This is a genomic window from Deminuibacter soli (genome assembly GCF_003412455.1).
GTDB lineage: Bacteria > Bacteroidota > Bacteroidia > Chitinophagales > Chitinophagaceae > Deminuibacter > Deminuibacter soli.
Genome location: NZ_QTJU01000007.1, coordinates 57,672 through 115,342, shown reverse-complemented (window position 1 = coordinate 115,342; position 57,671 = coordinate 57,672). Strand labels below are relative to the sequence as shown.

The window sequence follows — 57,671 nt, the reverse complement described above, 5'->3', positions numbered from 1 at the left end:
CCCCGTAATAGTCTTCCATAAAATTGGTGCGCACATTATCGGTGCCGCTGGTTTTCACCAGCAGGCTGCGCACCTGCTCTCCTATTTCCTTAATGGGCTGCAGTTCTGTACCAACAATGCGCACTTCTACCGGCGCCAGCAGCAACGAGCCCTGCTGCATTAAACGTACATGCGGCCTGCCCTCCGGCACCAGTTGTGTAACAAGCTCGCCGAGTGATGCGGCTACTTCCCCGGTTGCTTCATTGGTTTCGGTATTTACCAGTATTTGCCCGAAATTGGTTACAGGCGGCTCGGGAGAAAAATTATAATAAAAACGCGGTGCACTGGTACCTGCAAAGCTGGCATAGCTGGTTACACGCTTGTCTTGCCTTATTTCATTCACCAGTCGGTTCAATGCCGTTTTTGTTTCATCAAGCCTGGTGCCTGTGGGCATCCATAGCTCTACCACAAACTGGTTGCGTTCTGCTGCAGGAAAAAATTTCTGCTTTAAAGCAAAGTACAACATACCACCTGCAATTACTGATATAAGACCCACGGCCAGTGTTATGCCCTTGAAACGCATGCACCAGCCCAGTGCCTTATCATACCCATCCTGCATATAATCCAGCACTGATTTTTTAGCCGGCTTGCCCGGTTTGCCTTTGGCTTTGTGCAAACCGGTTTTAATAAAACGGCTGCACAAATATGGCGTTAACAGCATGGCCACTACAAAGGAAGAAGCCAGTGCAATGGATACCGTAACCGGCAATGAAAAAATAAACTCACCTACCGAGCCTGACAGGATGATCATTGGCATAAATGCCGCGATAATGGTTGCCGTGGCCGTAAGCACCGGCACCACCAGGTCGCCCGCACTGCGCCAGGCAGCCGTATGCCGGTCTATGCCTTCATCAAGCAATTCTACATAATTGTCTGCAATCACAATTGCATCATCCACCACCATCCCCAGCACTACAATCAATGCGGCAAGCGATACCTGCTGCAATTCTATGCCTACCATATGCAGCATGGCAAAAGTTACCGCCACGGTTACCGGTATGGCCATGGCAGCCACCGCCGCAATACGCAAAGGCAGCAGCAGTATGGTTACCACGATCACGGAAACAATGGCCAGGAAAAACTCCCGGATAAAATCATTCACGCTTGTCTGCACAATACGCGGCTGGTTAACGATGGTATTGATGGTAACGCCCGATGGCAGGTATTGCTGCAGCTGATCCAATATGGCTTTTACATCTTTGCCAAACTGTACAATGTTATTGCCTTCCTGCATTTCAACAGACAGCATCATCGATTTATGGCCGTTCACGGTGTAATACGTGGTGGGCTCTGCATATGCCCTTTTGATGTCTGCCACATCGCTCAGCCGCACTACACCGCCACTGGGCGATACACCAACAATCTGGCTGGCAATCTGCTGTTCTGTTCCAAAATAACCGGTGGTATACAGCGGCACCTGGTTAACACCTGTTTTGATATCACCTGTTGCACTAATGGCGTTCTGCGATTGCAGCACCAGCATTACCTGCTGGTATTTGATGCCATACTGCGCCAGCCTTGATGAATTGGACGTAACCGTGATCTGCTCCGGCTGCTCGCCATACCGTTTTATCTTAGACACCGCTTTCAAGGTACGCAAACGGTCTTCTGCCATTTGCAGGTAATGCTTCAGTTCACTGTAGCCAAGCTCGTCCGATTCAAGGCTGATGAGCATGGCAATGGTATCGCCAAAATCAGTATTCACAATAGGGCCGATTACACCCTTGGGTAAATCCTGCATTTTGGCAAGCTGCAGGTCATGTTTCAGTTTAGACCAGAAGATATCCGGATCTTTCACCCATTCTTCCAGTTCTACATTGATGATAACAGCGCCATCGCGGGAAGTGGAATAGGTTTTCTCCTTACGCACCTCTTCATACTGAAACAGGTATTGCTCCAGCTTTTTAGCCACCTGCTCTTCTACCTGCAAAGAATTGGCGCCGGGATAAAACGCCACCACCAGGCCGGTGCGTATGGTTATTTTAGGATCTTCCCTGCGCGGCATATTAAGCAGCGAGTACACACCCAGCAACACCACCAGTGTAAGCACGGTTAAGGTTACCTGCGGGTATTGCAGCGAAGCTTTTACAGGATTCATGGATGCGGTGCTTTAAATTCAATAAAGGCGCCATCCTGCAGTTTTTGCTGGCCGCCGGTTACAATCAGTTCGCTGCCGGTAAGACCGGAAGTAATTTCTACCTCACTGCCGGCCAGCTGCCCTATAGATACATTGCGCTTGTAGGCCCGCTTCTTTAAACTGTCTGCAATAAATAAAAACGAGGTGCCATCAGGGTCGTGCAGCACCGCCGTGCCGGGCAACATGGTGCGGGTGCTGCTGGCATTGGTTTGCAGCGTGGCATTGGCAATCATACCGGCGCGTATCTGCTGCTCTTTATTCGGCACCGTTACCTTCACGGTATAGGCTCGCGATACCGCATCAGCTACTGCCCCTATCTCCGTAATGGTGCCGCTGAACTGGCGGTTCAATGCAGGAATAGTTACCTGCACGGTTTGCCCTTTGTGCACCCGTGCAATCTCTGCTTCAGGTACATTGGCCTTTATATAAACCGGCTGTATAGATACAATGGTAAAAACAGGAATACCCATTGCTACATTTTCACCTGGTTCTATATTACGTTTGGCAACAATGCCCGATGCAGGTGCATACAGCCGTGTATCGTGCAGGGCTTTTGTGGCCTGCTTTTGCAGTGCCTGCGCCTGTTGCAGGGCAGCCGTGGCTTTCTGGTAGTCCGCTTCCGTAAGGCTTTCACGGTTTTTCATAATGGTGGCACGGTTAAACACATCGGTTGCTTTCATCAGCTCTGCATTGGCAGCATCCAGGCTGTACTGATAACTGGCAGCATCCAATGCAGCCAGCAGTACGCCTTTGTCAATTGCATCCCCTTCTTTGGGTACTACGGTTGTGGCTTTGCCGCTAACGGAGAAACTGGCATTGGTGGTGGTATTGGCTTCTGCCGAACCGCTGAGTACCAGCACACCCGCCTGCTGCAGGCTTTGCGTACGGCTTACTACTACGGGTATTGCAATAGAACCGGTATCTGTATTGTTGTGTTGCTTGCCACCAGGCGAAGAGCAGGATTGCAGTATAACCAGCACTGCAGCAATGTACCCGGAACGAAAGACGACAGCTGCCCGGGTGAAGATGACATGCATAGTAAACGTGCTTTGTTGCATAGATTAATGCCCTCAGGTTCATTTTGTTCCCTGAAATTACCAAAGCCAGGGAAGTAGCAGTTCATGTAACCGTTACACATAAACGCACGCCTGCGTTTATGCGCCACTGTATAAAATGAACAAACTGCAACTGTGTGATTTACTGCAAACCTTACTCTTACCACCAACCAGCAGAAAGGCGATATACAACAGCACCAATTAAACACCCATAGCATGGCACTGAATATTAAAATCAACTTTGAAGAGAAGTATACCGCACAACCGGTAGATAAACTCAACTACAGCACTTTTGAAGCTGAACTAAAAAACGGCGAAAAGGTTACACTTGGCATAACCATCAGCATGGATGAACACCCGTTTATGCCCGACGTGCTTAACCTGTCGTTCGGCCCTGTTGACGCCAATGACCAGATAGATGACGAAGTAAAACTGCCGCACCGGCATCATTCGAAAGTTTTCTCCACCGTTGTATTTGAAGGGCTGTCCTTCTTAAACAAGCATCCGAAAAAATACCTCGGTATCGATGGCTCTACTATGTCGCGGGCCTACTTGTACTACAGGTGCATTCAAAACAACTTCGATTACCTGCATTCATATTTTGACATCTATGGCGTGAACTATTACGTGCGTTATTTCAGGTCACACGAAGACCAACCTGAGTTTGAAGATGGCGATATATTAGCGTTACCTGTGGTACTCGAAAAAGGCGAAGCCGTTACTGCACCAAGGTTATATAATTACTTCATTTTCAAAGCAAAACAACCACAGCCATAATTTTTTGCCTTAATACCGAAATTCCACTAATTTTACACAGCTATGAAAGAAAAAATATTACAGGAAGCCAAACTTCACGCCGAAGCAGCCATGCTGCACGGCAACAGGAAGGTTAAAGTAACCCGCAAATCCGGTAACACTTCTTCATTGGGTAAAGTCATTAAAACAAAAGAACAGGCCGATCTCTTCATGAAAATGCTGAGAGCCATCTAATCGCATACAACAACTAAAAAGCAAGAGCACCCATGCGGTGCTCTTTTTTTGTGCATACTGTCGCTCATTCACTATTGCCTGTTCCAGCACTTACTTATAACCAGTTAGCCGGGGAAAAAAGTACCATAGAAAGGATAAAATGGCAATTTCCCGGCAGCTACCGCCTCAATACCTTTGTGCAGCAAAAATGACCCGGTAACAGAAAAATCACACAACCAAAACGCAAACAGGTTGTTATTACAACGCTGATACCAGGTTAAACAAACATTCAAACATAAAAACTACACAAATGAAACGCACAGCATCTGCACATTGGAACGGCGATCTTAAAAATGGCGGCGGTACAATTTCTACACCAAGCACAGTACTGAACAAAACGCAATATTCTTTCAATACCCGCTTTGCTGACGGCGTTGGTACCAACCCCGAAGAATTGCTGGGCGCAGCGCATGCCGCCTGCTTTACCATGGCAACCAGCTCTGCACTTACCCAGGGTGGTTTTACGCCCGGCGACCTCGACACTGTGGCTACTGTTGAGTTTGACATGAGCTCTTTAAGCATCACCAACATTCACCTGGAATTAACCGCAGCGGCTATCCCCGGTGTAAGCAAAGAACAGTTTACTGAATTTGCCAACGCCGCCAAAGCCAATTGCCCGCTGTCAAAAGCCCTCGCTTCAGTGAACATCACTTTAACTGTGAACTACGCAGGCTAATATATCCGTACAGTTATATAAGAAGGTCTGGCCCCGGGGCCGGGCCTTTTCTTTTTTTTGGGATAACCGGATAGCATGAAGCCGGGACTGTTCCAATTGAACACTTGAACTTTGAAACCTGGGAACACCTCAAACCCGAAACCTCAAACGCGAAACTTCAAACGCGAAACTTCAAACGCGAAACTTCAAACATTAAACTTGAAACTTTCCCCCCTTCAGCTTAACTTCAGAAAAACAAATTCATTTCCTCTCAAAAACACCTTTGCATGCCAAAACTATCGTCTGCTTCCCGGCGCCGTTTTCTGCAACAGATCGGCGCAACTTCGCTTTTAATGGCCGCAGGCCCGCTCAGCAGTTTCGCTGCCCGCGAACAGGCTGAAGAACGTATGATCCGCTACAACAAAAGCTTTTCTCCCAACGACACCATCCGTCTTGCCGTTATCGGCTTCGGCATCCAGGGGCATGGTGATACAGCCACCGCGCTAAAAGTGCCGGGCGTTGAACTGGTAGCCGTGTGCGACCTGTACAATGGCCGCCTCGACAACGCCAAAGAACTCTACGGCGATAAAATATTCACCACCCGCAACTACCAGGAAATACTGGGCCGTAAAGATGTGGATGCCGTGATCATTGCCACCAGCGATCACTGGCATGCACGCATCACCAAAGAAGCCCTGAAAGCCGGCAAGGCCGTATACTGCGAAAAGCCGATGGTGCACAAAATAAGCGAGGGAATGGATGTGGTAAATGCCTCGCTCGCCAGCAAGGGCATTATACAGATAGGCAGCCAGCGCGTAAGCAGCATCATTTACGCTAAGGCGCAGGAACTGCTGCAGGCAGGCGAAATAGGCAAGCTGAATATGGTAAATGCAGTGTACGACCGCCAGAACGCCATCGGTGCCTGGGAGTACACCATGCCACTCGATGCCAGTCCGGATACTGTTGACTGGAACCGTTATGTGGAAGGCATGAACAAAATACCCTTCGATCCCAAGAAGTTTTTCTGGTGGCGCAACTACAAGGAATTTGGCACCGGCGTGGCAGGCGACCTGTTTGTACACCTGCTCTCCGGCACACACGTAATAACAGGTTCAAAAGGACCTGAAAAGATCTACGCCAGCGGCCAGCTCTCTTACTGGAAAGACGGCCGTAATGTGCCCGATGTAATGACCGGCATTCTGCAATACCCCGATACCGCTGCGCACCCTGCCTTCCAGCTTACCCTGCAGGTAAATTTTGTGAGCGGCACAGGCGGCGGCGAAACCATCCGCCTGGTGGGTGATGAAGGCGTGATTGATATCAAATACAACGGCCTTACTGTAAAACACAGCATTATGCCCAAGGCACCCGGCTTTGGCGGTTATGATGCGGTAATGACCTACCCCAAAAGCATGCAGCAGCAACTGACAGACGCCTACAAACAGAAATATACCGATGCCGAACGACGTGCACCGCACAAGGATGACATCGATTTTAAAGCGCCTCCCGGATACAGCGACCACCTCGACCATATCACCCGCTTTTTCGACGCCATCCGCGGCAGCAAACAAATAGTGGAAGATGCCACCTTCGGCTTCAGGGCTGCAGCGCCAGCCCTGGCCTGTAATGACAGCTATTTCAATAAAAAGATCGTATTCTGGAACCCGGAGAAAATGCAGCTGGAAAACAGCTGATAATGGCTGTATGGCTTATTGGTTTGATTGTTTGATAGAGAACGGGCCTATATTATGAAACGCCTCCGCTTCACCGCGGAGGCGTTTTTATTTGCGCCCTATTCAAGCTATACAATACTTCATCAGAATGCTTCAAGAAAATTGAAGTAAGTACCATTGTGGTTACCGGTTTCAGATGGCGCATAACCGAAATCAATACGCAGGTTAAGCCTGGGCTGTATTTCAAAGCGCATACCCACCCCAAAATCAGGCAGGGCACGGGTAAACAGGGATTGACCAAAACTGCCGCCGATAGCACCTGCACCGCCCCATACCACGAATCCGAAGCGCGACGGATCGCCATTGCGCTTATAGAATTTATGCCGGTATTCCGAAATAAAATAGTTCAGGAAAAAATCCCTGAACTGCCCGAACCGGAACCCGCGCAAATCATTGGAAGTACCAAGACTGATCATGGAGGTAAAAGGCGCCTGCCCGAAATCGTACCTGGAACGCCAGTTCAACGCAAGCGTGCGGCCCTTCCTGTTCCCGATGGGCAGGTAATAACGGGTATCAAAATCCAGCGCACCAAAATGCGTATTGCCACCAAACGCTTTCCGGTAAAAAGTGTAGATGAATGCACTGTACAAGCCCCTGTAAGCATTTTGCGGATAATCGCGCGAATCATAACTTAATATGCCGCCGATGCCTGTGTTTACAATGTGCTGGCCGGCTTGCAGGTAATAGGGATCCTGCGCCATATGCTTGTTAATCTTCCACAACACATTCTGGTTAAAATCCAGGCTCACGCCTGCAAACAGGTGCCTGCGCAATTTCCATAGCGGTCGCACCTGCGCTATAAAGAAGCTGCGCCAGAAATTGGTTGAATCAGGAAACTTGGTGTGTATAGCCTTTTCGTATCCCACACCGTAATAGGCATCGCGCGATGCTTTGTATTGTATCAGCGCATTGATGCGCAGCTTGTCATGCATCCAGAAGGTTGTCCACCCCGAGCTGGCGATGAATGATTTAATGGAAGAGTAAGTCAAAGTAATGGGCACAGACGAGCGCGGCAGCAGGCTGTCTTTTTTATTGGTTTTAAAAGAAAAGATAGCACCGCCCGCCAGACTGAATTGAATATCTGGTGAATAACCCGGCAGAAAAAACGGGTTGACCAATAAATTCCCCTTGTCAGGCCCTTTTACAGGCGCCCCGAATAAATGAAAGCTTTTCTTTTTAGGAGGTGTTGTATCGTGCAAAACGGGCATGGTAGTGCCATTGGGCGGTGTACTGTCGCGTATTTGCCATGCATAGGCAGCCGGGTGTAACAAAAATAACAAGGCCAGCAGGTATAAACATCTGTTCATTCGCATGCAATTGAAATGGTTCCGGTGCTGGTTAGTACAAAAGCCGTTCCGCAGGCAGCTCAGTTGCATGAATAAGCGAAAACAACGCCCTGGAATAAGATGGCGGCTAATTTTAACGCAAATGCGTGAACAAAAAACGTAGCCCGTTAAATCATCATTGGCATGAATTTGTTGCGGAATAAAGAAAGCCAACCTATGTACAAGATTCAGCTCTTCCATGAAAAATCAGCCGAGCTGCTGCAACAGCGCGCCAATGAATGGCTTACCAGTCATAAAGAGATCGCCATCACGCAATCCAACACCACGCAATCCGGCACCGGCATAGATGCCTCTTTCTCCCTATACCTGTTATACACCACTACCGAAGCCCAGGCCGAAGAACTAAAAGAACTTGCCGCCGAAGTAAAACCCCAGGATTCCGTAGAAGCCACTACCATCAATCCTGACATCTTAACGCCCAGCAGTTAGATGTTCAATGGGTTAATAGTTTAATTGTTTAATAGTTCAATTGTTCAATGGTTGGATGGCTCAATGGCTTAACAGCGCCACACTTCTTTGTGCCCTCTGCGTAAAACTTCGTGTTCTTTGTGGTTAAAAACTGCGCTACGATCTCCGCAATAGTCTTTGCTAAGATTACAGGCTCGCTAAGATAGTCTCGACGTGTCGGCTCTCGATTCTCGACCACGGACCCGCACAGGCTGACAACTCACGGCTCACGATTGCCGATATTGCTTACCTTCGCGGTTTTACATTGCATATGACCTTCAGCGAACTCAACTTAAATACGCCCCTGCTCAACGCCCTTGACGATCTTGGATTTGCCGAGCCTACCACCATTCAGCGCAAAGTATTTTCCGTGATCATGAGCGGACAGGACGTGTGCGGCATTGCACAAACCGGCACAGGTAAAACCTTTGCCTACCTGCTGCCCTGCCTGCGCCAGCTGAAATATTCAAAGGAACGCTTTCCGCAAATGCTCGTGATTGTACCTACCCGCGAACTGGTAGTACAGGTAGTGGAAGCCGTTAAAAAGCTCACTGCCTACATGACCCTCGAAGTGGCAGGCGTATATGGCGGCGTGAACATCAACCCGCAAAAAGAAGCCATGGAAAACGGGCTTGACATAGTAGTGGCTACACCCGGCAGGCTGTACGACCTGGTGGTAAGTGGTTCACTGCGGTTAAAGGCTATTAAAAAACTGGTGATAGATGAGATGGACGAAATGCTGAACCTCGGCTTTCGCACACAGCTGAAAAACATACTGGACCTGCTTCCGCCGAAAAGGCAGAACCTCCTGTTCTCTGCAACCATTACACCCGAAGTGGAAGACCTGCTGGAAGAATACTTCAACAACCCGGTAAAAATTGAAGCCGCACCTGCAGGCACACCGTTAGAGAATATTGACCAGCAGGCGTACGAAGTGCCCAATTTTTACACCAAGGTAAACCTGCTGAAGCTGTTGCTGGAACGTGATGCCGAAATGAGCAGGGTAATGATATTTGCCGCCACCCGCAGCCTGGCAGACCAGCTGTTTGAACAACTGGAACCAGCCTATCCCGGTGCAGCCGGCGTTATACACTCCAACAAGGAACAGAATCACCGCTTCAATACCGTAAAACAGTTTCGCAACGGCACCTACCGGTTTATTATCGCAACCGATATCGTGGCCAGGGGTATTGATATTTCCGAAGTAACACACGTCATCAATTTCGATTTGCCTGAAGTACCCGAGAACTATATTCACCGCATTGGCCGTACCGGCAGGGCCGACAAAAATGGCATCGCGATTTCCTTTATCACCCCGCGTGAAAAAGAACAGCAGCAGGCCATTGAAGAACTGATGCACTTCGCCATTCCCGTAACACCGCTGCCTGAAGACCTCGTTATTTCAACTGTATTAACAGAAGACGAGATACCCAAAGTGCACATGAAAACCATACCGGTAAAGCTGCCCAACAAAGGCGTATCCGGACCTGCATTTCATGAGAAGAAAGCGAAGAACCGTAAAACCAACCAGAAAATCACCCACGCAGAAAAAATGAAACAGAAGTACGGCAAGCCCAAAACGCGCGCCGGCCGGAAAAAATAAAAAGAACACGCAAAGGATGCAGGCTTTACCAACCGCATCCTTCGTGCTTTTATACCTGTTTCGTTTGTTGTGCCTGCAACGGGTTTATAGCAGCATAATCGCTAAACTGCTACTAATCAAATTATCCGCTGCGCATTGCCCCTTGCCTCCCGCCCACTTGTTCCTGCATTTATTTGCCATCTCTGTCTGCCGCGGTCATTTCCTCCCGCCATGCAGTAACCGTTACATATTGGAAAACTGCGGAAGCAGTGGCTATTTTGTGCTGGCATCTATTATTCATTCAAACAAACCATATGGAAACAAAAACCAGTTCAAAATACATTGCTGAGTTTATTGGTACGCTTTGCCTCGTATTGTTTGGCTGCGGATCTGCTGTAATAGCAAGCGCAAACATAGAAGGTGTTGCCCCTTCAGGCATTGGTTTGCTGGGTATTGCGCTGGCATTCGGCGTAACAGTAACGGTAATGGCATATGCCATCGGGCCTATTTCAGGTTGCCATGTAAACCCGGCTATTTCCATTGCTATGCTGGCTGCCGGCCAGTTGAGTTTTAAAGATTGCGTAGGCTATGTAATTGCACAATGCCTTGGCGCTATTGCAGGCGCCGGTATACTGCTACTGATTGCCTCAGGAAGGCCGGATTTCGTGATGCACCCCTATGTATTGGGCTGCAATGGATGGGGAGCTGATTACCTGGGGCATTATTCCTTAACCGCGGCATTCCTGGCCGAACTGGTATTCAGTTTTATTTTCCTCATCGTTATATTCGGCACTACCGCAAAAAGAGCCAATCCCGGTATGGCCGGACTGGCCATAGGTTTGTCGCTCACGCTTATTCACCTGGTGGTTATACCCATCACCGGCACCTCTGTAAACCCTGCACGCAGCCTGGGACCTGCCCTGTTTGCAGGTGGTGCAGCCCTGCAGCAATTGTGGCTATTTATTGTAGCCCCAATCCTGGGCGCCGTTACCGCTGCCGTTTTCTGGAAGCTAACACTGGAACAAAAAGAAGTGGTAACCAAGAAAATGGTGGATGTACACGAAGACATTTCGATTAACAGGGTGTAAGCGCGTGAATCGTCAGTCGTGAGTGGAAAAACATCGGGAATCGACAGTCGACACGTCGAGACTATTTAAGCGAGTATTAAATAACACAATACTTATCGCCTGCGGCGATACTGCGAATCCCTTTTCTTAAGTCCTATGTTGGCATACCAGCCGGCATAGGACTTTCAACGTGCTCACCGGTAATGCCGTAACCTGCCCGTGGCTGTGTCCCCACAGCCACCTTCTTCACCAATAATGAGCGGTGTGCAGCCACCGGCGAAGCGATGCGCCGTTTCATTCATTATTGACTATTCACCAGTGATCCCTCCCTAAATGCCGCAAGAACCGGGTTGCTGTGCCGTGGCACCGCAGCTAGTTTTGTGGCAGAACAAATGATTATGTTATCTATTTCCGAACGCATCCGCACAAAAGACTGGACCGCTATTACACAACAACTGCACCAGCAGGGTTATGCCCTTGTACCCGATGTTGTGAGCACAGAAGAATGCAGCCAGCTTATCCAGCAATACAACGCAGACCTGTACCGCAAAACCATTAAAATGGAGCGGTACCGCTTTGGTTTGGGCGAGTATAAATATTTCCGTTATCCTTTGCCTGCGTTGATTCAGCAGTTGCGCGAAACCGTGTACCCGTTGCTTGCACCGGTTGCCAATGAATGGATGCGGCAACTGGGCATAGGCACCAGCTTTCCTGTTTCATTCCATCACCTGCAGCAGCTGTGTCACAGCCACAAACAGGTACATCCCACCGTGCTTACGCTGAAATACGGCGCAGGCGGCTTCAATACCCTGCACCAGGATTTGTATGGAGACATCTGGTTTCCCATGCAGCTGGTACTGTTTTTAAATGACGCAGGTAAAAATTATACCGGCGGTGAATTTGTATTAACAGAACAGGTTCCGCGTGCGCAATCGCAAGCCATAGTACTACAGCCACCACAAGGCAGCATGTTGTTATTCACCACCAGTTTCAGACCTGTGAAAGGCAGTCGTGGTTACTACCGCGTAAACATGAAACACGGCGTAAGCCGCCTCCACAGCGGTGAACGCCACACACTCGGCATCATCTTTCACGATGCATTGAGTTAGCTGTTTAAATGGTTGTCCCCACAGCCACCTTCTTCACCCTCACCCGCGCCAAAGCTTCCAACGGAAGCGATGCGCCGCTTCATTCACTATTGACTATTCACCAGTGCCCCTTCACCAATATACCCGCTCCGACCGCTCACCACTCACTATAAAGATCCGCAAAGATCAATCCCCATGTATCTTTCACGCTGATACTTGTAATATTGCGATATGTAACGGTTACACCCACATTACCGCAAACGATTTTATTAAATTTAGTATGATAACAAGCTTGCCATCGTGGCAGCGTTTCCCTGCTCAATTAATAAGCGCTGTAATGAATACAACTAACGCCAACCATACTTTCAGCGACAAAGAAATTCTGCGGCAGTTAAATAAAATACTGAAAGCAGAAATGTTCCGCTCTTCAAAAGTGCTGAGTAATTTTTTGAAATTCGTCGTATCCGAAAAACTGAAAGGACGCGAAGACACCCTCAAAGAACACCGTATTGCAGTGAAAGGCCTCGGTCTGCCCGCTACCTTTGATCCCAAGCACCTCGCCAACATCCGCATCTATGCCATACGCCTGCGTACATTACTGCAAAGCTATTATACCAGCAAGGGAGCAAATGATGAAATTCGCATCAGTGTGCCCAAGGGTGGCTACAAACCTGCGTTCAGCAAACATGTGCCCGGCAGCACAGAACAGCCTGCCGAAACTGCTAACCAGCGATTATCCATTGCCGTGCATCCTTTAATGAAAGGTACGCCCGGCATCAGCGAAGAGCTGGTGCACCAGTTGGGTGAACAGTTAACCAGTGAACTGACTGCCCGTTCCGGCTTAAACGCAGTGGTATACCCTTATGCACGGGAAGGCGGCCAGGAAGGGCATGGCCTGCTGCCTGCAGCGTTAAGCATTACCGGCACGCTAACGGATGCAGATGATACACTGGTAGCCAATATCCAGCTGTTGTCTGCACAGCAGGAGGCGCCATTGCAAAGCTGGCAATTTGAAACCGGCAGCAACAATCCGCAGGCATTGGTAGCAGAGATAGCCACTGCCGTATACCGGGCGCTGGATGAGCAAAAAGAAACCCTGCCTGCCAGCCACGGGAACCATGAATAATACAGTTGCTGTTACCTGTGCGCATTACCCAGCCACAACAGGGTATTGATGATCATTTTATCCTGCACAGCATTGCCGAATGTATTGGAGAGCGTGGCATTGGTATGGTGTTCGTAATCCATATCATTGTGTCCCATATTCACGTACAGCATGTGGTAGCGTTTGTTTGTCCACACCACGGGATAATAACCGCTGTGCCATATTTCATGCTGTTTGGGACCTGTACCCAAGGGAAAGCTGGTTGAATCAATAGACAGCAATATATCAATATCTTTATGCTTACGCAGATCGTTCTGCCACCTGTACCATTCATTGGGCGATGCTTTAAAAGTAGCCGGCAGCCCTTTCATAGCCGGGTGTGCTGCATCTTCTACACGCAGTATGGCCGAAGTGGGGCGCCAGGTATTGGAACCATACTCGCCTGAACCGAGAAATTCATTGTGATACCAATCCCAGTTCTGCGGATAATCAGAGGGTGTAAGTGCAAAAGCCGAAAAATGAAAACCGATCCACCCGCCGCCCTGTTCCATGTATTGCCGGAAAGCAGCACGCTGCGCAGGTGTTTCAGGACGTGTATCGAGGAACAACACTACCTGGTAGTTTTTCAGGAAACCGGCGTTCAGGTTATCCCAGTTATCGGTAGAATCATAGCTGAAATGATGGGCCGCTGCCATTGTAGCAAACCAACGGTTGGCTTCATGTACAAAGCTGATATGTGCAAGATCATGCTTTGCCGTAAAAAAGCCGATCACCTTAAAAGGCTTGCCCGCATTGCGTTGCGCCATACAGGGCCTTGCAGCAGGTAAGAACAGGCCAAACAATACAATCAGCAAAATGCCATACCGGTTGAAAGAAAACATAGGCAGTTGGTTTGATAAGTGCAGATGAAGGTATTCAATTACGCGGATTTACTGCCGGCTTTGCTGTTTTTATATGCATCCTTATACGATGCATAATCCTTCATTACCTGTGCTGCATATTGTTTGGCATACTGCAGGATGGTTTTCTTCCAGCGGCTGCCTGCGTCGGCAAAAGCAATCAGTTCGTCTGCAATACCCGAACCGTCACGTCCCGCACTGCGCAGCTGCCCTGAAGCCGTTAACAGGGCCATGGTAGATAAAATGGTATTCAGCTTACCGCGTTTGCCTTTGCACAAGGCCAGGTTCATACGGTCACTGGTGGGCTGCAGTTCTTTTAGCACAAAATGCATGCGGTCTATTTTCACTTCGTGCAGCAATGCGGGAGATACATACTGCATGCGTTTTTGTATGGCGATAATGCGTGCTGCATTGTTTTTCCAGTCAGGCTGCGGTAGTAACACATAGGGTTGCAGGGAAGAAGGTGTGGCCTGTTTTAAATCCAGCAACCGCAGCCGGTTGGTTTTCTTATCCTGTACCAGCAATACATAGCGCTGCAGCCCCACGCTGCCGGTACCGGCAATACGATAAGCTGCATCCAGTGTGCGGTAGCGGCTCAGCGGTTCGTGCGCCTGCAGCCATTCGTCTGTTTGCCGGATAATCTTTTTCCTTGTCTCAGGAGTTACCTGCATAGACTTCTTATTGTCGATCAGCAACCGCACACGGTCTTTCTTCAGCGTAAGCCTGGTTTGCACAAAATCCTTTTCCCGCCGCAGTTTCACCTGTTGCAGAAAAAAGCGCAACAACCCTTCTGCCGTTTCTTTCTCAACAGCCAAAGCCTTCCCGTTTTTCAGTACATGCAAATAAGTATCCAGGTAGTCCTGGCACAACACTTCAGCTGTTTGTTCATCAAACCCTACCTGGTTGCCGGCAATATAAATGCTCGTAAGCAGGCGCACTAATTCCCAGCTAACAGGCGCCTGGATGGCTTCATCAAAATCATTCAGGTCGAAATACACTACACGGTTATCCCCTTTGTAGCTGCCGAAATTTTCGAGATGCAGGTCACCGCATATCCATGCGCGGGTATTATCTTTCCAGCTGATTTGTTTGGCGAGGTCTTCATAAAACAGATGACAGGTACCCCTGAAAAACCGGAACGGATCTTCACTGATAAAACGGTATTTGAGCGCCAGCAGTTCGGGCACCCGGTTGTGGTTGTAAGCCGTTATGCGATCGTAAACAGTTGCCATGTGCCAGTATTTAAAAATCGAATTCTTTAATCTCGGTGTCCTGCAGCAGGCACTGCACCAGGGCTTCATGACTTTTTTTAGTACCCTGCAGCAGCCAGTTACCGGTGATCTCGTCACCTATCCTGCTCTGCCTGCCACGCTTGGCTTTTAAATTATATTGCTTAAACAGCACCTCATACCGCTCCAGTGTTTCCTGGCGAAACGGGCAGACTATTTTGTAGCTGCGTAACTGGTTGAGTGTTTCTATCCAGTCCTGTACATAGATAAGGCCCACTAAAATCAGCAGCACCATAGTGCCTGCAACAAATGCACCGGTGGTATAACCTGCGCCGGCTGCCATACCCAGTGCAGCCACCATCCAGATAGTTGTTGCGGTGGTGATGCCGGTAACCTTGCTTTCTTCTTTGAAAATAACACCGGCACCCAGGAAGCCGATACCGGTGATGATATTGGCAGCAATGCGATCGGGATTGCTGCTGCCGCCGATTAAAACAGACAACTGTGTAAACAAACAGGCGCCCACACTTACGAGTATGGTGGTACGCAAGCCGGCAGATTTGGAGCGGTATTCACGCTCGGCGCCAATAATTGCACCAATGAGCAACGCAACCATCAATTGTTGCAGGTATAGCGGTATGGCAAAATGCATAGCGACAAGTTGTACAGACCAATGTACAAAAAGAAGCGCAAAGAAGGCGGGACTTTATAGAATGGCTGTGAAGACACAGCCATTGGCATAGTGAGTATTGAATAAATGCCGGCGACATGCCGGCATTTATTCCTGTTTATCATACCGCCTCCGCCACACGCTGCTCGTGGAACAGCGCTGCCGCAACACCGGTAAAACCGCAGTCAGGTACCACGAACAGCGAGCCGGCAAGCGGCTGCGCAGCCAGGTCTGATTCAGATAGCCCTTTGCGTGCGGTAGTAATGTATAAATCGCCAAGGTTTTCGCCACCGAATGTGCAGGAGGTAACGCGTGCAACAGGCAATGCTACCCGGTGCAGCTGTTCACCCGTTTGCGGATTCCAGCGCGTTACCTGCCAGCCATCCCAGTGCGCTATCCACAACATGCCTTCACTATCGATAGTCATACCATCGGGTGCGCCGTCCTTTTCAGGGATGCGTATCACTACGCGCCTGGCGCTGATATCACCGGTAGCATCATCGTAATCACAGGCTGTTACTGCATATGCAGGCGTATCAATGTAATAAAACGTACGCGCATCTGCACTCCAGGCCATGCCATTGGGAATAGTGAGGTGTTTGATTTTTTTAACGATCTGCAGGTTGTTGTCGAGCATGTAAATGCTGCCTGCTCCCGGCTGTTCAGACAAGGAAACCGTACCTGCCCAGAAACGCCCGGCAGGATCGCATTTGCCATCATTAAACCGGTTATTGGGCAAATGACATTCCGGTGCATCGATCATTTTTATGGCGCCGGTATCACGGTTGATAAAACCCAGCCCCTGCTGCAGCGCAGCAACAAAATCACCATTGGTACAAACGGCTACGGCACCCAGCAGCTGGTGTACAGGCAAACTGGTGTGTTGTTGGGTGCGGGTATTAAACTGGTGCAGCACGCCACTCAGTATATCAACCCAGCAAATGGTTTGGGTACGCGCATCCCATACCGGGCCTTCGCCCAGCATACTGGTATGCGCTACTACTGCATTCATTGGCAAGCGAATCGTTGTAAGCATATGTGTTTTTTAAAGTGTACGTGTTAAACCTCCTGGTACGGCGAAGGGCTAATGCAAGTCCACCCGCCATCTACCACCAGACTTTGCCCGGTGATATGCCTGGCATCATCACTCACCAGGAACAGGGCGGCCTGCGCAATATCTGCCGTGTGCGCCGGTCTGCCCATTGGTGTAAGCCTGCTCCACACACTGGCATAGTCTGCCTCCTGCATGGTGCGTTCGGTTAAGGTAGCACCCGGGGCAATGGTGTTTACATTAATACCAAACGGTGATAATTCAATTACCAGGTTGCGCGCCAGCATTTCCAGTGCAGCCTTGCTCATGCCATAGGCCGCAAGATTTTTATGCGCCTGGTGCCCGGTAACGGAAGAAGTAAACAACACACTTCCCCCCTTACCCAGCCGCTTCATTTCATTGGCTGCAGCCTGTGCCAGGAAAAAACTGCCGCCGAGGTTTACCTGCATTACGCGGTTAAACGCCTCGGGCGTATATGTAAAGAAATCACCAAACAGGGTAATGCCTGCATTGGCAATCACAATATCAATACCGTCATGTTCCTGAACAGCCGTTTGCACCAACTGCCTTACAAACTGAACATCGCCCGAATCACCGGGGTGCGCAGTACACTGCAATCCTTGTGCACTGATAGCTGCAGCCGCCTGCTGTGCCAGTGCTGCATCAATATCATTCAGCAAAACAGTAGCCCCTTCCGCTGCCAGCCTTTGACAAATTTCAAATCCTATTCCCTGTGCAGCACCGGTAACCAGTGCTGTTTTGTGCTTAAATCGCATACTCATATGGAAGGTTTATCGTTTCGTACAATCGTTCTTAATTAATGTGAATCACGCGACACCTCGCTACCGGAGCCGCCCTGCAGAAAATCAAAATCAGCCCCCAGGTGCGCCTGTTGTACATGCTGCTGGTACAGCTGTACATAACCGCGTGCAGCAGGTTTAACCGCGTTTTGCCATTGCGCTTTGCGTGCTGCTATTTCTTCGGCAGACAAAGCGATTTCCAGCTTACGGGCAGGCACATCCAGCGTAATAATATCGCCTGTTTGCACAATGGCCAGCGTACCACCTGCAGCCGCTTCGGGCGAAACATGCAATACCACGGTGCCAAAACCGGTGCCGCTCATACGTCCGTCAGAAATACGCACCATATCGGTAACACCCTGGGCCAGCAGCTTGGCCGGCAAACCCATATTACCCACTTCAGGCATGCCGGGATAACCTTTGGGACCCACATTTTTCAGCACCAGTATATCATTCGCCTGTACATCCAGGTCAGGATCATCTACCAACGCCTTGTAATGGTCAATATCTTCAAACACCACAGCCCTGCCTGTATGCTGCATCAGGTGTGCACTGGCAGCCGCGGGTTTAATCACCGCGCCATTTTCACACAGGTTGCCTTTCAGCACCATAATACCCGACACCTCGTTAAAAGGCTGCTGTATACCGGCAATCACTTCGTCATTATAATTTACGCAGCCTTCATAGATCTGCTGCACAGTAGCGCCCGCTGCTGTTACACATTGCGCATGCAGTTGCGGCAACAGTTCTTTAATTACAACAGGTAAGCCGCCTGCGTAGTAAAAATCCTCCATAAAATAACGGCCTGCAGGCTGCAGGTTGGCCAGCAAGGGTATGCCTGCTGCCACCGTATCAATATCTTCCAGCGAAAGCTGCACGCCAATACGTGCTGCAATGGCCAGCAGGTGAATGGCAAAATTGGTAGAGCCGCCGATAGCCGCATTTACCTTAATGGCATTTTCAAAAGCCTCCCTTGTTAAAATGTGTGATAAACGCACATCCTCATGCACCATACGCACAATGGCCGAACCGGATAATTGCGCCAGCACCTTGCGTGCTGCATCGGGCGCAGGAATGGCGGCGTTCTGGGGCAGACTGATACCCAGCGCCTCCGTCATACAGGCCATGGTACTGGCAGTACCCATCACCGCGCAGTGCCCGTCGCTGCGGCACATGCCTGCTTCAGCCAGCGTTAGTGCCTCTTCGGTCATTTTGCCAGACCGAACCGATTCACTGAAACGCCAGATATCGCTGGTGCTGATATTGCGCCCTTCATGCCTGCCGGTAAGCATAGCCCCGCCAGATACCACGATGGTGGGCAAATCAACACTACAGGCACCCATCACCAATGCAGGTGTGGTTTTATCGCAGCCGCACAGCAATACCACACCATCCAGCGGGTTGGCGCGTATCGATTCTTCCACATCCATGCTCACCAGGTTGCGGTACAGCATGGCAGTAGGCTTAATCAATGTTTCGCCCAGCGACATAACGGGAAATTCAACCGGGAAACCACCTGCTTCAAGCACGCCCCTTTTAACGGCCTCTGCAAGCTCCCGGAAATGACTGTTGCAGGGAGTTAATTCACTCCACGTATTACAAATACCTATTACGGGTTTGCCCTGCAGTTCGTGTGCGGCAATACCCTGTTTCTTCATCCAGGCACGGTAAATAAATCCATCCTTACCGGTGCGGCCAAACCAGCCCTGGCTTCTGCGAATCGTTTTTTCCATGGTTCAATTTATCGAAAAACAGTCAATACCCGAAAAGCTTGCCGCACAAAACATTTAGCAGCACAGTTTGTTATGGATTTATAACACTGGCAACATGAAAACAGCAATCGTTATCGGCGCAACAGGTATGGTAGGTTCTGCACTGGTACAGCTGCTGCTTGAGCACCGGGATTATGCACACGTAAAAACCTTTGTACGCCACAGCAGCAATGTAAAACATCCCAAGCTGCAGGAGCGTGTGGTTGATTTTAACCAGGTAGCCGGGTGGCAGCATTTTCTGCAGGGCGATGTACTGTTCTCCTGCCTGGGCACAACGCTGAAACAGGCAGGCAGCAAAGACGCGCAATACCAGGTAGACTATACTTACCAGCTTGAAGTAGCGCTTGCAGCCGCTGCTAACAAGGTGCCGGTATATGTGCTGGTATCTGCATCAGGCGCCAGCATAAATGCTGCTCATTTTTATCTCCGCATGAAAGGCGCGCTCGAAACAGCCATACTGGCCCTGCCTTTTCTGCATACCCATATTTTACGCCCCGGCGTGCTGGAAGGGGCACGCAAACAAAAACGCATGGGTGAACTGACTTTCTTAAAAGCCATGCGCTTCTTTAATGGCATCGGCATGTTCAAAAAATTCAGACCGGTACACGTGCGCAAACTGGCCCGTGTGATGATCGGCATTGCCGGCAACAGCGCCGCTAAGGTAAAAGTGTACGAAGCCGCAAATTTGTGAAGAGGAGGCGCATCGGTATCGCCCGCGGCTGTGTCCCCACAGCCGCTGGTTGGATGCATGCCGGTGGTGACACCGGCATGGGCATTGTGGATGGCGCCCTCGCACCGACTGACGATTCACGCTTAACGCTATATTTCGACGAATGAAACCCTGCCCCAGCTGCCAGACATTCCTCATATGCACGTTTTTTGTTTAAATTGCCCGCGATTAGATAGGCGATTACACATAGTAAACTACACAATACATTTGACCGTTCGTTGTACAACCCGGGTTGCCGCATAAACAAACCGGCAAAAGGCTTCAAACAGCAGCATCCCCTGCCTGTTCATTTCGCTAAATGGCAACTATTGCATAGTTTAGTGAACCACAATACTAATTCCCCAGGGGGCTATTGATTTTTTACCTACTGTATTCGCCCCATTGCAACTTATTGGAATACGCAAAACCTTACCTGAAGCAGCATGTACCTGATACATGGCTATGCCGTTATTGTACCTGCTGGTTTATACGATTACTATGAACGAGAAAATTCTGATTGTTGAAGACGAATTTATTGTGGCAAACGATTTACGGCTCATCGTGGAAAAAGCCGGTTATACCTGCTGCGGCACTGCCGATTCTGTAGCTGCAGCACTGGAACTCATCAGCAAGCATAAACCCACACTGGTATTACTGGATATTTTTTTAAAAGGAGATTTAACCGGCATCGATCTGGCCCGCAGGCTCTCCGAAGAAAACATTGCTTTCGTTTACTTATCTGCCAATTCAAACCAGGATATCCTGGAAGCTGCCAGGGCCACACAGCCCTATGGTTTTCTTATCAAGCCCTTCCGTCAAAAAGATGTGCTGGTTACCCTCGATATTGCCCGCTACCGTCACGAGCATAGCCTCGAAGCCAGGCTGAGAAGGGAAAATGCCCTGCAGCAAGTGTTTGCACAGATTGCCGATGCACCGGGTGATATGGAAGAAAAACTCCTGAAAATTACCACCGCCCTGCAGCCCTACATTCCGTTTGAATATGTATATATGGATATGTTTAAGGAAGGGCTGCTGCTGGATAAAGGTTTCAGCTTTCTGCGAACAGGCTTTGATACCTACGAATCAATTGATGCAGCAGGATTACTGGAAATCACCGGCCTGTCGATGAAACAGGTAAAAGAAATGCTGAAAGGATATGCACCATGTTCTGACCTCACCTTTTTTAACAACGACGATTTTACGCGGCACCTGCATAACCTGCCGCTGAAAAAACAGCTGGCCCATACACTGCAGCTGAAATCAAACCTTACCCTGCCGGTGAAACTGCCCGATCAGCGCCCGTTCCATTGCTGCTTCTTCAGCCGCAAGCCGGATGCCTATACAGCCGATTGCATCGATATGTTTAACAGGCTGATGCCTTCGCTGATAGCAACGTTTAACCAGATACTGAAAGCAACAGCAGCTGTGCAGAAAAAAAACGCAGCCGGCAAACCGGATAATATTGCAGCATTCGAGGGCATCATCGGCAATAACCACCGCCTGCTGAGTGTACTTGATCATTTAACACAGGTGGCCCCGCTCGATACTGTTGTGCTGATACTCGGTGAAAGCGGTACCGGCAAGGAACAAATTGTCAATGCCATTCACCAGCTATCACCCAGGCGTAACGCACCCCTGGTAAAAATAAACTGTGCCGCGTTGCCTGCTGCGCTGATTGAATCGGAATTATTCGGTCATGAAAAAGGCGCCTTTACCGGTGCTTATGAAAAGCGCATCGGTAAATTTGAACAGGCGGCTGACGGTACTATTTTTCTTGATGAAATTGGTGAAATGCCTGTTGAGCTGCAGGTGAAACTGCTGCGTGTATTGCAGGAAAAGGAAATAGAACGACTGGGTGGTGCTGCCCCTATTAAGGTAAACGTGCGCATTATTGCAGCCACTAACCGCAACCTGGAGAAGGAAGTTGCAGAAGGCCGCTTCAGGCTTGATCTGTATTACCGGCTCAATGTATTCCCTGTACAGCTGCCGCCATTGCGCGACCGGCTGGACGATGTGCCTGCGCTGGTGAATCACTTTATAAAAGTCTTCAGCAAAAAAACCGGCCGCAACATTACCGGCATCAGCGAGCAGGCCCTGCAGCGCATGATGCATTACCACTGGCCCGGCAATATCCGCGAGCTGGAACATTTTACCGAACGCAGCATGCTGTTGTGCAAAGGCTCTATTATTACCGACGTGCAGCTGCCGGAAAGCGAAGGCTTTAAACCCAGCACCAGTCTTGCCGGCAACGACCGTATTAAAACCATTGAAGAAAACGAACGCGATCACATACTGGCTGTATTGCAGAAATGCGCAGGCCGCATATGGGGTGAAGGTGGTGCAGCTGAAATGCTCAACATCTCTCCCACCACCCTCAGTTCTAAAATGAAGCGGCTGGGGATTAAAAAAGAAGATGTAAAGTAACGCTGCGCAAAACGCGTAAGCTGTACCAGTTCAACGGCCTGTCAGCAAAGCGTATTTTCCCGGCAAAGAAAAAAAGGGAACCTGGTATCCGGTACATCCACTAACATTCTTCAACCGCCAGGCTCCCTTTCAACCTACTGCATCAACTGTATAACCAACGAACTGCTAAAACCAGGTATTGTTACGCCAGCACCGGAAGCACGTTTTCGATTTCCGCGCGCAGGGGTTCATATTGCTCGGGTAAATGAAGATAGCTGCCAAGCCTTGTTACAGGCTCGTCTGCATCAAAACCGGGGTTATCGGTTGCCAGTTCAAACACCAGTCCGCCCGGCTCACGGAAGTACAACGAATAGAAATAATGATTGTCAATTTTTTCGGAGACACACAAACCTGCTGACAGCATTTTTTCCCTGCAGGCCATTAGCGCAGCCTCATCTTTTACACGGAAAGCAATATGGCAATTCATATTGTCGGCACCGGGTGTATCCTGCAGCCGGCTGCTATCTACCAGGTCTATTACAGCCGCATGACTGGCCGCCTGGGCACGATACCTGCACCGGCTTCCCTGCCTGCCTTCCGGTGTATAATTCAGCAAGCCAGTTAACAAGCCCGCAACGCGTGCGGGATGCTGCACTGCAAGTGTTACATCATTCAGCCCTTTAATGCCATTTTCACCTGTAATATCACCATACTCCCAGGGCGAACGTTTGTCTTTTTTGCCGGCAGCCACCAGGTTTATCTGCAAACCGTCCGGGTCGTAACACCACAAATAAGGCATGCCAAAACGCATACCGCCATCACCATGCCGAATGCCATGCTGTTTAAACCGTTTTATCCAGAAAGCAAAACTCCCTGCCGGAACAGCAAATCCTATTTCACCGGCCATAGCACTGCCCTGCGGCGGCGGCTGAAGCCCTTCCCACGGAAAAAAGCTCAGCACCGTACCTGCACCGCCCTGTTTATTGCCATAAAACAGGTGATATGCACCAGGGTCATCTGTATGCACCGTCTTCTTCACAAGACGCAGCCCCAGCACCTTTGTATAAAAATGATAATTGTGCTGCACATTGGCCGTTACGCCAGTAATATGATGAAGCCCCGGGATGGAAATATTGCTCATGTGTTACCATTGTCTTCGCTATGTAAACATTACCACAAATCAGCACCGAAGTAAAACGCATTGATGCCATCGAGTATTTCAGCATCGGTCACTGCCTCCTGCACCGGCAATTTGCCGGAGGGTTGCGTTTGCTTAATCAGTTGCAGTCTTCCATGAAAAAGTACATCCTCCTCTACCTGCGAAGCGCCTGCATTACCCGGCATATCACTAATGCCGTCAAATTCTTCGCGGTTGATTTTACCGCTCACAGAAACACCGGTCTTTTTTTTCCTGTCTGCATCCATACAAAATTGTTCAAAGAAAATGTTTACCACCAATGGACGAACTGTTTTATTGATCGTTAACACACCATGCAACCTGCCTTCTTTTTCAGCCCCTTCATAACAGTTGCCTGAAAACAGCATATTGCCTTCGGCGGGATAACTGGTTGGTATTGTATTAAAGTGCGGAATACGCTGGCCTGCCTCTTTTGCCTGCAGGTCAAATTTCTTGATATAACCGGCAGAGGATTGATTTACCGCTAACTGAACCTGGCTGTTAGCCGCATTTGGTTGCCAATTGATCGGTGCCATTAATCAAAAAATTTTTGTTATTAATGATAGGTGCTGTTGCCATCGGGTAAACAGCAGCAGAAGCTCAACATTACAAAACTAAATCACTAAAACTGCATGCACAATTGACAAGATGTGGAAATTGATGTACATATCATCGTAATTTTTTCAGCAAAAACCGTCATCCTTCATAATCACCCACACTACGTATAATGCAGCAGCAGCAAGCGTTACAGCACATACACCAACAACATAAAAACAATAGTCTACCCCAATAAAGGGTATCCGTATTTGTATTTATGCCACTATTTGTTGTACGCACTGGCACTGCGTGTAAAATATTCCAGCACGCTTTCAGCAGTTTTCCGGTTTTAAGCAACTGTACTGCACACAAGTGAAAACAATGCGCATTTGTACGCAATGATTAACGAAACAAAACATGCAGCATCCTGTTGAAGAAACCGCCCTATGACTTCTTACAGGCATTCCTGCAACGGCAGTTGAAACAGGTATGATTATCTTATTATAGCCAAATAGCTTGCCATTCAATTAATTAGCTGGAAATCAACAAACAACGGGATTTATACAACTGTAAAAAATGACGACATTTCGTCTTTTAACGATGGGCATTATCATTTTTTCGCTGTTTGTTAAGGGGCAATTGACAGGCTGACAGCCGTCGCTTTTTGTCAGTCCCCCTGCCGGGATAAGCGGAAAACCTGGTTTAACAATTCCGGAAATAATTATTTTTTCGTGTTTGACTGACATTTAAAATTCCGTTGTAAGCATTTACAGGAAAGCACTTACCGCTTTTTTGTAAATAAAAGCATTGTCATGCACGCTCAATATGTTAACATCATTTAACCATTCATTTACTGTTTAGGCATGCTTGTTGAAACTTTACCTACAAAACACAGCATATGAAAACGAGAACTGAAACATTCGAATTAATGATCGATGGCAACAAAACCACAGTTAAAGCAACAGCGTTTAAAACTCCCAGTAATGACGCACGTTTCAGGGTGAGCATTAATGAAAGCCCTATTCATATATTTTCGTTCGACGAAAAACTACAACGCTTTACAGACATAGAGGCAGGTGCCAAGGCAGAACCTATACCCGCTACTATTGAAAAAGCTGTTGGTGAGCAGTTATACCATTTACAACAAAGTATTGCAGCCTAACGGCACATATTCCATCTTGATATAGGAACAGCAGGTCTTCACCTGCTGTTTTTTTGTGTATATATTTCCCAATGAGGATAAAACTACTGCAGGCAACCGGTAGCCGGTTATTTCCGTATGTACCAGGCATGAAACGTGTACTGCATTTACTGGCCGGGCGTTTGTACAGACCGCTGTTACTGAAATACCTGTCTGTAACCAGAACTTACACTTACAAAGGCATTAGCCTGCTGGTGCCCCCCGAGGTATTTCACCCCGCATTCTTTTTCAGTACCCGGCTATTGCTGCATTATATCAGCTGCCTTCAGCTTGAAGGCAACACGTTTCTGGAGCTGGGCGCTGGCAGCGGACTTATCGCGTTAAGTGCGGCGCGTAAAAAAGCATTGGTAACAGCTACTGATATTAACCCGGTGGCCATCACCTTCCTGCAAAAGAACAGCGTAGCCAACAGGCTTCCGCTGCAAATCATCCATTCCGATTTGTTTGAGCATATCCCGCAACAGCAGTTCGACATCATTGCCATTAACCCGCCCTATTACAAAAAGCAACCGCAGACCTTTGCAGAACATGCCTGGTTTTGCGGTGAAAACGGCGAATACTTTCAGCGGCTGTTTTCTGTACTGCCACAATACATGCACGCACAGTCTACCGTGCTCATGATTTTAAGCGATGGTTGTGATATTGAACTGATCGAACGCATCGCAAACACCAATAACTGCACATTACAGCGCGTATTCACCAGGCAATACCTGATGGAACAAAATTTCATTTTCAAAATAGAATCCGGCTCTTCCCGGGGGCAGGCATAGAAATCCAGGCAATTGTTATCATTTTGCAATAATTCCCGCAATTATTTTGAATATGACCGTTCGGTCATATATCTTTGCACTGTAAATAATTTCTCATGTCAAAAGGTGAAGAAACAAAACAGCTGATCATTGAACGTGCTGCACCGGTTTTTAATACCCGGGGAATAGCTGCAACGGCAATGAGTGACATTATGGAAGTTACCAAGCTATCCAAGGGAAGCCTGTATGTTCATTTTACTGACAAAGACAACCTGGCCGCTTCCGTGGTTGATTACAGCCTTTCGCAGCTTTCCAAAAAAGTAATGACCGCTGTAAACCGGCACAGTAATGCGAAAGACCGGCTTTTTGCCTATATCGATGTACTGGGCAATCCCCTGCAGCCCCTGGTAGCCGGCGGCTGCCCGATGATGAATTTTGGCGTGGAAGCAGATGACACCAACCAGGCAATCAGGGAAAAAGTAAGCAGGCTGGTTAAACAAAGCCAGAAAACCATTGCAGGCATTATACACAAGGGCATCGAAGAAGGTGTTTTTAAACCGGATTGGGAATACAAGGAATTTGCTACAATGCTTTTCGCCATGATAGAAGGCGGTATTATGATAAGCCGTATTACCGGTAACGACAGTGCCATGAAAACAATTAAACGCAATCTGAAGAATATGATTACAGCACAATTGCTGTAATCTTTTTTTTGCCTCATATATGACCGATCGGTCATATTAAACAACCGAATAACAGTCACAAAACTAAACACGATAATATGAAAAAGCAGAAAGTATGGTTTATCACCGCGCCTCTACACCGGCCATTAATATCATCACTTGTTTCTAACACAAATAAAACAACAGCAAAATGAACATCATTAACAAAACAGTACTGATCACCGGCGGCGGTTCCGGTATCGGCTTCCAGACAGCAAAACTTTTGTCAGAAAAAGGCAATACCGTTATCATCACCGGCAGAAACGAACAAACATTGCAGAGCGCTGTGAAACGGTTACAGCACACCAGTTATATTGTTTGTGATATTACCAGCGAAAAAGACCTGCAACGCCTGGCAGATACCATTGCCACACAACACCAATCGCTCGATGTGCTGATCAACAATGCAGGCAGCGCCTATAAGTATGATTTGCTGAATGACACAGACGTTGCAGCCAAAGCAACACAGGAAATAGGCACCAACTATATTGCAGCTATTGGTTTAACACATGCGCTGCTGCCGTTATTGCGCAAGGCACCGGAAGCAGCCATTGTGAATGTTACCTCCATCGTGGCCTTCGTTCCGTCTGCCAGTATCCCTACCTATTCAGCCAGCAAAGCTGCACTGCATTTCTACAGCCAAACACTGCGTCATGTACTTGCTGCTGATACCAATGTAAAAGTATTTGAACTGATGCCCCCGCTGGTAAATACAGACTTTTCAAAAGAGATCGGCGGCGCCAACGGCATTCCTCCTGAAGCAGTAGCGCAGGCTTTGTGGGAAGGTTTTGCAACAAACAACTATGAAATTCATGTGGGCGATACGGCCAATATCCGCCAGCTGTTTTTCGCTGCCCCGGATGAAGCATTCAAAGCCATGAACCAGGCATAAATACCCGCAGCAACTGCTGTGTTTATATAAAAAAGCACGTTCCGGCAACAGAACGTGCTTTCTGCACGATACCCGGAAGGCAGCAATCCTGCTCATTTTTGGCATTTTCTCCCCTGCAAATAGACGCTTACCCCCTCCCCCTTTTCAGTAAAATTGCAGCAACTTTGCCTTGTTCAATACCACCAAAGCTATCACCCGGAAATATGCTGCATATGAAAACAATCTTCTTACAAATTCTTTTACTCCTCTTTATCGGCAATATACTTAACGCACAGCCTGTAAAGCCCGCCACCAGTGGTTATGCGCCTATTAACGGACTTAAAATGTATTATGAAACTTACGGTGAAGGCAGTCCTATTGTACTGCTGCACGGCAGTTTCATGAATATACAGGCCAACTTCGGTGAAATAATCCCGGCGCTGTCCAAAACACACAAAGTAATTGCGCTGGAATTACAAGGTCATGGAAGAACGGCAGACATCAGCCGCCCGCTCTCTTTCCCTGCACTGGCCGGCGATGTAGCTGCTTTGCTGGCCTATTTAAAGGTAGACAGTGCAGCAGTACTGGGTTACAGCCTGGGCGCCACTATTGCGCTTGAATTAACCCTGCAGCATCCCAAACTGGTAACCAGGCTGGTGTTTATTTCCTCCGCCTACAATTCAGATGGCTGGATACAACCGGTGCGTGATGCATTTGCCATGATGAGCACTGATATGATCAGCCAATCGCCATTAAAAGGAATGTATAACCAGCTGGCACCCGATACAGCGCACTGGAAAATCTTTGTGACCAATATGCTCAATTTCAACAAAACGCCGTTTGACCTGGGTATTGACCGGATTAAAAAAATCAAAGCCCCCCTGCTCATTATTAAAGGTGACAACGACGGCATTGACTATGCACATATCGCATCATTGTATGCAGCCTGCGGCGGTAATGTATTCGCCGACATGGCAGGCTTACCCAAATCGCAGCTGGCCGTTTTACCCGGCGCATCACACGTTGGTGTGATGATGCAGACGGAACGGCTTATCAATATTATTGTACCTTTTGTTCAATAAACTATCGTTCATTGAGCTTCTAACTCAAACGGCCTGTGACAGCAATAGATTGTCACAGGCCGTTGTTTTGTATAAAGACTTACGTTATTAATCCCAGTTAAACGATACCTCACGGTTGTTCAAACGCCATTTCGAGGGCCATTGGCTGGTCATCCAGTCCAGCGGTTCGCCGGTAGGTTGCACTTTGGCAGCCTGTGCAAATGCTGTTTGCAGTGCAGCTTTCTTTTCTGCGTCGAGAATACCCAGCTCAGCTGAAACAAATAAAGGCGCGCCGCTTTCTGCCAGCAATTGCAGCCATTGCTTGTTTTTCTCCCAGGGCACATCTTTGGTTAGCCCCACACAATCACCATCTGCTGCATAAAAGGTATTGTGATGCGGCAAGCGGAAGCCCAGTGTATTAACACCCATTTTACGTGTTCTTGCCCATTCCTTGCCGCTGGTATCATCACCGGTGCGGTTTAGTTCAAACAAACCGGCAGAGAGGTGGCTAAGCGTGTTGCAGCCTATAATGTACATATCACCCGCAGCCTCGCGGATAGAACGGTACAGGTGACCGATGATCTCTGCATTGGTTTTGGACTGATCATAGAATTTCCAGCCGGGCACGGTAAAATTATCTGTCATCTGCATGCCCCATTTGCCAAAAATATCCCAGGTGCTGTAATCATGTTTTACCATCTCGTATCCCCATTCACGGTACACCTGCATGTTGTGTTTAACGCGCTCAATGGTTTCGGGTACGGTGGGGTCTAATATCGGTTGTTTAGCATCATTGCGTCCTTTAATGGTTGGCGCAAGCAGGCTGGGCTTGTCGGTTAAACGTGCAATCAGCGGCCTTGTCCACAAACCCGGGCGCATGCCCAGCGATTTGATTTCATTGGCCGATGCATGCATATCGGGGAATTTCTCATTTGACTTTGCAAAATCATCCGGCTGCTCCCAGCCATCATCAATCACCGAGAAAGGTTTATTGTCACTTACCGGCATCAGCTGCGCCATAAAGGCCGTTTGCTCCCTGATGCTTTTGGCGGAGTTGTTGCCATATACCACATACCAGTCGTTAATACCATACACCGGCTGTTTGGGCAGGCGTGGTGCGGCACACATGATTTTACAGAAACGCGTGGCCGTTGCATAGGGATTTTCGTTCGCTGTACTTAGTGTTGTCACTATATCAGCCGCATGCAGGGTACGTTTACCGAGCTGCACACCCACACCACCTGAAAGCGTATTCATGGTTAACGCAAGACTACCCTGTTTTACCGACCACCAGCAGATAGATGCAGCACCTGTTTTTACACCAAAGCAGGCGGTTTGCCTGTCATCGTGCAGCAATGCGTACCAGGGATGCTTAGCGTCAGCATCGGGCGCTTTCCAGCCAAGGTCGCCATAACTGCGCTCCCAGTGATCGCCCAGCACTTTGGTATACCCGGCAGTATCATATTTCCATACTAAACGCACACCCTGCAATGCGATGCCGGGCGCCTGCACATATACGGCCTTTGCATCAGCATTGGTTTTAATTTCAACACGTATACCCTGCCCGGTAAAAACAGTACCGTTGCTACCGGTAAGTTGCATCCACTGATCGTTTACCTGCGCCCAGGCTTCATCGGGGTAATTGATGAGCGGGGTTTCATAAGCAGCCGCATGCGCCAGCCTGCTATACATCACTGCTACTGTTGCAGTGCCTGTGAGTTTGATAAAGTCTCTTCTTTGCATTGACGGCAATTTATAGATAATATCTTACATATCAGGCGGCGCACACTGCTAAGAAAGTTTAGCAAATAAAAAAGGACAAAACAGTTGTTCCGCTGCTTTGCCCCTTTAGGTTTGGGCTATACTGTAGGGATTAACAGAGCCAGGTTATAGTCTGGGGGAACTACCTATCGTTTCAGAATAGTAAATGTTGTACGCCTGTTCAGCTTTCTTCCTTCGGGATTATCGCTGCCATCAGCATTGGTGTTGGGTGCAACAGGCATGGTAGCGCCATAACCCTTTGCGGTAATGCGCGACGCATCGATGCCCTTGCTCACAATATAGTCCACACATTTCTGGGCACGTGCAAGTGACAGGCGCAGGTTATACGCTTCACTACCCTTGCCATCTGTATGGCCACTGATCTGAATCACCATGTTTTGGTTCTGGTTCAGCATGTCTATCAGCTTATTCAAAGAAACCTCGGAACCATCGAGCAGTTCTGCTTTATCGTAGGCATAGTAAACATTATCCAGTGTTTTGGTTTCTGCGGTATCAGGCACAGGCGCTGCCACAACAACCGGCTCCTGTACAGGTGGCGCAGGCCTTTCCGGTGCAGGCAGTTTGCGGCTAATCCTGAACAGTTCCAGGCAACAGGCAGCAGCCCTGTCAGAGCTAAGCCATACTTCCTGCAGCAGGTCTTCGCTGTTACCTCTTGCAGTAAGATAGATATCATCTTTAACAGAGTTCACCGGGTAACCCATGTTTTCCGGCGCAGCAAAATGACCGATTTCTCCCGTAGTGCTGAACAAATCAAAGCCACCCATACCTACCCTGCCGTTGCTTGCAAACACCAGTGTTCCGGATGCAGCATAATAAAAAGGCGCCTGTTCATCATCTGCGGTGTTGATAAGTGAACCGGCATTCACCGGTGTGCCGGTTTTCCCGGTTTCATCTACCGGTGCGTACCAGATATCGTAACCACCTTCGCCACCGGGTTTATTGCTTGAGAACAACAGGTAATGCCCGTCACGCGTAATAAAGGGCTGCTGCGCGCTGAAACCGGGCTGGTTGATATCGGCAGGCAGTGCTACAGGATCGCTCCATTTACCGCCCTGTTTACTGGCCATATACAATGCAGCATTGCGGGTACCGGTTGCATTCCACCTGGTAAAATACATGGTAGTCCCATTGGCTGAAACTGTTGCCACACCTTGTTCAAAGGCTTTGCTCTGCGCAATGGCCGGTGCAGTGATGGCTGCAGCATTGCCATTGGCAAACTGTACCTGGTATAATTTATTGGTATGATGTGCGGCGGCCGTACTATCCTGCGGGCGGGTACTGGTGAACAGCAAGGTAGTGGAATCAACCCATACCGGCGCATAGTTGGCACCCGGGCTGGTTAACACATCTGTTGCAGGCTGTACGGTAAAATATTGCAGCCCTGGTTTGCTTAACTCCTGTTGTATAAACTGCAGGTTCCTGATCTCCCGTTCTGCGGTGGTTTTGTAAGCATCATGGTTGGCATACACAGAAATAAATGCCGTAAATGCCGTAGATGCTTCCTCATATTTGCCCAGCGCACGCAATTGTTCTGCCAGGTGAAACATGGCCAGCGGAAACTGTGCAGTGTTTGCTTCCAGCAATTTTTTATAGGCATCTGCTGCTTTTGAAGGATAGTGCAGCATGCGGTAACTCTCTGCCAGCTGCCACTGTGCTTTTTCCTTACTGGTAGCAGCCTTGTCTTTCTTAACGTTAGGCAGCTGCGGTTTGTAGGGGTCGTACTCCGCACCACCTGTTGCGCCATGTTTGTCGTTGCCGAGGTATTTTTCATAATACGCAGCTGCTGATGCATAGTCGGCCTTTACAAAGTAATCGTTACCGGCCTTCAGGTAATCGTACACAAATTGTGCGTGCACCAGGTGTGTTGCAAGACCAAGCAACATAAGTAGTGAAATTATTTTCTTCATATTGATTAACATAAAGGATGGTTATTACAAACGCGGACATACAAAATCCACCGGCTGCGACTTGGCGGCTCTTTTACCGATAATGGTGAGTGATATTTCAAAGCTGTTGGCAGCACCTGCCATTTTATTCAGGTCAGAATTATTGATATCATAACTCGCACCCAGCGCCCAGCCTTTGTGTGTAAAGCCGATAAAAGGCGATAAGGCGTCTTTAAAGCGGTAGTTGGCGCCCAGCATCATACTCAGGTCTTCGTTTACCTTATATTGCCCGTAAGCGCCGATCATTTTTTCAGTTGCCGTACGCTGTTTCAGGTACAGGGCATTGGGGGTAATGCTGAATACGTCTGACAAGGCAAGCCGTACACCGCCATGCAGGGTATAACGGATCGGGAATTTTTCCGTACCTGATGCGCTGAATTTATCATCAGACTGCGGCAGATGCGAGAACGATACACCGCCAAATATATTGGCCTTTTTACCGGGTGTTGCATCAAAATACATGATACCTGCACCTGCATCAAATGCCAGTGCAGAAGTACGGTTGAGTATTACATTGGAGTTGTCGCCATTAAAACCGGTAACCGGGTTCCACTGCGAACCAAAGGTGAGTTTGTTGCGATCGAAATGACGCTGTATTAAACCGAACTGCAAACCCAGGTATACACGCTGTGAGCCATCCCTGCCAAAGCGTATGCCTGTGTATGCCACATTACCGTAAGCCGTAGTATACGCATAACCGCCATTGCCTGCTGTTTGCTTTAACACACTTACACCGCCGTTGATACTTTTCTCCGTGGTAAACTCGCCCGATGCGCCGATGGTGGAAAAAGGCGTACCCACATTACCCCACTGGTTCCGGTAGATGGCAGATGCACGGTAAGCGCCGTCAAACGTACCGGTAAGCGCCGGGTTTAACCACGCCGGGTATATGTAATATTGGGAAAAATGCGGATCAACCTGCGCCTGTAACCTGCCTGCACACAGCACCAGCAGCAGCAACACATAACATTTGTAGTTATTTCTCATGACAGAAAGTTTTATAAATCATCAATTATTTCAGAATGGTTACATACCCTGACAAGGGCTTGCCGCCTGTTCCCAGGTTAATAACATAGTAATAGGTTCCAAACGGCAGTATATTGCCATTCATACGGCCATTCCACGGTGTACCGTAGCGGTCGCTGTGGTATACATGCTGTCCCCATCGGTTAAACACATCCACTACGGCTTTGGGGTACTTAGACAGGTTGGCTATTTCCCATACATCGTGCACGCCATCGCCATTGGGCGTAAATGCATTGGGCGGTATTACCTCGCGCAACACGGTTACTGTGAGCGAATCGCTGGTGGTGCAGTTAAACTCACCGGTGGCTGTAAGGGTATACACCACATCATCGGTTACCGTGAGGTAAGGATGCAATACAGTGGCATCGCTTAAAGCTGCCGCAGGCTGCCATTGCAGGGCATATGCAGACGAAGCCGCTACTGCATTGAATTGCACCTGTGCGCCTTCTTTTGCCGTGAAGGACGGGCCTGCATCTATCACCGGTTGTTTGTGCACGGTAACTGTTTGTGAAGCAGGTGCGGAAGCACATCCATCCGCGCTTTTCACTACGAGCGATACATCAAAGCTGCCCGCAGAACGGAATATTTTATCAGGCGTTTGCAGCGTGTTGGTTGAGCCGTCACCAAAGTTCCAGTACCAGTTGGTAATGGCGCTGTTGCCCGTGCTGTTATCTGTAAAGGCGGTATTATTGCCCTGGCACAATTCTTTGGGGGCTACGGTAAAGGCTGCTGTTGGTCGGTCATAGAATTTGTCCGCTACTTTGGATACTGCATTCCTGCAGCCGTACCCTGACGTGGCCGTTAGCTGTACTGTATACACGCCTTTTGCTGCATAGGCATAGGCGGGATTGGCTTCCACAGAACTGCCGGTTCCGTCACCAAAATCCCATGCATAGTTTAAATCACCCCTGGATTTGATGGTGCTGGTGTTCCTGAATACAGCCTTCCCGCCGGGCATGCAAATGGTATCAGGTACAATAAAATCTGCTACAGGCAAGGGTTGTACAGTAACCGTTTGGGTTTTAACACTGCTGGTGCAATGAGTGCCTGTTACCGTTAAGTTAACCGGGTAACTGCCGTCAGTAGCATAGGTGTATTGAAACGCATCGCCTGCAGTAAATGCTTTTGCAGTACCATCCCCGAATTTCCAGTTCCAGTTGCTGATTACATCACCCGCAGCTGTTGTAGCAGTGGGTGTAAAGTTCACAGCTGCGTTGCTGCAGGTATTGTCGGTGAACAAGAATGCTGCTACGGGCGCTGCATATACTTCAATGGTTTGCTTCACAGAATCGGTGCAGCCCAGCGAGGTGCTGTACACATAAGTTACCGTATGCATGCCTGCACCTGCAATGCCGGGTATAAACGAACCAGCCGCAGCAACCCCATCTCCTTTATAATAGCCTGTGCCGGGCACGCCGTTGGTAACCGATGCTTTTGCTACAGACACCAGCACAGCATTATCACACACAGCCGGCAGGGCAGAAAAGCTGAAAACAGGCGCAGGGTTAAATGTGGCCTTTATCACCGTATCACTTATACAGCCCTTGTCACTTACGGCTTTGTAGGCAACATTGTAGCTGCCTGCCAGGGAATACATATGCGAAGGGCTTTGCAAGGCTGATGTATTGGGGTTTGCAGCGGTTGCATTGGCATCGCCAAAATCCCATTGGTGGCTTGCAATGGCCCCTGCTGATATGCTGGTATTGTTTACAAAGTTGACAACACCGTCCTTCGGCAAACAACCTTCAGAATAAGCTATATTTAATTGTGGCGCAGCAAACACAGTTACCGGTTTGGTTACGGCATTGCTCACACAAATATCACTGGCTTTTACTACCAGCTGCACGTTATAGGTGCCTGCTTTAACATATGCTTTTTGCTGGGGGTTACCTGCAGCAGGCAATACATCACCATTGCCGAAATCCCAGTACCATTGCAGTGTTCCGCTGCCCTGGTAGGCTGCCGACCCGGTAAATGTATAGGCTTTGTTTTCACAGGGTGTTGCAGGCGGTGTAATGGCAAAGTCTGCAACCGGTGGCGCATACACGGTAATTTTCTTTGCCGTATCTGCCACGCAGCCTTCGTTGGTAATGGTATGCAGGTTAATCAGCTGATCCACTCCTGCCGGTATTACCTGCGTTGCGTTGATACCTGATGCCGCAGCACCGCCGGGGAATATCCAATCCCAGCTGCGCAGTGTATAACCATCTGTTGTTGTAGTGATGGAGGCTACCTGAAGTGCATCCAGCGAGCAATCCGGCTGGTGGGTAACGGAGAAATCTGCCAGTGGTTTTGGTCTTACTTCCAGTACCAGTTTGGCATCTTCGGTATGATCGCATTTGTCAATCGTGGGACTTGTCAGTGTTAATGGCAATTCATAGGTATCCGCTGTGCTGAATACATAATCTGCCGGCAAGGTATACCGGTAGTACAAAGAGCCGTTCACAACCACTGTTTCTGTAAATGCTGGCGCATTGTCGGTTATATCTGTTGCCGGTGTTAACACATCTGATAATGCACTTAGCTTCCATACAATCTGCGTGGGCTGGTACGCAATTAAAGCTGATATTTTAACCGGTGTGCGGATACAGGTAAACGGGTTGCTTTTTGATACCAGGTCGAGTGTGTTGTGCAGCATGCTGTTTACATGCAGGTTGTTGATATGTGTGCCTGCGTTATAGGAATAACTTTCTGCATCACCCAGTCCGCAGGTAGTGGCAGTGAAAGCAGAATCGCAGGTTACGATACATTGACCGGGTGCTGCGGCCGGGTAAGCCGCAAAGCCTGTCCACCGCCGTTCAATAACAGTATAATTGGCCAGCTGCGGGTGCGGGTAGCTGTAATATTCAGCCGGACTAAGGCCAGCGAGCGGCTGCCCGTCTATACGTATGGAGGATAAACCGGTGCCCCCGTTGGGCACAATCATGGTAAGATAATTCACCACAATATCATGCCGGTTGTTCCGGTAAAAACCAATGCGCTTAATACCCTGGTCAACCGGGCTAATGTACATCATGTCCGGGTCATTAATCGTATTGTTCGGCCCGTCGCAGGTACCGAACTGGCCCGTCATAAACTGCGCTATCATAATCGGCTGGTCTGCTTCTATCAAATCAGCCGTACGGCTTTCATAATAGTAATAATGATTACTCAGTGTTGCTGCAGGCAGGGGCACACCATTCACCTTTACAACGGTGGCAGGGTCGTTCACCAGTATCTTATAGGCATTGCGTACCGGTTGCCGGGGATCGTTTGCCTGCACTACAGGTGCAGTAAGGTATCGTTTGCCCCATGCCTGCAATGGAAACAGCTGCTGCATATCTGCATCCGTAAAACCCTGGCCACAGGTCATTGGATTGGTAGTTTCACTGCTGCCGGAAAATACGCCCACAGGATAACATTGTCCTGCCGGGTTGGCGATAGAGCGCACCCGGGTGCCTGTTGCTTCCTGGTCGTGCGCATTATCGGCGAGCATCTGGTATATTTCACCCCTGTTTAAGGTAACATTGAACGGAACGCCTGCAGGCAGGCCATTGCGCGTGGGTGATGCAGGTGTAATTTCAACCACCGTGTTATCATGACTGGCTACTACATACGTCCAGGAAAAAGCACCTTCGGGCCCGCGCTGGTTAGAGTTCACGGAGTAATAGGTATATCCCCATGTTTCTACCGGCATCAGCATGGCCACACCAGATGAGCCTTCTGCAATACTGTGCGCATAGGCTACAATAGGCACATTGCTTTCTATATGAATACCCTGGTTTGGAAACACACCTTCACTGCTGGTGCCGCCGCTGCGTGTGGGCAGTGAATACAAACGGCTGTCAATGCCGGTAACATCAGTACCCTTGGGCATGTTGTCTGTTACCAGTACCGTGTTGGCCGCAACGGAATAGTGCTTTACCCAGGTGGTGTTGTTCACTGTCACCGTTACCTCAGCCGCCTGTTCTGCACTCAGGTACAGCACCAGCTCCTGCGTGTTCTCCCCTTTTTCCATATACTCATTGTGCCCGTACCCCACCCAGAATTCAGTTCCGCGGTTACTCAGGTTTTGCGCGTGTAAACTGGCACAGGCACACAACAATATCAATACTATCTGAAGGCGTTTCTGCATTACCTGATGAGATTTAGGGTACCTTTTTTGGTTACATGCTGGTTATTGTTCAACAGTAAATCTGCTACGTATATGTACACACCCGATGGTTGCGGCTGCCCCTTATAGGTGCCATCCCATCCCTGTGACTGGCTCTTCGTTTCAAATATCTTCTCACCCCACTGGTTAAACACCATCATATGAAATACCTTAATGCTGCTGCCGTATACTTTAAACAGCTGGTTTTCTGCAAGGCCTGTCTGCGGTGTAAACGAGTTGGGGATATACACTTCATCCATCACCGTTGTGGCAGCTACTGCGGCTGATATTGCTTCTGTACAACCACCCAGTGCTCTTACCTTAAGCGTTACTGTTGTACCTGTTTGCAGGCCGTTCACCGTATGTGTCAATCCCGTTGCGCCGGATGAAGGAGCAGTCCATGTAGCGCCGTTATCCGTGGTTACTTCATAGCCTGTTGCACCTGTAACAGCACCCCAGCTAAATGTTACCGAAGCTGCACCAACTACATCCACTTTTGCTACCGGTGCTGCAACGGTGCCGTTAATAACAACCGGCTTGGTCGTGTCTGCCACGCAACCGTTTGCATCAACCGTACCCAGCGATACCTGGTAGGTGCCTGCCTTGCTGTAGAGATGAACGGTGTCTTTCGCTGCGGCGGTGCCTGTTTCACCAAAGTTCCAGGCCCATTTAATCACTGCGCTGTTGTCTGCGCTGGTTTCGCTGCCGGTGAATTGTGTGGGCGTACCCAGGCAAAGCCCGGTGGCGGTGAAGTCTACCACAGGCGCTGCGTGTACTTCCACAGGCACTACGGTTTCCAGTCTTGAATCGCAGGCATCAATATCCGGGTGCGTGATAAATACGGATATGTTATAACTACCCGGCGCATTGATCACGAGGTTCGAATCGGGCATATACTCATAGTAGGTAGCACCGTTTACGAACACGGTATCTACTGCTACCGGTTTGTTGATTTTGATACTGCTGTCCGGTTTCAGGTTGGGCACACCGCCCAGCTGCCATTCCAGCACATCGGGCTGTACAGTGGAGAAGAACTTGATTTTAAATGGCGTGCCTGCGCAGGTATACTGGTTGTCTGCACCGGTTACGGGGTTCAGCACGTTGGTGTACGATGCCCTGGTGTGCAGGTCGTGTACCAGGGTGCCTGCATTAAAACCATAGCTCTCCTGATCGCCCAGGCCGTAGGTGATGGCTGTAAAGGCAGAATCACTCTTCACGGCTGTTTGCGCATTGGCTGCATCCCAGCGTTTTACCACTACCGTGTAACCGGGTGCATTGGGGTGTTTATAGGTATAGTCAAACTGGTTGCTGCCGTCGATGGTTAAAGAGTTCAAACCATTGTCCGGTATGGTCAGCGTGAGGTATTGTGTGGTAATCGCCGTTCTTGTTGTTCTGGCCAGCGTTACTTCTCTGATGCCCTGTTCTACCGGGCTCAGGTAAATCATTTCCGGGTCACCGTCACCGGTATACCCACACTCGCTGTTGTTTTGTGAAGGAATAAACTGCGCTATCATTACCGGCTGATCTGCTTCTATGTATTCAGCAGCATTGGTTTCAACCAGGTAGAACCTGTTATCCACCAGTGCAGACATGGCCAGGGCTGTTCCGTTTCTTTTTACCACAGTGGCCGGGTCTCGCACATACACTTTAAAGATATTGCCGTTAAACAGTGTGGCGTTGCCTGACTGTGATGTGGGCGTTACCAGGTATTTCCTGCCCCATGCGCGGTAAGGGAAGTTTTGCTGGATGAGGTTATCACCGCTGGCAACCGGCTGTGCGCCGCTGCAACCGATATTGGTACGGCTGCTGCCCGAGAATACCGCAACAGGGAAACATTTACCTGCGGCATTGGTGACAGACCGTATTTTACTGCCTGTTAAATCGTACCCGTCTGTGATATTGATGTTGGCACCCAATACCTGGTATACCTGGCCTTTCTGCAGGGTTACTGTAAACGGCACACCTGCTGCATGACCTCCCTGGGTTGGGTTGGATGGGGTGATCTCTACTGTTGTATTGTCATAGGCGGCTACAACATAAAACCATGAGTAGGCATCCTGGTAATAACTCTGTTTGGGTGTAAGCGCATAATATTCGTATCCGTAGGTGCCTACCGGCATCAGCATGGTAGCGCCCGAGCTTTTCTCTGAATAGATGTGCGCATTGGCTGTTATCGGTGTATTGCTTTCAATGCTGATACCTGTGTTAAACAGGCCTTCACCCTGTAAGCGTGCATTCCATAAACCATACTTCGGCATATAGTCGGTCGTGATCACAGTATTGGCAGGCACATCGTATGTCCTGATCCACTCGGTACCATTCACTTTCACGGTTACATGCGCGGGTTGCGCGCCTGCACCGAGGTATAACACCATCTGCAGTTTCATAGACGGCACTACGTAATCGCGGTTATTATCGTCAAATAACTGGTGGTGACCATAGCCTACCCAGAACTGCGTGCCCCTGTTGCTGGAATCGGAGGTGTTGATGGCAAATGGCGGCAGTGTTCTGTGCCCGTCTGTTAAACCGGTGAATTTATCCAGTACAACCAGGTTGGTATCTTTTATCACGTTCCTGAAGGTATCCAGCTGACTGATGCCCGATACTTCCCATGCAGCGGCATTGGTTTTACCCATTTTAATAATGGTTTCATCCGGTATAAAACCGCGCCAGGGATCCAGGTAATACTGTTCAACCGTATGTCCCGCAGGTGTTGCACCGGTTGTGGTAAATGCCGTGTAGAAGAACATATGCGGTTGCCCGTTGGCAAGGCCCGTTGGTTCAACACCTGAATAACGTTTGCCTTTGATATCAGCAGGCACGGTTGCACCCCAGGTAATTTTTGTTACCGTATCTGTACCCAGCATAAAGGTCTGCGTGGTGTAAGGTGCCGGTGTGGCAGGAATGGCGGTAAGCAGTACCGGTTCTTTGGCAGGTACAAATTCATAGGCACCCAGGTCAGGCACGCCGTCTGTTAAAGTAGTGGCGCGCTTGTTACCATTGAAGTCCACGCTGTCTGCCGCAACCTGTATACCGCGGCCCTGCATGGCCCATACATCCGGGCTGTTGATATCAGGCATTAAGGCTGTATTGGCTGCGAATGCAGGTTTGTACACCAGTGAATGTTTGTCGGTATACACCGTATCAACCCATTTCTTCAATGAGGAGAAATAACTTGGTGTGGTAACACCATCGCCGATCAGGCCGTCAAACTCCAGCAGGTTGGTGCCTGTGCTGTAGAGCAGGTTATAATCGCAATGTACATCTTCAGGAACGGCTAAACACATGGCTATACCGCCGCCTGTATTGGTGAACACGTTGTTGTAAATCTCCATCGGCTCAACCGGCTTAGACATGTATTGCGTTACGTTGGCAAAATACGCGCCTACGCTGGTGGTGGAGGCAGACTGGTTCTGAACCGTATTGTTATAGCAATTAACACTGCCCACATCTGCCAGGTGCATACCATAAGCGGTATCACCGGTGGTAGCCATATCAATCACATTGTTCATGACATTACCGTTTACACCACCCCATATGGTGATGCCGAACAGGTTACCGGCATTGCCTGTGGTGGCAATGATTTTGTTGGCCGATACACTGCTTATCCTGGGCAGCGTACCCCTGTTGTCAGTAAAATACATTGCATACGCAGTGATGCCGGTATTGCTGATGTTGATATTGTTTTTGGTAAGTGTATACACCGTATCGCAACTTGCCATGTAAATACCATACGTGGTGAGGTTTTGCAGGCCGTCTTTATTAATGGTGTTGCCGCTTACCGATATATGGTGAATATTGGCCACCATGATATTGGTGTAGAAGCTGCCGCTTACCTTGTTGCTGTCAACCGCAAACCTGCCGGCTGCACCACGCACACCGTTCAGGTAAATACCGTCCACACCATTGGTGATGGTATTGCCGGTGATGGCATTGTCCGATCCTCTCAGTCCTTCGCCATAGATACCGGTTACATCTGTTGTTACGTTCGATTTGGAAGGCACATTGATGATACAGCCGGCGACGCTGTCGTTAGAGGATGTACCGGTTATTTCCACGGCCCTGCCGTAGTTGGTACCGGTAGCCGTGATAGTGATATTTCTGAAAGAGATATAATTGGTGCTGTCCAGGCGCAGTACATAATTGCTGTCTGCCGTACAGCCTGTTGTTAAGATAACAGAAGCCGCATCATTGTCTTTGCTGAGGAAGGTAACGGTTGCCGAATCGGATGCACCGGGTATCTTAGGCACTATCACCCTTTCGTAGTAGGTACCTGCAGCGGCCAGGAAGCGTACTGACCCGCCGATGCCGCAATGCATGGCAGCCACAGCCTCGTTGAAGCTGCCGAAATTGGTGGCGCTGGCCGGTTGTGCGGGATCAATGGTGTAGTCGCCTTTCAGCAGGTACTGGTTTAATGTTACCTGCACCGGTGTAGCGTAAGCCACACCCGTTCCGCATACTACTACGCCGCGGAAATACATATCGGGCGATGCCAGCTCATGCGTAAGGTCAGGTACATCGGAAGAATCACTGATGTTTGTCCACGGGCCGGTTGCACTTGCCCCGCGTTGCCACAGGTATTTCTGGAAGCCGCCTACGCTGTTACCCGATAAGGTAAATTTTACGGTTGTACCCATGCAGATACCAGCAGAAGGATTGGCCACAGCCACCCCCGGTGTGGGCGGAGTGGCGCATACCGATGTAGAAAATTCATACGCACCAATATCCGGGGTAGCAGTATTGCGCGCCACATTCAATATATCTGAAGCAACGCCCACCTGCGCACCGGTATTATCCAGTCTTGCAATGGTAGGTGTAAAATTATAAGCCGCAGCATTGGTGTACAGTGGATCTGCGCTGTAAGAGTGCATATCGGTGCCGGTGGCAGTTTGCCATGCGGCCAGCGTAGGATAATTACCGTTCAGGTAACCCCAGTACTTGCCAAACGCAGGCGCATCCAGCCATATATCGTTATTGTCTGATGCACACGTTGTGCCGATGACATAGTAAATACCGTATTTAACACCGCTTCCGCCGCGGCGAAGGGTTGCCACGTTATTTTTTACCGCATTCTCTTTTGAGCTGATGTACTGGTAAAAAGCATAGGTACCGTTGCTGCCGGTATAGGCAGCATTATCGAACACAACGGTATTGTGGTAAAAATTCACATGCTCGGAAAGGAAATTGTAGCAGCCGTAGATATCACCTGCACCGTCAAAATCATACAGCAGGTTGTTGGATACTACAACCGGTTTATCTGCAGGTGAATGGTTGCTTTCAATGTTGATGCCCCTGCACTCATAGCCACTGCCTGTTTCACTGGTAGAAGTACCGTGTATGCGGTTCCCGGTGATCAGCAGGTTGTTGCTGTTTCCGTCTGCCTCCACACCATAAAAGGTAGTGAGGTTGGTTCTGCCCGCACGGTTGATGTCATTGCCTTCTACCACTGTATTGGTGGATGTTTTTATATACACACCATACTGGTGAAAATCTTTAATGGTATTACCGATGATCCTGTTGCCGGTTGAAGGATTGTCATTCTGCTGACCAGGCATACATACCGCACAGAAACCGCCGGATATGGTATTGCCCTGGAACAGGTTGTTATCGCAACCGGAATTGGTATAGGCCCAGTAAGGATCATCCCCTGCTGAACTCAGTACAATACCGGCATACTCCATACCTGCAGAAGTTTGCGGGATAAGGATAGTACACTTGCGGAAAGTATTGTTGTCTGCATTGTTGGTTAAAAACACACCCCAGCCATAACTGCCGTCGCCCGATGCATCAATCTTCAGACTGTCGAATATAATGTGGTGTGCACCATTTAAGGCAATTACTGCCCTGTTGCTGTAATCGGCAGAAGAGAAATGCAGCGTATTGCCATTGCCCAGGAAGGTAATGGTGTTGGTGGCAGATACACCCGCAATGGTTGAATCGAGCACCAGCTGTTCGTTATAGGTGCCGCTGTTGGGTTTTACCGAGAATACAACCGGCCCTTTAATGCCACAGCTTAATGCAGCCTTGGCTTCGGTAAAGTTCCTGAAATTGCCGGTACCGTTGGTATCAATGATATAAGTACCGCCGGGTAATGCTGCATGCACATTAATCAATACCGGCACTGTATAGGTGGTGGTACCGGCACAGGTAACTGCCGCGCGGTAAAACCTTGTTTCTGTAGCCTGTATGGTAAATAATGGATTGCTCAATGCATTGCTCGCCGGTGCAAAACTGCCTGTTGCAGTGATACCCGATTGCCACTGGTAGGTTTGCGTTTGGCCGGTTGAGTTGCCGGTAAGGTTAAATTCTACAGCGCCGTTCTCACACAACTCTGTTACACTGGCTTTTGCTGTACCTGCCACTACCGGTGTGGTACAGGCTGGTGTGGTAAATTCATAAGCGCCCACATCTGGTGTGGATACGTTTCTTGTTTTACCGGTATAATCCACAGGTACTGAACTTCCCAACGATTTACCACGGTTGTCGATATCGGCATTGGTGGGTTCGTAGTTGCCTGCTGCTGCGTCTTTGTATTTAGGACCGCTGGCTGTAGAAGTGGCATCATAACCTGCCAGTTGCCATGCTGCAAGACCTTTACGGTCTGTACCGCTGAAGCCGGTGTTGCTGTTGCCGTCTGTAGCACCTATGTAAAGATTGTTGTTGTCGCTGGCAATAACACTGGTCGGCTCGGCAAAATACATGGCATACTTGTTACCATCACCACTGCGGGTAACGGCAATAATATTGTTGTATACGCGGATGCCGATGGCCGCATTCTCCTGGTAAAAGCCATAGGCGTTGAAGGTTCCGTTACCGGGTGTACCATCAATGTTAACGGTATTATGGTAATACAAGTTGCGGTCAGAGCTGCTGTTGTAAATGCCATAGATGGTACCGCCGCCATTGATATGGTCGATAATGTTATTGCTGAAGATGTTCTCCAGGTTGGCTGCACCATCTGCATAGCTGGAAGCAATGCCATAGAAGGTGTTGGACGAGCCGGTGTTGCCGCCGAACGGATTGGTAATGCGGTTGCGCGTTACAGACAGTTTGGTTTGATTGCCGTTCAGGTAAATGCCCTGGAAGTCGCCCGTAACAGCCCTGGTAGGTCTGCTGATGGTATTGCTGTCAATTACCGTTAAAAACGAGTTGGCGTTGTAAATGCCATAGGTATAGAAGTTCAGGAATTTATTGCGGCGTATGGTGTTGCCGATATTGCTCAGCGTTGGTTGCCCCACCAGCGTCATGCCGAAGAAACCGCCGGTGATGGTATTGTCTTCAAACAGGTTGTAGTCACAATCTGCAGCACCTGCTGTTGCATCACTGGCAGAACCGCTGATGGCAATACCTGCGTAGTTGAATGAACCGGTGGCTGTATCGCTGTAAATGGCACAATGACGTACAATGTTTGAATCGGCGTTGTTCAGTAACTGTACTGCATAACCAAATTCACCGGAGGTTTTACCGGTTGCCTTGATCACCAGGTTGTCGATGATGATATGATCTGCACCATTCAGCTTCATTACCGCTCTTTCATTCGAGTTGGTAGAGGTATAGGTAATGCTGTTGCCGTTACCGTTGAAGGTGATGGTGTTAACTGCAGACGCACCACTCACCTGGTTCATGATGAGCTGTTCGTTGTACGGACCGGATGATGGCGCTACGTTAAACACCACTGCACCGTTGATACCACATTTAATGGAGTTCCACGCGTCGTTGAACGACTGGAAGTTGGTACCACCCGTAGGCAGGGCCTTGTTAATAGTATACACACCGCTGGTTGGCTGCAGGGTATGTATCAGTATACCCGGTGAGGCACTGCTGCCCGTTCCGCAAGTGCTTAACAGGCGGTACCAGGTATCGGTTGTTTGGGTAATGGTGAGGTTGATGCCTGTGGCAGCTGCAATATTTGTCCAGCTGGCGCTATCCGGTGAAGACTGCCACTGGTACAATAGCCCTACACCCAGGTCTCCGCTGCGGATACTCAGCTGCGCACTGCCTGATGCACAGATCGGGTTTTCTGAAGTAACCACCACGCCTGCTACAGGGGGATTGCCACAGGGAAGCGGCGAAAATTCAAAGGCACCCACATCCGGCGTGCCTGTACTGCGTGCAGCGCCGGTAATATCGGTAGCAATGCCAACAGCTACACCTTTGTTATCTGCCAGTGTATTGTTGGGTATATAATTATTTTCAGCCAGGCTCCTGTACAGCGGGTCAACACTTACAGAAGCTGCATCCTGTGTGGTGGCTGTTCGCCAGTCTGCCAGCGTGGCACGTGCGCTGCCGCTGTAGCCTATATTATTGGTACTCGCTGCTGCCACATAAAAATCATTGTGGTCGCTCACATAACTATTGCCGTTCGATTCAATGTACATGCAATAGTTACTGCCGCCACCACCACGTGTAATGGTAACGATGTTGTTCTTAAACTCCAGTCCAACCGCTGTGGCAGAAAGATCAATACCCCTGGTAAGGCTGGCCGATGTATTGGCAGCATTATCGAGGGAAACCGTATTGTTATAAAAATGCGCGTAATCCGCAGAGCTGGTATACAAGGCGTATATAGGGCCTGCACCATTGAAATTATACAGTAGGTTATTGGATATGATATTGGGTGTTGCAGCCGTTGCATCACAATAAGCCACATTAATGCCGTATGCGCCCTGGTTGGCAGATGGGTTTGCCCCAAACGGACTGAACACGCGGTTGCCGGTTACCTGTGTATTGATGGCGCCGCTGGTAATATATATGCCATTGAATACGCTGGTAAACACCGTACGCACTGGCCTTGAAATACGGTTGCCTGCAATTATGGCTCCATCCGTATAACTTATATATATACCATACTGGTTAAAATCGCGGATATCGTTATTGGTAAAACGGTTGCCTTTAATGGCATCACCATCGTTCCAGCCGCCGTTCATCGTCATACCATAATTACCACCTACAATGGTATTGCCGTCGAATACGTTGCCATCGCTCAGCGATCCGCTTCCGCCCGAACCCGGGTCAGAATCTGTACCATTGATTGCAACACCTGCAAATGTGTAAGAGGTGTTGGTGATGCCTGCGTCAATATAACACCTGCGGAAAGTATTGGAATCAGCATTATTGATCAGCTGTATGCCCATACCATATGAGCCGCCGGTAGCATCTATTCTTAAGCTGTCGAATATGAAGTGATCTGCACCGTTTAATTTCAGCACTGCTGCACTGTCGTACGTATGCGGTGCATAAGCAAGCGTATTGCCATTGCAATTAAAGGTAATGGTGTTTACATCCGAAGCGCCGTCTATTTCAGGGATAATCAGCTGTTCGTTGTACGTTGCCCCGGTGGTGGTAACATCAAATACCACTGCGCCGCTTACGCCGCCGCAATGCAGCGCCATAATGGCTTCTGAAAAAGAACCGAAGTTGGAAGTAGAGGTACCGATGGCTGAGTTAATGGTATAATGACCAAACAGTTTCCTGTTGCCGATACCGGTGATGGTAAGCGTATCTGAATACACCCAGCTATTGCCCGTGGTGCAGAACATACCGATGCGGTAATAATTCGTGCCTTCAATAGCCACGGTACTTAAGGCAGATGGATCCTGCTGCGGTGCTGCAATTACATTGAACGGACCAGCCATTGAATTGGACTGCTCCAAAAAAAACAACAGTCCGTCACCGGCACTGTAGTCATTCAGCGAAAAGTTCAATGTATTTCCGGCGCATATTTTAGTAGCGCTGACAGCGGCCTTGCCGGGAATAAGCGGGCTGGGACAGGTTTGGGCATTAGCTGCACCTGCCAGCAGTATTACACATAGCAGGTTCATCAACCAATATTGTTTACATACAACAGCCAGGTAGTTTTTTCTCATACTTGCGTTTTGGTAGCTATTAGTAACAGTACAGTTATATCTGCAGCGACATCACCATACAAGGCATGGTAATGCACAACCGCTTATATAGTTATGCTAAGAGGAACTAGTTGTTCTGGTAATAAAAAGTAGACATGATGCACTTTGCCACAACCAACAGGTCAGCCGCCCCTTACAGGTACAGCAGGTTGTTGCCGTAACAAACGAATGCCACAATGATGAATGCAGGCAATCAAAAACTGCGAATGGTGATACCATCCGCTAAATACCTGTGAACGCAAAACGATGTGTTGCATAACGCATGCACGCATAGGTAAATAAAGCTGCCGGGCGTATTACTGTCCATAACACATTCGCTTAAAAGCCCGGCGTGTAAAATTTGTACGGGCCAGTATCATCAGGCTAACCCGGTATGTTGTTTTTTGCAGGTAAAAGGTATATAAGAAAGTGCTTTCTGGATTATCCATAAAGACATTCAGTGATAAATACACCGTGAGCAGGTAAAGGGGGGGGATGGTTCGAAGAAATTTTTATTATTTTTTTTAATGTAATATCTGGTGAGTGGTCGGAGGAGCATTGTTCAATGGTTCAATGGTTGTATGGTTGAAATAGCAGATTTTATCTCACAAACAATAAAGCCATCGAACAATAAAACCATTCCAGCCATTATAAATGCTAATTTTAGATCCACTTATCTTGCTTTTATGAAACATGGATTATTGATAGACATGGATGGCGTTATTTACAGCGGCGAGACTTTAATTGAAGGAGCCGACCGCTTTATTGACCGCCTGCTGAAAGAAAACATCCCGTTTACGTTTATGACCAATAACAGTCAGCGCACAAGACTGGAAACCGTACGCAAGCTCGCACGCTTTGGCATTACTGTAACAGAAGATCATGTATACACCAGCGCTATGGCAACCGGCAAGTTCCTGGGCGACCAGGGTGCCAACGGCACTGCCTATGTACTGGGCGAGGGTGGATTGCTCACCAGCCTGCACGAAAACGGCATTACGCTGGTTGATTCCGATCCTGAATTTGTAGTGCTGGGAGAAGGCAGGAATTTTACCCTTGAAATGGTGCAGCGCGCAGTAGACATGATACTGGCAGGTGCCAAGTTTATTACCACCAACCGCGATCCCTCACCCAAAAAACCGGGATGGAATAACTTAGGTATTGCCGCCACCACTGCCATGATTGAGGAAGCAACCGGGCGCAAAGCTTTTGTTACCGGCAAACCCAGTCCGGTGATGATGCGCTCTGCCCGCAAATACCTGGGGCTTGAAACCGCAGAAACCACCGTGATCGGCGATACCATGGAAACCGACATACAGGGTGGCGTGCAGATGGGCTATAAAACAGTGCTGGTGCTATCCGGCATCGCCAAAAAAGAACGCCTGGGCCACTACGCCTTTAAACCCGACCTGGTAGTAAGCTCAGTAGATCAACTGGATTTCCCCCTGAAATGGTGGCAATAAATGAAAAAAATGGAGAAGCGCATGAGTACCTCAGCCCAGGGCCGGGTATACCTCGCCATACACCGGCTGTACACTGGCTAAAGCATAATCGAATCATGCGCTTCATACAATCATGTGCACTATATCACCAGCTGCATGATAAGCTGAACGAAATGAAAAAGCTGGGCATTGTATGGCATTTCCGGAAGACCGATATCACGTACATTTGCCATTCAAATACCTGTACTATGAACGTGCACGTTTTACAGCATGTATCCTTTGAAGGCCCTGAATTTATTGCAGACTGGTGTGCAGAAAAAGGCCACCACCTCACCTATACCCGCTTTTACCAACCCGGTGCTCCCCTGCCCACACAGAACGATGTGGACTTCCTTGTAATCATGGGCGGACCAATGGGTGTATATGACACGGATATATATCCCTGGCTGCAGCAGGAAAAAGATTTCATCACCGCTTTTCTGACAACCAACAAACCTGTACTCGGCATTTGCCTGGGTGCGCAATTACTCTCTGTTTGCGCAGGCGCAGCAGTACAGCCCGCACCGCAAAAAGAAATCGGCTGGTTCCCTGTAATGCCGGTAGCAGCTACAACAGCTGTTCCCTGGCTGCAGGCTTTGTTACAGCACAACCCGGTATTGTTTCACTGGCATGGCGACCGCTTTAACATACCCGCCGGTGCAGTAAACCTGGCCGCTACTGCAGCCAACGATAACCAGGCGTTCCTGTTAGGCAACAATCAACTGGCCCTTCAATTTCATGCAGAAGTAAAACCCGATGGCATGCAGCGCATGATCACTGCCGGTTTGGATGAATTACAGCCGGGCAGCTTTATTCAATCCGCAGATACCATAACAGGCAAAGCCAACTTCAGCGCATCCAATACCATTATGCGGGGTATGCTTGAACAGCTGGTTGCAGCAGGCAGTTAAGTCGGTGAACGCTGCCAATATTGTCATTGCCAACTACCGGCAGTTCATATGTCTTATACAAAGCCCAGTTGAACTTATCAAAGTTGTTATTCTTTTAAACTCTCCCTATTTTCCCATGGTATCGTAATAGCGCTTTACAATATACCAGGCTTTCTTTTTTTCTCCTTTTTCAGATAACAGGCCCTTCCTGTTCCAGCCGCGCTGGTATTGACTTTGCATGCGGCGCGGCGAACGAAAATCGAACAATACCCAGGGGCAGGTGCCGGCCAGGAAGGGGATATTTTTAAACATGGCCAGCTGTTGCTTATATACTTCTTCCTGGTACTCTTCTGTCCAGTTATTGGCTGTATCTGCACTGCCGTGGTGGCCGGCCAGCGCTTCTGCACCAAACTCGCTCATGATTAGCGGCTTGTTAAAATCAGATGTCCATTTATACGCTGCACCGGGTGCCTCCCATGGCTTGTACCAGCCCAGGTATTCGTTTACGCCAATCACATCAAGGTATTTGCTTACAGTATCTGAAATATGTACTGTTGTATGCGAAAAACGCACATGATTAAATGCAGAAGCTATAAGACGTGTGCTGTCAAGACTGCGGGCCAGTAGGGCCAGCTGCACAAGCGCGCCATCACGCGCCGGGCCGGGTGTGGTTTCGTTGCTCAAACTCCAGATAATAATGCTGCTCCGGTTTTTATCCCTCGCAATCATTTCACGCAGCATGTTGCTTAGTTTAAGCTGCATACCCGGACTATCAAATGCGATAGACTGCCATGCGGGTATTTCTTCCCATAACAGCACACCCAGCGAATCGGCCATGCGTACCATGTATTCGCTGTGCGGGTAATGTGTAAGCCGTACAAAATTGCAGCCCATTGCTTTGGCATGCTGCAGTAAATAAAGCGCATCGCTTTGCGTATAAGCCCTGCGTTTCCCTGCGCCTATCTCTTCATGTATGTTTACACCTTTCAAAAAAACCTTCCTCCTGTTCAGCAATACAACAGCGCCATCCGTTTCAATGGTGCGAAAGCCGATCTGTTCCTGTATCGCATCAGTCCCTGTTGTAAGGCGTACGGTATACCGCTTCGGGTTGTCGGGCGACCAGGGCTTCAGTGTTGCAGGAAATTCCAATAAGGCAATGCCGGAATCATTGGTTGATGCAGCATAGCTGATGCCGGCTTCAGGAACACTTACTGTAACCTGTTGCCCGGCTGCGGCTGTGCCATTTAATTTAACCCAGCCGGCCACTTTATTTGCTGCTCCTTTTTTAAACTGAACAAAATAATCTTCAATAAACGAAGCAGGTGTTTCTACCAGGTTTACATCACGGGTAATGCCGCCATAGTTATACCAGTCGAACCCTGCGGCAGGTATGCCTTCTTTTGAACGCTGGTTGTTTACCCGCACAACAATGCTGTTGTGCGCCTGCGCCAGTGCTGTTATCTCAAACTGAAATGGCGTAAAGCCTCCTTCATGACTGCCGATTTTTTTACCATTGAGATACACGTCTGCCCGGTAATTAACCGCACCAAACACCAGGAACAGCCGTTGCCCATTGGGCGTGTAGTCAAATTGTTTCCTGTACCACACCGTGCTTTCATAGTAGGTAAGTTCAGGCAGTTGCGAATTGAAATCGCCCGGCACATGCAGGGTGGCTGATGCATCAAAAGAAAATTCAACAAATTCATGTTTATCGCCGGGCACGCGTTCAGTGCCTACACCATTGTTGCGGTTACCGAAATCTTCCGGATCAATCAGGTATTGCCAGTTGCCGTTAAGACTGGTGGTTTTGCGGCCCTGTACATTGGTGATAGCTGTTTGCGCCTGCAACCCGAAACAGGCTGCCAGTAAAAAGGTGGTTAGCAGTAATCTCATGTAGTTGTTTTAGTAAGGCATACCTATGCCCTGCTCTGAAGATATAAAACTTCTTTATTCGTTTGAAAATGACCGGGTATTTTATTCTGCGCGTAACCTCTTCACCAGGTTTGCCGGTGCAGCTTTTAATCACATGGCAACAATACCTGCGTCCGGAAGCAAACAGCACCAATGCGGACTGCAAGCCTGAGCAACTTACAGTCCTGCCAAAAGTCTGGGGGTATATATGCGTTTTGCTAAAAAACGTCCATGAGCAAAGGTCGCGGATAAAGGCATTTCCGGATGGCAAAATTCAAGGTAAAACTGGTAAAAATCAACGTGTGCGGGTATGAAATTTAACATAGCACTAAAACAAAATCTACCATTAATTATGCGAATTATATCATTTCCCCGCGTAATAAAGGAGCAAATTTGCATCCGGTTACACGGCTCTTACGCTTGCCTGCCATTTCATTAATTATCAATACCATGAAACAAACATTTCTTTCCTGCAAAAGCGGGAACCCGGTTTACTTGTCCTTACTACTATTGATGGCAGGCATAATTGCCTGGCATACAGGTACAGCGCAGCAACTACCTGCTGCCACCATTAAAACAGGCGGCGTGCAAATGGTCAGTATCACTACACCCAAAGGCAATTTCAACGTATGGACCAAACGCGTAGGCAACAACCCCAAAATAAAAGTGCTGCTGCTGGCAGGCGGCCCTGGTGTAAGCCATGAATACCTGGAATGCTTTGAAAGCTTTTTCCCCAAAGAAGGGATAGAGTTTATTTACTACGACCAGCTGGGTTGCGGTTATTCAGACAAGCCCAACGACACTGCGTTGTACAGCCTGTCCCGCTCTGTTGATGAACTGGAACAGGTGCGTAAGGCGTTACATCTCGACAAAGAGAACCTTATTCTCTGGGGCCATTCATGGGGCGGCATTCTTGCCATGCAATATGCATTGAAATACCAGTCGCACCTGAAAGCATTGATCATCTCAAATATGGTGAGCAACATGAAGGTGTATAACAGTTATGCATCGGATGTGCTGGAGAAACAAATTCCTGCGTCAGCACTGGATTCCATCAGGCAGTACGAAACCCGCGGGGAATTTACTAACCCTGCTTACGAAGCACTGATGTTCCAGCATTATTTTGCACAGGTTGTTTGCAGGATACCGGTGCCTGAATGGCCAGAACCCTTTGTGCGCGCATTCCGCGGCATTAACCGTGAATATGGCGATTATATGGTGGGCCCAGACCAGTTTGTGATATCCGGTCAGCTGGCAACCTGGCATGTAGACGACCAGCTGCCGCAATTGACTGTTCCCACGCTCACCATTGGTGCACGCTACGATTATATGAACCCCGGGCATATGCAGTGGATGGCCACGCAGGTGAAAAACGGCAGCTTTTTGTACTGCCCCGGCGGCAGCCATTTGTGTTTTTATGATGATCAGAAAACATACATGGACGGCCTTTTAAAATACATCCATGGCATAGCAAACGGGCAAAAGAAAGTCGCCCTTTAACAACCCTTCCCCGCTTCATTTACTTTGGCATTAGTCCGCCATGAAAACTGAGCAGTACATCGGATAGTTTGTCCCGACTATCTGGTGTGCTGCTTTTGCAATGTTTATTGTTCTCCATCCGGATATTTTGCCGCTGAATGAAGGCCATGCTTTAAAAAAAGTATTTGCAGGTGTCAGAAATTTTAATTCACTTTGCAATACAAAGCACTTTTAAAAACATCACCTTAAAAAATTATTTATGCTTACACAAAACAAAAGATTGGTTGCAATATTGTTAACCGTAGCGATTTTATTGTGTGTACCCCTGGTTGCCATGCAGTTTACCAGTGAAGTCAGTTGGAAATGGCCTGATTTTGTTGTCGCAGGCATTTTACTGTCAGGTACAGGGCTGCTGTGTGAGTTGGTATTAAGAAAAGTAAAAAAGATGCCCCAACGTTTATTCATTTGCCTCGCCGTGCTGGCAGTTGCCTTTCTTATCTGGGTTGAGCTTGCAGTCGGCATCTTCGGAACGCCTTTTGCCGGCCATTGATGCTAAGCTTGTTTCGGGTTTGAAGTTCAAGGTTTACTGTAAAACGCAAACATTGCATCTTCGGGTATGGCACCATAACATTAAACCTGAAACATCAAACTTGAAACCTCAAACCTTGCCTTTTTCCGTAAAAACTACTTGTTTTTAAATTTTTCTCTTACTTTTAGGGCAACAACTATGTCTGAACATACCAACAAAGTGGAAATAGGAATTGACCATAGCAGCAAGATTCCCCTGCATGTGCAGGTGGAAGAGTTTTTGCTGAAACTGATTGCACAGGACAAGTTCAGGAAAGGACTGTTTTTGCCCAAAGAGGTAGAGCTGGCCAACCGGCTGGGCGTTTCGCGCAATACCATCCGGCAGGCAACCAACAAGCTGGAGCATAAGGGACTGATTGTTCGTAAAAAAGGGGTGGGCACGCGCGTGGCAGAGAAGAAATCCTTGTCTACCACCGGCCTGGATCACTGGTACAGCTTTACCCGCGAAATGCAGGAAAAAGGCATCAAAGTGATTAACCTGGTGATTAAAGTAGAATGGGTGAATCCGCCTGAAACCGTAAGCGCTTTTTTCAACTGCGACCCTGATAAGCCGCTGCTGAAACTATCCAAACTGAAAGGCGATTCATCCAAAGAACCCATTGTATATTTTGAAAGTTACTTCCACCCGCGCATCGGTGTACAGGAAGGTGACGATTTCAACAAGCCTTTGTATGATATGCTCGAAGAAACCTATGGCGTTGTGGTACACCGCTCAAAGGAAAACATCAGTGCACAGGCAGCCGGCAAACTGGGGCGCAAGCTGAAGGTTGACACCCATTTCCCGATACTGTGCAGGGAACGTTTTGTATACGATGCAGGCAACAGGCCGGTTGAATACAATATCGGCTATTACCGTTCAGACAAGTTCACGTATTCGATAGACATCAAAAAAGGCGCAAACAAGTAGCGCGCTTTTTTTTGCCCGGACTTAATATGTTCAAACATTCTAACAAACTAACCCGTAAGGGGGAACATACCATCAGCAAGCATATGAATAAACTAAGCCTTGGCGTAGATATCGGCGGTTCACATATATCGGCAGCACTGGTTGCAAACGGGCAATGCCTCGAAGGCAGCTTTGTGCGCCAGTCAATAGATTCCGGTGCTTCTGCAGCGAACATCCTGGATAACTGGGCTGCAGTGATTAACCGGGTATTGCAACAGGCGGGCAATGCAACCGTGGAAGCCATCGGCATCGCGATGCCCGGCCCTTTTGATTATGTAACAGGCACCGCAGCCATGAAAGGCATGGGTAAGTACGAACGGTTATTCGCCATAAATGTGCAGGAGGCGCTGCGCGCAAGGCTCAGCACTCCTGCTATTCCCCTATTCTTTGCCAATGACGCGGCCTGTTTTGGCATCGGGGAAATTACCGGCAATGCAGGTATTGCAGCCGGGAAGGCCATTGCTATTACGCTGGGAACCGGTTTAGGCGCCTGCTTTGCCATCAATGGAGAACCGGTTACCACCGGTGAAGGCGTTCCCGCCAATGGTTACCTGTACAATTTCCCTTTCCTGGATGGTATTGCGGAAGACTATATTTCCTCCCGCTGGATTACTGCGGCATTCAATACTGCAGGCAAGAATGCACCGGCTGGTGTAGAGCAGATAGCTGCACTCGCTGCACAGGAAAACACAGACAATGAAACCGCCCTGCTGGCACAGGATATTTTTCACCTGTTCGGTCATAACCTGGGCAGCTTTATCGCGCCAAGACTGCAGGAGTTTGGTGCACACACACTGGTCATCGGCGGTAATATCACACGCGCCGCTGCCCTCTTTGTCCCTGCCATGCAACAGGCGCTGGAAACCGCGGGCGTTAACTGCACACTGCACTTTGCACCCGACACGGAGCAAGGCGCCATTGCCGGTGCTGCACACCTTGCATTTACACGCGCGGCTGCGAACAGCACACCCAAACGGCAATCAAAACAACCGCAGTTACCGGCGCAGCTTAAGCCTGAACATACGCCTGCAAATGGCTACCGCCTGTTTCCTTTTGAAACACTGGGTAATGATCACATACAATCCGGCTACGATTCGCTGGCACAATGGATTATTACACAACGCAACGTTCGCATTGATGGTTACGAAGGTTTATACTGGGATGAAATACGCACTGCGCTCTGCTTTGCCTTGCGCAAAGCAGGCGTAAGCGTATACTGGTACGATGCAGCTGCTTTTCAGCAACCGGCATCAGCAATTAACGATATGATTGCCCCGTTCATAGGCACTCCCGGTGCTGTATGGGGCAAACGCACCAGCCTTTCACTGGCTGATTTCTTTGACCCTTCCATCGCACAATGGCAGCCGCAGGAAGCAGCTGATGTCATCATCTTTGCCGGCACAGGCGCAGGACTGGCCCAATGGAACACGCCCGTTGTATATATCGATCTTCCCAAAAACGAACTGCAGTACCGCATGCGCGCAGGCAGCGCTTTCAATACCGGCAGCACGGAAGCAATTGACTTTGCCGAAATGTACAAGCGCGCCTTTTTTGTTGACTGGATTGTACTGGCCGCACACCGCCAACAACTGTATGCTTCCATTGCTGTTATCGCCGACGGACAATGGCAGCAACAGATTAACTGGGCCTTCAGGTCTGCGCTTGAACAGGGGCTCAACAGCATTGCCCACAACGTTATCCGCAACAGGCCCTGGTTTGAGTCCGGCGTATGGGGCGGGCAATGGATGAAGCAGCACATACCACAACTGGCGCAGGATGAAATCAACTACGCCTGGTCGTTTGAACTGATAGCGCCCGAGAACGGGCTTGTATTTGAAAGCAACGGTTACCTGCTGGAAGTATCATTCGACTGGCTGATGGAAACACACAGCAGCGATGTACTGGGTGAAGATGCAGCGCGGTTTGGCACCGAGTTCCCGATACGCTTTGACTTTCTCGATACGGTAGACGGTGATAACCTCTCCATTCAATGCCATCCTTCGCTCAGCTACATTCAAACACAGTTTGGAGAAAACATTACGCAGGATGAAACCTATTACATACTCGACTGCCAGGAGAATGCTTCTGTTTACCTGGGCTTTACGGAAAATGCAGATCCCGCAACGTTCAGGGCTGCACTCGAGCACAGCCAGCAAGCCGGTGAAACAATTGACATAACGCAGTATGTACAAAAACTGCCTGCCGCAAAACACGACCTGTTCCTGATACCCAACCAAACCGTACATGGTGCAGGCACCGGTAACCTGGTACTCGAAATCAGCGCCACGCCTTATATCTACACGTTTAAAATGTACGACTGGATGCGGCTGGATTTAAATGGCCGGCCAAGACCCATCAACATACAGCATGCATTTGAAAACCTCGATTTCAGCCGAAAGGGGCAGCGCGTGCAGCAAGAACTGGTGTCCCAACCACTGGCACTAAGCAGCACCGATACCAGTGCAACAGAAT

38 protein-coding genes and 1 pseudogene (2 of these 39 cut by a window edge) are annotated in these 57,671 nt (G+C 48.9%); 22 read left to right on the top strand and 17 right to left on the bottom strand.

The annotated features are described in order from the left end of the window. Positions 1 to 2,137, bottom strand: partial view of an efflux RND transporter permease subunit gene (locus DXN05_RS17610; RefSeq protein WP_116848593.1) — the 5' portion only. 950 nt of this gene lie to the left of the window's left edge; the window shows 2,137 of its 3,087 coding nt (coding positions 1-2,137); it begins with the start codon at positions 2,135 to 2,137; its stop codon lies beyond the left edge, outside the window. Beyond that, on the bottom strand, positions 2,134 to 3,213 hold the full coding sequence (locus tag DXN05_RS17605) for an efflux RND transporter periplasmic adaptor subunit (protein ID WP_158559301.1): 1,080 nt from the start codon (positions 3,211 to 3,213) through the stop codon (positions 2,134 to 2,136). The genes DXN05_RS17610 and DXN05_RS17605 overlap by 4 nt, the downstream gene beginning before the upstream one ends. Before the next feature lie 234 nt (positions 3,214 to 3,447). Between DXN05_RS17605 and DXN05_RS17600 the strand changes: the two genes are divergently transcribed. The 4 genes from DXN05_RS17600 to DXN05_RS17590 all read left to right on the top strand — a co-directional run bounded on the left by DXN05_RS17600 (position 3,448) and on the right by DXN05_RS17590 (position 6,609). After that, positions 3,448 to 4,008, top strand: a complete 561-nt coding sequence (locus DXN05_RS17600; protein WP_116848591.1) for a DUF6934 family protein — start codon at positions 3,448 to 3,450, stop codon at positions 4,006 to 4,008. A gap of 42 nt (positions 4,009 to 4,050) precedes the next feature. Then, positions 4,051 to 4,221 carry a hypothetical protein gene (locus DXN05_RS24750; RefSeq protein WP_158559300.1) on the top strand — a complete coding sequence of 57 codons (171 nt, stop codon included), beginning with the start codon at positions 4,051 to 4,053 and terminating at the stop codon, positions 4,219 to 4,221. Between the two features lie 289 nt (positions 4,222 to 4,510). After that, the gene (locus DXN05_RS17595; protein WP_116848590.1) at positions 4,511 to 4,936 is read left to right on the top strand and encodes an OsmC family protein; all 426 of its coding nucleotides are present in this window, start codon (positions 4,511 to 4,513) and stop codon (positions 4,934 to 4,936) included. A 266-nt stretch (positions 4,937 to 5,202) separates the two neighbouring features. Next, on the top strand, positions 5,203 to 6,609 hold the full coding sequence (locus tag DXN05_RS17590) for a Gfo/Idh/MocA family protein (protein WP_116848589.1): 1,407 nt from the start codon (positions 5,203 to 5,205) through the stop codon (positions 6,607 to 6,609). Between the two features lie 122 nt (positions 6,610 to 6,731). Here the strand turns inward: DXN05_RS17590 and DXN05_RS17585 are convergent, their stop codons facing one another. Beyond that, complete coding sequence (locus DXN05_RS17585; protein ID WP_158559299.1) at positions 6,732 to 7,955, bottom strand: BamA/TamA family outer membrane protein; 1,224 nt, start codon at positions 7,953 to 7,955, stop codon at positions 6,732 to 6,734. 195 nt (positions 7,956 to 8,150) lie between these two features. Here DXN05_RS17585 and DXN05_RS17580 point away from each other — a divergent pair, with 195 nt between their 5' ends. The 5 genes from DXN05_RS17580 to DXN05_RS17555 all read left to right on the top strand — a co-directional run bounded on the left by DXN05_RS17580 (position 8,151) and on the right by DXN05_RS17555 (position 13,304). Continuing rightward, positions 8,151 to 8,423 (top strand): hypothetical protein, encoded by a 273-nt coding sequence (locus DXN05_RS17580; protein WP_116848587.1) that lies wholly within the window; start codon positions 8,151 to 8,153, stop codon positions 8,421 to 8,423. Positions 8,424 to 8,712: 289 nt separating this feature from the next. Beyond that, complete coding sequence (locus DXN05_RS17575) at positions 8,713 to 10,044, top strand: DEAD/DEAH box helicase (RefSeq protein WP_116848586.1); 1,332 nt, start codon at positions 8,713 to 8,715, stop codon at positions 10,042 to 10,044. Between the two features lie 293 nt (positions 10,045 to 10,337). Next, the gene (gene aqpZ, locus DXN05_RS17565) at positions 10,338 to 11,111 is read left to right on the top strand and encodes an aquaporin Z (protein ID WP_116848584.1); all 774 of its coding nucleotides are present in this window, start codon (positions 10,338 to 10,340) and stop codon (positions 11,109 to 11,111) included. 377 nt (positions 11,112 to 11,488) lie between these two features. Continuing rightward, a complete protein-coding gene (locus tag DXN05_RS17560; RefSeq protein ID WP_116848751.1) occupies positions 11,489 to 12,199 on the top strand; it encodes a 2OG-Fe(II) oxygenase in 711 nt (236 codons plus the stop codon). A gap of 316 nt (positions 12,200 to 12,515) precedes the next feature. Next, a complete protein-coding gene (locus tag DXN05_RS17555; RefSeq protein ID WP_116848583.1) occupies positions 12,516 to 13,304 on the top strand; it encodes a hypothetical protein in 789 nt (262 codons plus the stop codon). A 113-nt stretch (positions 13,305 to 13,417) separates the two neighbouring features. Here the strand turns inward: DXN05_RS17555 and DXN05_RS17550 are convergent. From DXN05_RS17550 to DXN05_RS17525, 6 genes and pseudogenes are all read right to left on the bottom strand, one after another. Beyond that, a pseudogene (locus DXN05_RS17550) lies at positions 13,418 to 14,089 on the bottom strand (ThuA domain-containing protein); the annotation flags it as partial. Positions 14,090 to 14,202: 113 nt separating this feature from the next. After that, positions 14,203 to 15,414 carry a DUF2252 domain-containing protein gene (locus tag DXN05_RS17545; protein WP_158559298.1) on the bottom strand — a complete coding sequence of 404 codons (1,212 nt, stop codon included), beginning with the start codon at positions 15,412 to 15,414 and terminating at the stop codon, positions 14,203 to 14,205. A 10-nt stretch (positions 15,415 to 15,424) separates the two neighbouring features. After that, a complete protein-coding gene (locus DXN05_RS17540; RefSeq protein ID WP_116848580.1) occupies positions 15,425 to 16,063 on the bottom strand; it encodes an MgtC/SapB family protein in 639 nt (212 codons plus the stop codon). A 139-nt stretch (positions 16,064 to 16,202) separates the two neighbouring features. Further along, positions 16,203 to 17,117 carry an SMP-30/gluconolactonase/LRE family protein gene (locus tag DXN05_RS17535; protein ID WP_245975241.1) on the bottom strand — a complete coding sequence of 305 codons (915 nt, stop codon included), beginning with the start codon at positions 17,115 to 17,117 and terminating at the stop codon, positions 16,203 to 16,205. Between the two features lie 23 nt (positions 17,118 to 17,140). Continuing rightward, positions 17,141 to 17,914, bottom strand: coding sequence for an SDR family NAD(P)-dependent oxidoreductase (locus DXN05_RS17530; RefSeq protein WP_116848578.1), 774 nt, complete (start codon positions 17,912 to 17,914; stop codon positions 17,141 to 17,143). Between the two features lie 35 nt (positions 17,915 to 17,949). Further along, positions 17,950 to 19,665, bottom strand: coding sequence for an IlvD/Edd family dehydratase (locus tag DXN05_RS17525; protein WP_116848577.1), 1,716 nt, complete (start codon positions 19,663 to 19,665; stop codon positions 17,950 to 17,952). A 94-nt stretch (positions 19,666 to 19,759) separates the two neighbouring features. On the opposite strand from DXN05_RS17525, the gene DXN05_RS17520 reads away from it, so the two are divergent. Continuing rightward, complete coding sequence (locus tag DXN05_RS17520; RefSeq protein WP_116848576.1) at positions 19,760 to 20,395, top strand: NAD(P)H-binding protein; 636 nt, start codon at positions 19,760 to 19,762, stop codon at positions 20,393 to 20,395. A gap of 516 nt (positions 20,396 to 20,911) precedes the next feature. Continuing rightward, the gene (locus DXN05_RS17515; protein WP_116848750.1) at positions 20,912 to 22,837 is read left to right on the top strand and encodes a sigma 54-interacting transcriptional regulator; all 1,926 of its coding nucleotides are present in this window, start codon (positions 20,912 to 20,914) and stop codon (positions 22,835 to 22,837) included. A 181-nt stretch (positions 22,838 to 23,018) separates the two neighbouring features. On the opposite strand, the gene DXN05_RS17510 is transcribed toward DXN05_RS17515, so the two are convergent. Together DXN05_RS17510 and DXN05_RS17505 are read right to left on the bottom strand one after the other, a co-directional pair. Then, positions 23,019 to 23,957, bottom strand: a complete 939-nt coding sequence (locus DXN05_RS17510) for a VOC family protein (protein WP_116848575.1) — start codon at positions 23,955 to 23,957, stop codon at positions 23,019 to 23,021. Between the two features lie 29 nt (positions 23,958 to 23,986). After that, entirely contained in the window at positions 23,987 to 24,529 is a 543-nt protein-coding gene (locus tag DXN05_RS17505) for a YceI family protein (protein ID WP_116848574.1), read from the bottom strand. Positions 24,530 to 25,428: 899 nt separating this feature from the next. Here DXN05_RS17505 and DXN05_RS17500 point away from each other — a divergent pair. The 5 genes from DXN05_RS17500 (at position 25,429) to DXN05_RS17480 (ending at position 29,155) form a co-directional block, all read left to right on the top strand. Then, positions 25,429 to 25,692 carry a hypothetical protein gene (locus DXN05_RS17500; RefSeq protein ID WP_147313968.1) on the top strand — a complete coding sequence of 88 codons (264 nt, stop codon included), beginning with the start codon at positions 25,429 to 25,431 and terminating at the stop codon, positions 25,690 to 25,692. A 71-nt stretch (positions 25,693 to 25,763) separates the two neighbouring features. After that, entirely contained in the window at positions 25,764 to 26,501 is a 738-nt protein-coding gene (locus tag DXN05_RS17495; RefSeq protein ID WP_116848572.1) for a methyltransferase, read from the top strand. 95 nt (positions 26,502 to 26,596) lie between these two features. Next, positions 26,597 to 27,184 (top strand): TetR/AcrR family transcriptional regulator, encoded by a 588-nt coding sequence (locus DXN05_RS17490; RefSeq protein WP_116848571.1) that lies wholly within the window; start codon positions 26,597 to 26,599, stop codon positions 27,182 to 27,184. 169 nt (positions 27,185 to 27,353) lie between these two features. Further along, positions 27,354 to 28,094 carry an SDR family oxidoreductase gene (locus DXN05_RS17485; protein ID WP_116848570.1) on the top strand — a complete coding sequence of 247 codons (741 nt, stop codon included), beginning with the start codon at positions 27,354 to 27,356 and terminating at the stop codon, positions 28,092 to 28,094. A 212-nt stretch (positions 28,095 to 28,306) separates the two neighbouring features. Continuing rightward, positions 28,307 to 29,155, top strand: coding sequence for an alpha/beta fold hydrolase (locus DXN05_RS17480; RefSeq protein ID WP_211330091.1), 849 nt, complete (start codon positions 28,307 to 28,309; stop codon positions 29,153 to 29,155). An 87-nt stretch (positions 29,156 to 29,242) separates the two neighbouring features. Here DXN05_RS17480 and DXN05_RS17475 read toward each other — a convergent pair whose 3' ends face one another. From DXN05_RS17475 to DXN05_RS17455, 5 genes are all read right to left on the bottom strand, one after another. Continuing rightward, the gene (locus DXN05_RS17475) at positions 29,243 to 30,877 is read right to left on the bottom strand and encodes an alpha-amylase family protein (protein WP_147313967.1); all 1,635 of its coding nucleotides are present in this window, start codon (positions 30,875 to 30,877) and stop codon (positions 29,243 to 29,245) included. Positions 30,878 to 31,041: 164 nt separating this feature from the next. After that, a complete protein-coding gene (locus tag DXN05_RS17470) occupies positions 31,042 to 32,823 on the bottom strand; it encodes an OmpA family protein (RefSeq protein WP_158559297.1) in 1,782 nt (593 codons plus the stop codon). Positions 32,824 to 32,847: 24 nt separating this feature from the next. After that, positions 32,848 to 33,849: a PorP/SprF family type IX secretion system membrane protein gene (locus tag DXN05_RS17465; protein ID WP_116848567.1), complete on the bottom strand. Its 1,002-nt coding sequence runs from the start codon at positions 33,847 to 33,849 to the stop codon at positions 32,848 to 32,850. A 25-nt stretch (positions 33,850 to 33,874) separates the two neighbouring features. Next, a complete protein-coding gene (locus DXN05_RS17460; protein WP_116848566.1) occupies positions 33,875 to 38,002 on the bottom strand; it encodes a PKD domain-containing protein in 4,128 nt (1,375 codons plus the stop codon). Further along, positions 38,002 to 47,886 (bottom strand): PKD domain-containing protein, encoded by a 9,885-nt coding sequence (locus tag DXN05_RS17455; protein ID WP_116848565.1) that lies wholly within the window; start codon positions 47,884 to 47,886, stop codon positions 38,002 to 38,004. The genes DXN05_RS17460 and DXN05_RS17455 overlap by 1 nt, the downstream gene beginning before the upstream one ends. 704 nt (positions 47,887 to 48,590) lie before the next feature. Here DXN05_RS17455 and DXN05_RS17450 point away from each other — a divergent pair. After that, the gene (locus tag DXN05_RS17450) at positions 48,591 to 49,367 is read left to right on the top strand and encodes an HAD-IIA family hydrolase (RefSeq protein ID WP_116848748.1); all 777 of its coding nucleotides are present in this window, start codon (positions 48,591 to 48,593) and stop codon (positions 49,365 to 49,367) included. A gap of 95 nt (positions 49,368 to 49,462) precedes the next feature. After that, positions 49,463 to 50,296, top strand: a complete 834-nt coding sequence (locus tag DXN05_RS17445) for a glutamine amidotransferase-related protein (RefSeq protein WP_158559296.1) — start codon at positions 49,463 to 49,465, stop codon at positions 50,294 to 50,296. A gap of 105 nt (positions 50,297 to 50,401) precedes the next feature. On the opposite strand, the gene DXN05_RS17440 is transcribed toward DXN05_RS17445, so the two are convergent. Then, positions 50,402 to 52,168 carry a glycoside hydrolase family 2 protein gene (locus DXN05_RS17440; RefSeq protein ID WP_116848563.1) on the bottom strand — a complete coding sequence of 589 codons (1,767 nt, stop codon included), beginning with the start codon at positions 52,166 to 52,168 and terminating at the stop codon, positions 50,402 to 50,404. A gap of 468 nt (positions 52,169 to 52,636) precedes the next feature. On the opposite strand from DXN05_RS17440, the gene DXN05_RS17435 reads away from it, so the two are divergent. The 4 genes from DXN05_RS17435 to DXN05_RS17420 all read left to right on the top strand — a co-directional run. Beyond that, complete coding sequence (locus DXN05_RS17435; RefSeq protein ID WP_116848747.1) at positions 52,637 to 53,686, top strand: proline iminopeptidase-family hydrolase; 1,050 nt, start codon at positions 52,637 to 52,639, stop codon at positions 53,684 to 53,686. Positions 53,687 to 53,924: 238 nt separating this feature from the next. After that, on the top strand, positions 53,925 to 54,215 hold the full coding sequence (locus DXN05_RS17430; RefSeq protein WP_116848562.1) for a hypothetical protein: 291 nt from the start codon (positions 53,925 to 53,927) through the stop codon (positions 54,213 to 54,215). A gap of 177 nt (positions 54,216 to 54,392) precedes the next feature. Then, positions 54,393 to 55,160, top strand: a complete 768-nt coding sequence (locus DXN05_RS17425) for a GntR family transcriptional regulator (RefSeq protein WP_116848561.1) — start codon at positions 54,393 to 54,395, stop codon at positions 55,158 to 55,160. A gap of 83 nt (positions 55,161 to 55,243) precedes the next feature. Continuing rightward, positions 55,244 to 57,671, top strand: the 5' portion of a protein-coding gene (locus DXN05_RS17420) for an ROK family protein (RefSeq protein WP_158559295.1). The gene runs 266 nt beyond the window's last position; only the first 2,428 of its 2,694 coding nucleotides appear in the window; its start codon is at positions 55,244 to 55,246; its stop codon lies beyond the right edge, outside the window.

Excerpts from the sequence above, each read along its gene's own strand:
- DXN05_RS17605 (WP_158559301.1), bottom strand. The coding sequence starts at position 3,213 with ATGCATGTCATCTTCACCCGGGCAGCTGTCGTCTTTCGTTCCGGGTAC.
- DXN05_RS17600 (WP_116848591.1), top strand. The coding sequence starts at position 3,448 with ATGGCACTGAATATTAAAATCAACTTTGAAGAGAAGTATACCGCACAA.
- DXN05_RS24750 (WP_158559300.1), top strand. The coding sequence starts at position 4,051 with ATGAAAGAAAAAATATTACAGGAAGCCAAACTTCACGCCGAAGCAGCC.
- DXN05_RS17595 (WP_116848590.1), top strand. The coding sequence starts at position 4,511 with ATGAAACGCACAGCATCTGCACATTGGAACGGCGATCTTAAAAATGGC.
- DXN05_RS17590 (WP_116848589.1), top strand. The coding sequence starts at position 5,203 with ATGCCAAAACTATCGTCTGCTTCCCGGCGCCGTTTTCTGCAACAGATC.
- DXN05_RS17585 (WP_158559299.1), bottom strand. The coding sequence starts at position 7,955 with ATGAACAGATGTTTATACCTGCTGGCCTTGTTATTTTTGTTACACCCG.
- DXN05_RS17580 (WP_116848587.1), top strand. The coding sequence starts at position 8,151 with ATGTACAAGATTCAGCTCTTCCATGAAAAATCAGCCGAGCTGCTGCAA.
- DXN05_RS17575 (WP_116848586.1), top strand. The coding sequence starts at position 8,713 with ATGACCTTCAGCGAACTCAACTTAAATACGCCCCTGCTCAACGCCCTT.
- aqpZ (WP_116848584.1), top strand. The coding sequence starts at position 10,338 with ATGGAAACAAAAACCAGTTCAAAATACATTGCTGAGTTTATTGGTACG.
- DXN05_RS17560 (WP_116848751.1), top strand. The coding sequence starts at position 11,489 with ATGTTATCTATTTCCGAACGCATCCGCACAAAAGACTGGACCGCTATT.
- DXN05_RS17555 (WP_116848583.1), top strand. The coding sequence starts at position 12,516 with ATGAATACAACTAACGCCAACCATACTTTCAGCGACAAAGAAATTCTG.
- DXN05_RS17545 (WP_158559298.1), bottom strand. The coding sequence starts at position 15,414 with ATGGCAACTGTTTACGATCGCATAACGGCTTACAACCACAACCGGGTG.
- DXN05_RS17540 (WP_116848580.1), bottom strand. The coding sequence starts at position 16,063 with ATGCATTTTGCCATACCGCTATACCTGCAACAATTGATGGTTGCGTTG.
- DXN05_RS17535 (WP_245975241.1), bottom strand. The coding sequence starts at position 17,117 with ATGCTTACAACGATTCGCTTGCCAATGAATGCAGTAGTAGCGCATACC.
- DXN05_RS17530 (WP_116848578.1), bottom strand. The coding sequence starts at position 17,914 with ATGAGTATGCGATTTAAGCACAAAACAGCACTGGTTACCGGTGCTGCA.
- DXN05_RS17525 (WP_116848577.1), bottom strand. The coding sequence starts at position 19,665 with ATGGAAAAAACGATTCGCAGAAGCCAGGGCTGGTTTGGCCGCACCGGT.
- DXN05_RS17520 (WP_116848576.1), top strand. The coding sequence starts at position 19,760 with ATGAAAACAGCAATCGTTATCGGCGCAACAGGTATGGTAGGTTCTGCA.
- DXN05_RS17515 (WP_116848750.1), top strand. The coding sequence starts at position 20,912 with ATGAACGAGAAAATTCTGATTGTTGAAGACGAATTTATTGTGGCAAAC.
- DXN05_RS17510 (WP_116848575.1), bottom strand. The coding sequence starts at position 23,957 with ATGAGCAATATTTCCATCCCGGGGCTTCATCATATTACTGGCGTAACG.
- DXN05_RS17505 (WP_116848574.1), bottom strand. The coding sequence starts at position 24,529 with ATGGCACCGATCAATTGGCAACCAAATGCGGCTAACAGCCAGGTTCAG.
- DXN05_RS17500 (WP_147313968.1), top strand. The coding sequence starts at position 25,429 with ATGAAAACGAGAACTGAAACATTCGAATTAATGATCGATGGCAACAAA.
- DXN05_RS17495 (WP_116848572.1), top strand. The coding sequence starts at position 25,764 with ATGAGGATAAAACTACTGCAGGCAACCGGTAGCCGGTTATTTCCGTAT.
- DXN05_RS17490 (WP_116848571.1), top strand. The coding sequence starts at position 26,597 with ATGTCAAAAGGTGAAGAAACAAAACAGCTGATCATTGAACGTGCTGCA.
- DXN05_RS17485 (WP_116848570.1), top strand. The coding sequence starts at position 27,354 with ATGAACATCATTAACAAAACAGTACTGATCACCGGCGGCGGTTCCGGT.
- DXN05_RS17480 (WP_211330091.1), top strand. The coding sequence starts at position 28,307 with ATGAAAACAATCTTCTTACAAATTCTTTTACTCCTCTTTATCGGCAAT.
- DXN05_RS17475 (WP_147313967.1), bottom strand. The coding sequence starts at position 30,877 with ATGCAAAGAAGAGACTTTATCAAACTCACAGGCACTGCAACAGTAGCA.
- DXN05_RS17470 (WP_158559297.1), bottom strand. The coding sequence starts at position 32,823 with ATGAAGAAAATAATTTCACTACTTATGTTGCTTGGTCTTGCAACACAC.
- DXN05_RS17465 (WP_116848567.1), bottom strand. The coding sequence starts at position 33,849 with ATGAGAAATAACTACAAATGTTATGTGTTGCTGCTGCTGGTGCTGTGT.
- DXN05_RS17460 (WP_116848566.1), bottom strand. The coding sequence starts at position 38,002 with ATGCAGAAACGCCTTCAGATAGTATTGATATTGTTGTGTGCCTGTGCC.
- DXN05_RS17455 (WP_116848565.1), bottom strand. The coding sequence starts at position 47,886 with ATGAGAAAAAACTACCTGGCTGTTGTATGTAAACAATATTGGTTGATG.
- DXN05_RS17450 (WP_116848748.1), top strand. The coding sequence starts at position 48,591 with ATGAAACATGGATTATTGATAGACATGGATGGCGTTATTTACAGCGGC.
- DXN05_RS17445 (WP_158559296.1), top strand. The coding sequence starts at position 49,463 with ATGCGCTTCATACAATCATGTGCACTATATCACCAGCTGCATGATAAG.
- DXN05_RS17440 (WP_116848563.1), bottom strand. The coding sequence starts at position 52,168 with ATGAGATTACTGCTAACCACCTTTTTACTGGCAGCCTGTTTCGGGTTG.
- DXN05_RS17435 (WP_116848747.1), top strand. The coding sequence starts at position 52,637 with ATGAAACAAACATTTCTTTCCTGCAAAAGCGGGAACCCGGTTTACTTG.
- DXN05_RS17430 (WP_116848562.1), top strand. The coding sequence starts at position 53,925 with ATGCTTACACAAAACAAAAGATTGGTTGCAATATTGTTAACCGTAGCG.
- DXN05_RS17425 (WP_116848561.1), top strand. The coding sequence starts at position 54,393 with ATGTCTGAACATACCAACAAAGTGGAAATAGGAATTGACCATAGCAGC.